Genomic DNA, 57671 nt, shown 5'->3' with positions numbered 1-57671 from the left:
TAACCGGGTTCCACCCGGGCGTCCGCCGAAGGTGCCGTTTGTACGTTTTGCACCCTTTTCGCCCTTTCCGGCGAACAAAATAAAAAAGCCTGCTTCGCAAGAAGCAGGCTTTTTTAACAGTGGATCTTTTTTGGTGCGAGGCGTCAGTTATTCCCGCCGCCGATCGCAGCATTGACACGCTGCTTCAGATCCTGCGAGCCCTGATAGGACGTTTCGACCCGGCGTGCACCAGTGAAGCGCTTTTCCCAGTAGCCATCATCCAGATCGTCGACGCGGATAGTGCTGCCGGTAGACGGCGAATGCACAAACTTGTTGTCGCCGATGTAGATGCCAACGTGCGAGAACGTGCGCCGCATCGTATTGAAAAACACCAGATCGCCCGGCTTCAGGTTGCTCATGCTGACCTTTTCACCAACCCGGCTCATTTCCTCAGCGCGGCGCGGCAGGGCCATGCCCAGCGTATCCTGAAACACGTAACGCACAAAACCGCTGCAATCGAGGCCGGAGTCCGGCGTATCGCCACCCCAACGGTAACGCACGCCAATCATATTGAGCGCGCCGACCACCACATCACCCGCTTTGCCTGCCATGCCGGACAAAAACGACCGCGCGCTGCTGCCGGTGTCGGTGCTTGCGCTGGAATTTTGCGAAGTGGGAGCGGACAGCGGAGTCGACCCATCCTGGGTCGAAAATGAGGCATTCTGATTGAAACTGCTTACTTCGTCGGCGAAAGCGCCGGGAGCTGCTGCCATCAGTACGCCAATGAACATCCCGGCGACGACGCGCGTACAAGCCTGGGTTAAGTTTCGGTGCTGCATTGGTCGGTAGTTATTGCCTAAAAATCAGTGGAGAATCAGTAGCATACGGAAAAAAGTTTGGTCGATACTAGCCAGTAAGTATTCGTGTGTCAAAACAAATAGAAAAATACAATCGAGACACGCACCCAATTGGTGAATTTCAGTCCACGAGCGCCGCTTGCAGAAGCTTTCGAGTGTAAGGATGGGCGGGCGTCGCAAAAATCTGCTCAACCTCCCCCGATTCCACGATCATACCGTTCTGCATGACCGCGACCCGGTGCGCCATCGCGCCGATTACCGCCAGATCGTGGCTGATGAACACGAAGCCGAGGTTGTACTTGCGTTGCAACCCGGCCAGAAGCTTGAGCACCTGCTGCTGGATGGAGACGTCGAGTGCACTGGTGGGTTCATCCAGGATCAGGATGCGCGGTTCGAGCACCAGCGCCCGGGCGATCGCGATGCGTTGCCGCTGTCCGCCGGAGAACTCGTGCGGGTAACGGTACAGCACCGTGCGGTCGAGCCCGACTTCGCGCAGCACCGCAATCACCTTCTCGCGCCGCGCCGCTGCGTCCATCTGCGGACGATGCAACGCAAGCCCCTCGCCGACGATCCGTTCGATCGTCTGGCGCGGCGACAGCGAACTGAACGGGTCCTGAAAGACCACCTGCATATTGGAGCGCAGGACCGTCTGCTCGTGTCCGCGGTAACTCGCGAGCGCCCTGCCCTGAAACTCGATCTCGCCATGCGCGGTGCGCTGCAAGCCGAGCAATGCCATCGCCAGCGTCGACTTGCCCGAGCCCGATTCACCGACGATGCCGAGCGTCTCACCCTGCCGCACCGACACCGTCGCATCGGCAACCGCGCGGAAACGTCCCGAGCGGAACCAGCCGCCGAGGCCCGGCAGCTTCGTTTTGAATTCGACCGAGACGTCACGCGCCTCGAGCAGCACCGGTGAGATCGGCAATACCGGCACCACGGTGCGCTCAGGCCGGCTTTGCAGCAGACGTTGCGTGTACGGATGCTGCGGCGAATTGAAGACCTGCTCGACAGTCCCGCTCTCGACCAGCACTCCACGCTCCATCACCGCCACGCGCTGCGCGAAATGACGCACGAGGTTCAGATCGTGCGTGATCAGCAGCACTGCCATGCCGCGTTTTTCCGCTTCGTCGCGTTGCAGTTCGAGCAGCAGCTCGACGATCTGCGCGCGGATCGTCACGTCGAGCGCGGTGGTCGGCTCGTCGGCGAGCAACAGACGCGGACGGCACGCGAGCGCCATCGCAATCATCGCGCGCTGGCGCTGTCCGCCGGAGAGCTGATGCGGATAACTGTTGACCCGCTTGCCGGGCTCCGCGACACCGGTACGCGCGAGCAGAGCAACAGCACGCTTGCGCGCCTCCTTCGCCGGTACGCCATCGTGGATCACGATCGTCTCTGCGATCTGCTCGCCCACGGTATAGAGCGGGTTGAGCGCCGACATCGGCTCCTGGAAGATCATCGCGATAGCCGAGCCGCGCAGACCACGCATCTCGCGTTCGCTCTTTGCGAGCAGATCCTCGCCGTTAAAGCGGATCGCTCCGCTCACCTCGGCATCGTTCAGCAAGCGCAGGATCGACAGCGCCGTGACGCTCTTGCCCGATCCCGATTCACCGACCAGCGCTACGCGCTCGCCACGTTCGATTGCGAGCGTGACGTCGTTCACTGCGACGGTGTCGCCGAATGTCACGTGCAGATGATCGAGCTCCAGCAACGGCCCTGGCATGCCTTGCATCGTCTGTTCGCTCACTGGTTACCTCCAGCGCGCATGGCATCGGAGATGCGGGTGTCGAGTGCATTGCGCAGCGCATCGCCCATGAAGGTCAGCAGCAGCAACATCGCAACCAGCACGCCGAAGGTCGACAACGAAATCCACCATGCGTCGAGATTGTCCTTGCCCTGGGCGAGCAGTTCGCCGAGGCTCGGAGTCGGCGGCGGTACGCCGAGACCGAGAAAATCGAGGCTGGTAAGCGCGAGGATCGCACCGCTCATGCGGAACGGCAGAAACGTGATGACCGGTGTCAGGCTATTGGGCAGAACGTGACGCCACATGATCTGCCAGTTCGACAAACCCATGGCCCGCGCCGCCCGCACATAGTCCTGGGTGCGATTGCGCAGGAATTCCGCGCGCACATAATCGGACAACCCGATCCAGCCGAATAGCGAAAGCAGCACGATCAGCAGGATGAAGCCTGGTTCGAAAATCGAGGCGAAGATGATCAGCAGATACAGCTCGGGCAACGCACTCCAGATTTCTATGAGCCGCTGCCCGATGATGTCGGTCTTGCCGCCGAAAAAACCCTGCACCGCGCCCGCGAAAATACCGAGGACCGTGCCGATCAACGTGAGCACCAGCGCGAATTCGACCGACACGCGAAACCCGTAGACGAGGCGCGCCAGCAGATCGCGGCCGCGGTCATCGGTGCCGAACCAGTTGTCATGCGAAGGCGGCGCGGGATTGGGCGCCTTCGAGAAATAGTTGAGCGTGTCGTAGTAATACGGATTCGGCGGATAGACCGCGAAATTGCCCGGCTTGCTGAAACGGTCGCGCACGTAGGGATCGAGGTAATCGGCAGGGGTCGGAAAATCGCCGCCGAAGGTGATTTCCGAATAGGTGTTGAACAACGGGAAATACAGATGCCCGTCGTAACGGACCACGAGCGGCTTGTCGTTCGACCATAGCGGCGCCGCGAGACTCACCGCAAAGGCGACGATGAATACGATCAGACTCCAGTAGCCGAGGCGCTGCTTGCGAAAGCGCTGCCAGACGCGGCGCGCGGGCGACGGCGAGATAAACGCGCGCACGGGCTCGTTGCGCGGCGCCAGCTCGGCTCGGGTACGGGCTCGACTCAAGTCAGCGCTCCAGTTGTTCGAATTGAATGCGAGGATCGACCCAGACGTAGCAGAGGTCGGAGATCAGCTTGGTGGCTAGCCCGATCAGCGTGAACAGATACAGCGTGCCGAGCACCACCGGATAGTCGCGCTGCACGACCGATTGGTACGACAGCAGGCCGAGGCCGTCGAGCGAGAACAGCGTCTCGATCAGGAGACTGCCGGTGAAGAACGCGCCGATAAACGCGCCCGGAAAACCGACGATCAACGGCAGCGAGGCATTGCGAAACACATGCTTCCATAGCACGCGCCGCTCGGAGAGACCCTTGGCTCGTGCAGTCAGTACGTACTGCTTGCGGATCTCGTCGAGGAAGGCGTTCTTGGTCAGCATCGTGATTACCGCGAAGCTGCCTACTACCGAGGCAATGATCGGCAGCGTGATGTGCCACAGGTAATCCAGTATCTTTGCGCCGACGCTTAGTTGAGCCCAGTTGTCGGAGGTGAGACCGCGCAGCGGAAATAGCTGCAGGAAAGAGCCGCCGCCGAACAGTACGAGCAGCAGCACGCCGAGCACGAAACCAGGAATCGCGTAACCGATCAGCACGATCAGGCTGGTGACGAAATCGAAGTGCGAGCCGTTGCGGATTGCCTTGGCGATACCGAGCGGCACCGAGATCAGATACGTGAGCAAGAAAGTCCACACGCCGATGCTGATGGACACCGGCAGCTTCGAGACCACCAGCGACCACACGCTTTGATGACGGAAATAGCTCTGCCCGAGATCGAAGGTCGCGAAGCGTTTGAGCATCAGCCCGTAGCGTTCGAGTGGCGGTTTGTCGAAGCCGTAGAGCGCCTTGAGCTGCGCAACCTCCTGCGCGTCGACGCCGTTATGCGCGCGTAGCCCGAACGGTGCGCCGTTCTCGTTGCCCCTGCGCAATTCGTGCACCATCTGTTCAACCGGGCCGCCGGGCACAAACTGGATCACAGCGAACGTGAGCGTCAACACGCCGAGCAAGGTCGGGATCATCAACAGCAGGCGTTTGAGGATGTAGCTCCACATGGTGGCGTTTCCGGTGCGCTAACGTGAGACGTTGAAATGACGCATAAGAACCTGGCGGACCGCTTCACTTCTGCGGTTTGAACCACCACGTCGAGGTGATCCAGTCATCCGGAGCATAGTACAGCGGCAAGGTCTGCGGCCAGGCGAGTTCACGTCTGAACGCGACCCGGTGAACCGCGCTGTACCACTGTGGAATCACATAGTAGCCATGCAGCAGCACGCGGTCGAGCGCGTGGGTAGCATCGACGAGTTGATCGCGCGTCTGCGCCTGCACCAGCGAGCGCAGGATGGCATCGACTGCCGGCGATTTGACGCCTATCAGATTACTGGAGCCGGGGGTATCGGCTGACTTGCTGCCGTACCGGTCGACCTCCTCCGTACCCGGCACCTGAACGTCCTGCATCCGGATAGTCGTTACGTCGAAGTCGAACGAATCAAGACGCTTCTGGTAGACCGCGAAATCGCTGGTGCGAAATTTCGCGGTGATGCCGAGCTTCTGCAGATTGCGTGTCAATGTAGCGACGATCGGCTCCATCGAGGTGGCCGACGCCGAATCGTCGAGGATCTCGAACTGGAACGGCTGTCCCTTGGCATTGCGCAATGCCCCATCGCGATAGGTCCAGCCGGCCTGCTCGAGCAGCGCTCGTGCCTCGAGCAGGTTGGCGCGCAACGAACTGGGCGGATCCGTGTCCGGCTGTTTCGGCGGTGGCCCGAACACCGCCGGATCGAGCTGGGCTCGCCACGGGTTGAGCAGAGCGAGTTCGCCTGCTGACGGCAGCCCCGTTGCCTGCAGGTCGGTGTTGACGAAGTAGCTGTCGATACGTGTATAAAGATTGTAGAAAAGCTGGCGATTGAGCCATTGGAAATCGAGCGCGAGGTCGAGCGCCTTGCGCACGCGCACATCCTGGAAGAGCGGCCGCCGGGTGTTGATAATGAAACCTTGCATGCCGGTGCCGTTGTGCTGCGGGAATTCGCGCTTGATCAGCTCGCCGCTATCGAATTTCTTGCCAACGTCGCGTCTCACCCAGCTACGCGCAACATACTCGACAAACGCGTCGTATTCTCCGGCCTTGAATGCTTCGCGGCGCGCCGTGTCATCCGAATACAGCTTGTACACGATGCGGTCGAAGTTGTAGGTACCCACCCGAACCGGCAAATCGGCGCCCCAGTAATTCGGATCGCGCCGGTAAGTGATGGTGCGGCCGTTGTCGTATTGCTCGATCAGATAAGGACCGCTACCGATCGGCTTTTCAAACGTCAGTTGATCGAACGGAATATGGCTGCCGTCCGGCTTCGCTCCCCACTTGGGAGAAAACACCGGAATGGCGCCCGCTAACAACGGCAACTCGCGGTGCGGCTCATCGAAATCGAAGCGGATCGTGAGGCGGTCCACCACCACTGCGCGCGTGATCTCAGCGAAGTACGCGGCATATGCCGGTGAAGCCTGCGGGCTTTTCAGCGTATCGAGCGAGTATTTGACGTCCGCGGCGGTCACCGGATCGCCGTTCGAAAAGCGCGCGCGTGGATTGATGTGGAACGTGGCCGAGCGGCGATCAGGGGCAATCTGCACGTCATCGGCCAGCAGGCCATATGCCGATGCCACTTCATCCGAACTGCCGGCGAGCAGACTCTCGAACAGAAAGCCCGTCCCCGGGGCCGCATTGCCGCGCAACGTGAACGCGTTGAACTTGTCGAAACTGGTTTGCCGGTCCGGATTGCCCAGCACCAGTGTGCCACCCTTCGGCGCGTCCGGATTGACGTAGTCGAAGTGCTTGAAACCGGGTTGATATTTCGGATCGCCGTACTGTGCAATCCCGTACGATGCGTACGCCGGCTGCGCCCCCAACAACGCCGCGGTAGCCCCCGCCAGCAAAAGCAGCGCCGCCGCGAAACCTCCCCGTACACCGTGCGAACAGACCCGCGAGATTCTTTCCACCATGGCGCGCCTGCGTGCCCGAGGCGCTTGAATCCGTGGCGAGCCAGTTGTCATGGGGGCCTTATTGGTCAGTGGGAGGTTGCAATGTGAGAGAATTCTACCTAATAATCCCGCGCGATCCCGCACATCTGAGCTCGCGGCGCGTTGACTTCATTAGGAGAATTCATGGGCTTCCTCGCTGGTAAACGAATCTTGCTGACCGGCTTGCTGTCGAACCGTTCGATCGCATACGGCATTGCACAGGCGTGCAAGCGCGAAGGCGCAGAACTGGCGTTCACGTATGTCGGCGACCGCTTCAAGGACCGCATCACCGAGTTCGCAACGGAATTCGGCAGCGACCTGGTGTTTCCTTGCGACGTGGGTGACGACGCGCAGATCGAAGCGCTCTTTACTTCGCTGAAGGAACGCTGGGATAGTCTCGACGGCCTCGTCCACTCCATCGGCTTTGCGCCGCGTGAAGCGATCGCCGGCGACTTCCTCGACGGCATGACGCGCGAAAACTTCCGCATTGCGCACGACATTTCCGCCTACAGCTTCCCGGCGCTCGCCAAAGCAGCGCTGCCGATGCTGTCGAAAGATGCCGCCTTGCTGACCTTGACGTACCTCGGCGCCGAACGCGCGATTCCGAACTACAACACGATGGGTCTCGCCAAGGCTTCGCTCGAAGCGAGCGTGCGTTACCTGGCGGTTTCGCTCGGCGCCAAGGGTGTGCGCGTCAACGGCATTTCCGCCGGTCCGATCAAGACGCTGGCGGCAAGCGGCATCAAGGGCTTCGGCAAGATTCTCGATTTCGTCGAAGACAATGCGCCGCTCAAACGCAATGTGACGATCGAACAGGTCGGCAATTCGGCCGCGTTCCTGCTGTCGGACCTGGCGGCCGGGGTGACGGCAGAAGTGCTGCACGTCGACAGCGGTTTTAACGCGGTGGTTGGCGGCATGGCTGCTATCGCCGAATAACGCGGCTGTTGGCGCGTAACAACAAAAAAAACCGCCCCAGAGGGCGGTTTTTTACTTTCGGCGCTAGAACGCTACGCGACCGGATCAATAGCGGTGGTCGTGATAACCGCCATGGTCATGGTAGCCGCCGCCGTAACCGCCGTGATGGCGATACCAGTCGTCACGCGCCCAGTAGCGATGGCCGTCCCAGTAACGGTCGCCGTGCCAGCCGATCACGATGGCCGGGCCACCGTAGTACACCGGCGCAGGTTGATAAACGACGGGCGGCGGGGGCGGCGCGTAGACCGGTGCCGGAGCGACATAAACCGGCGCCGGAATACCAATGTTGACCCCAACGCTCACGCCAGCCATTGCTACACCTGACGCACCTAACGCGAGAACCCCGACCAGAAGCGGAACAAGACGAGCGGACTTCATAGAATCACCTTTTTCACAAGTGGTGTGTTGTTGACCGGAATATAGCGCAAGGTAAGGACGCGCGTATTTCAAGTTTGTAAGAACTGATGCATAAAATCGCACCTTGAACCGCTACGTTACGTCTCGTTACAAGCGACGAAGATTCGGTGAAAAGCGGGCCTGCCGGTAACACCTGCCAGACAGGTTTCGGGGTTCGGGATGCTTAAAAGCATGCGTCAGGTAGCGTTCGCTTATGCCCTGCTTCTTTTAATACTAACGATCTGGCTACAGACCCAATCGTTATTGATTCGGCATCCGAAGCATATTCGACACCTGAAGGACGGCCTGAATTTCATACCGCACCAACTACGCACAACTCAGCAGGATTCGCTCATTCAAAGATTCAAATCGGAAGCGATCAAAAACGGCCGCAGAAAAAACAAAACCCCAAGAGACCGCGATCTCTTGGGGTTCCGCCGCCATTGCTGGCGGAGACGGAGGGATTCGAACCCTCGATCCAGGTTTTGGCCCAGATGCTCCCTTAGCAGGGGAGTGCCTTCGACCTCTCGGCCACGTCTCCCAAACTTTCGGTCGCGCAGGGAGTCAGCGCGACGAAGCCAAGATAATAGCGGGCCGAACCACGAAGGTCAATGTTTCGGGAACACTTTTTGTGCCAGATTCGTCACCAACGACGCAAATTCTTCACATCCGTCGCGCGGATGGCACAAAGCATAAATGGGGTACCCGAGAGCGCCCCACCATTCAACGCAAATTACGCCTGATCCAGCTCGAACGCCTTATGCAGCGCGCGCACGGCGAGCTCCATATACTTCTCGTCGATCAGCACCGAGATCTTGATTTCGGAGGTGGAGATCATCTGAATGTTGATGCCCTCTTCCGACAGCGTGCGGAACATCGTGCTCGCGATACCCACATGCGAACGCATCCCGACTCCGACCACCGAAACCTTCGACACCTTCGGATCGCCCAGCACCTGTTCGGCCTTCACATGGTCCTTCACCTGACCCGTGAGGATCTCCATGGCGCGCTGATAATCGCCGCGGCCCACCGTGAACGTAAAGGCCGTTTTGCCCTCGACGCTCTGGTTCTGGATGATCATGTCGACGTCGATATTCGCGTCCGCCACCGGTCCGAGGATCTGGTAAGCGATGCCGGGCTTGTCGGGTACACCCATCACGGCGATACGTGCTTCGTCGCGCTGAAACGCGATGCCCGAGATGACTGCTTTTTCCATGGTCTCGTCTTCTTCAAAAGTAATCAGGGTGCCCGAAGTCATTTCACCTTCGAGCGGGATCAGCGGATCAGTCAGGCTCGACAATACGCGCGTCTTCACCTGATATTTGCCGGCGAATTCCACCGAGCGGATCTGCAACACCTTCGAACCCAGGCTCGCCATCTCCAGCATTTCTTCAAACGTCACGCGATCGAGCCGGCGCGCTTCTTCCACCACGCGCGGGTCGGTGGTGTAGACACCGTCCACGTCCGTATAAATCAGACATTCATCTGCCTTCAGCGCAGCAGCAACGGCCACCGCCGATGTGTCCGAACCGCCGCGGCCGAGCGTGGTGATATGCCCGTCCGGGTCGACGCCCTGGAAGCCCGTGATCACCACCACTTTGCCCGCTTCGAGATCGCGCATCACGCGCTCACCGTCGATTTCGCTAATGCGTGCCTTGGTGAATGCGCTGTCGGTTTTGATCGGCACTTGCCAACCGGCGTAGCTGACCGCGTCGACGCCCGCTTCCTGCAGCGCAATGGCGAGCAGCCCCGAGCTGACCTGCTCGCCGGTGGCGGCAATCAGATCTAGCTCGCGTGGGCTCGGCTGGGCCGAAATGTCTTTCGCGAGACCGAGCAAGCGGTTAGTTTCGCCGGACATCGCCGAGGGCACCACGACCATCTTGTGGCCAGCCTTGTGCCATTTCGCGACGCGCTTCGCGACGTTCTTGATGCGCTCGACCGAGCCCATCGAAGTACCGCCGTATTTATGTACGATGAGTGCCATTGTCGTTCTGAACTGGAGAAGTAACCGCGCTGCCGCGCTGGAGACGACCGCACCGAAGCACAAGAGCTCAACGTTTCAGGAACGACGGCGAAGTGTGAGGGTGGCGGCGTAGATGCAGCGCACGTGCAGCACGCGCGGATTTGCCCGCGAGGAATCGCCAAAGGCCGCTGGCTGGCGGCTCCCCGGTGGCTTATGGTCGCCGGGAAACACAGAAAACGGCCGGAAAACAGCAAAAGCGCATCAAAATGACGGCAATAGCGGCTTCGGGCAAGCATGTTAACGTACCCGATCAGGCGTAAAAAGACAAGCCAAAATGCCGGTAATGGGCGATGCAAAGGCTTGTGTGCAAAGGGGTTACGCCTGCTTTCGACACGTCGACGGCGGTTCTTTAGCGCCAAAGCGGTGCTTCGGCCAGCGCACCCGACCGGTCGGTCAGGCGATCAGGAGATCCTCGCGCCAGTCGATCCGCACGTACGGGCCACGGGCAAACGCAGCGTCGTCCGAGGGCGCGCCAGCAAGGGCGTCAGCGGCATCGGCCTTCGCTGGTAAAGCCGCGTGGTTGACACCGAGCAGCGGTACGAACAGCAGCACGTCTCCCGCGTACAGCAACGGCACGTCCCGCTTCCATGCCGGCACGCCCTGCTCCTGGAACAGATTCTTGAGCGTACGGCTCGGGCCCTGCGCGTTGTTGCGCATGCGCTCGCCGCCGCTGCGCGAGCGCGCGGACAACGGCGCCGTACGCAGAAGCGCGACGGGCACGGCGCGGGGATCTTCAGCATTCGCCTCGGCAAACACGAAGGTACCGCGCCATTGCGGCAGACGCCAGATCGATTCGCCCTGCCAGGCAAATTGGCTGACCGCGCGCGCCACAAGCGCTGTTTCGTCGGCGGCCTCGGCGCTATCGCCCGCTTCCCAGTAAATCTGCCCGCGATAGCTGCGCAGCGCCTGGCCGGCGTGATCGACGCGCAAGCTATGCGCCTCGCCGACCTCGCGCAGTTGCCGCAGCGCGTCGGACAGACGCGCCGTCGACGCGGCCGGCAAGCCAAGTGAACGCATCCAGAAACGCAGCAGGTTAAGCGCACGGTCGTCGTCGAGTGTGAGCACGGCGTCGCGTGACAGCGCGCGGTCGCCGTTGCACGAAGCCGCTTCCATGTCGATACGAGCCAGTCGATCCAGCAGACGCTGTGAGGATGCCGCGTGGGCCGCCGTGCGCGCCAACGCATCGCGATAACCGGGAAAGTGGACGGCCAGTTCGGGCAACACATCATGACGCAGCGCATTGCGCGCATAGCGGGTGTCGGTATTCGATTCGTCGTCGACCCACGCGAGCGTTCTCGCCGCCGCGTACTGCTCAAGTTGCGCGCGCAACAGATGCAGAAGCGGTCGCACGCGGGTCACCGTAGCGCCCGCGGGCAGGTATGCAGGCGCCATCGCCGCGAGGCCCGCCAGCCCGGCGCCACGCAGTAACTGCAGCAATACCGTTTCGGCCTGATCGTCGGCGTGCTGGGCGAGCCACAACGTCGTCACGCCGTGCTGCGCGCACAGCGCATCGAGCGCACGATACCGCGCATCACGCGCGGCCGCCTCGACGCTCACACCGGATTCATGCGCGACTTTGACATGCGCTGCCGCGAACGCGATGCCACGCTCACGCGCGAATGCCTCGCAATGCGCAAGCCACTGATCTGCGTGCGGACTAAGGCCGTGGTGAACATGCAGCGCGATACAGCGCGACGGTCCCGCGACGCGAGCCACGGCGTCGAGCAACACACTGGAGTCGATACCGCCGCTAAACGCCACCGCAACGCGCGCGCCTTCAGCCAGCGCAGGTCGTGCAGGCTGCGCGGAAAGCGCCGCGCCGACCGCCTCGAGTACGAGGCGGTCGGCGGGAGAGTCAGCGGTATCGGTCACGGCGACGAGGCGCGGAGCGCCTTCGATTGAAGAACGGGCCGGCTTATGCGCCGGGCGTCGTTTCCTTGAACTTGCCGTACGCCATCAGCCGTTCGAAACGGCGTTGACGGAGGTCCGGAACGCTCATGCCCTGGAACTGACGCAGCGAATCGGCCAGCGCCCGGCGCAGCATGGCAGCCATGCCCTTCGGATCGCGATGCGCGCCGCCGAGCGGCTCGTTGACGATCTTGTCGATCAGGCCAAGTGCCTTCAGACGATGCGCCGTGAGGCCCAAAGCTTCGGCCGCTTCCGGCGCCTTCGCCGCGCTCTTCCAGAGAATGGAGGCACAGCCTTCCGGCGAGATCACCGAATAGGTCGAGAATTGCAGCATCAGCACACTGTCGCCCACCGCGATGGCAAGCGCACCGCCCGAACCGCCTTCACCGATGATCGTCGCGATGATCGGCGTTTTCAGCTCAGCCATCACATACAGATTACGGCCGATGGCTTCCGACTGGCCGCGCTCTTCCGCGCCGATGCCAGGATAAGCACCCGGTGTATCGATGAACGTGAAGAGCGGTAGACCAAATTTTTCGGCGAGGCGCATCAGGCGTTCGGCCTTGCGATAGCCTTCCGGACGCGGCATGCCGAAGTTACGCAGCGAGCGTTCCTTGGTATCGCGACCCTTCTGGTGGCCGATCACCATGCAAGCCTGGCCGTTGAAGCGCGCAAAACCGCCGACAATAGCCAGATCGTCCGCAAACGCGCGGTCGCCATGCAGCTCGTGGAAATCGGTGAACAGTTCGCTCACATAGTCAAACGTGTAGGGACGCTGCGGATGACGGGCAATTTGCGAAACCTGCCACGGGCTCAGGTTTGCGTACAGATCTTTGGTGAGCTGCTGACTCTTCTTGGAGAGCCGATCGATTTCTTCCGAGATATCGACGGCCGAATCGTCCTGCACGAAGCGCAATTCTTCGATCTTCGCTTCGAGTTCAGCGATCGGCTGCTCGAAATCCAGAAAAGTGGTCTTCATTGGTTGTAATCCTTGGACTTACCAGGCAGCGCGTATTCTAACCGCGACCGCCGCTGTCAAAACTACCTCGAAACTATCGAATTCGAAAATCGATAGCCTCGGATAGCCTCGCATCACATGACATCAAATCAGGTCGTGGCAGATTAATAGTCGACCGGCAATGGATCAAGACTACGCCACATATACCAGGTGGCGACTGTGCGCCACGGCTCCCAATTCGCAGCAACCTCGCGCGCCTCGCTGCGCGTGACGGGTTCGCCACTGAAGTAATTGAGGCTGATGGCGCGGATCAGGCCGAGATCGTCCAGAGGCAGGACGTCCGGACGCGAGAGATTGAAGATCAGGAACATCTCCGCGGTCCAGCGGCCGATACCGCGGATCTGCGTGAGCTCGGCGATCACCGCCTCGTCTTCCATCGTGGTCCACTTGCCGACGTGCAAGGCGCCCGAAACGAAGTGCTCGGCCAGATCGAGAATGTATTCCGCCTTGCGCCTGGACAGGCCGCACGCCATCAGCTTGTCCTGCCCCAGCTTGATGAACTGCTGCGGCACGAGCTTCGGACACGCACTTTCGACGCGATGCCACGCCGCCTGCGCCGAAGCCACCGAAATCTGCTGCCCCACCACCGAGCGCGCGAGCGTCACGAACGGATCGCCGCGGCTCAACAGATGCACCGGGCCGAACTTCGGAATCAGTTTCTTGAGAATGCGATCGCGCTTGACGAGATCCGCACACGCCTTGTCCCAGTAGTCGGGGCGTGTGACTTCCGGCGTGAGACCGCCAACCTGCACCGGCACGGCGACTTCCGCGTCGTCCAATGCACGCGTTTTGCGCACGACTTCACCTTCATGCAGCGTGTCGCGCGCGAGTTCCTGTACGTCGCCGGCGAGTTCTGCCGGCACGGCGCCATTGCCAGCATGATTTTTCACGCGTGTTGTGCGCGATGCTTTTGCGCCTCTCGCGAGCTTCGGCGCATGCGCTGACGCACCGTTGAGCGCACGCTTCACCGGGGTGTTCTTCGCGGCGCTACCTGCCTTGGCGGCGACCTTCGCCGCGGCGGGCACCGCTTTGATCGCGCTGCCGTTACGCGCGCGAGTCGATTTCACTGCAGCTGCCGCGCCTGTTTTAGACGCAGCCCGTTTAGACGGCGTCTTCGTGGCCGTTGCCATCCTGCCTCCTGCCTCCTGCCTGGCGAGTCGATCAAAGGGAAGTACGAGGTGCGCTCACACGCGCCGCCACTCGGTCAACCCGCCGGGTTTGTCTTCAAGTGCAACGCCAGCCTCGAGCAATTCGGCCCGAATCCGGTCTGCTGCCGCATAGTCCTTCGCCTGCTTGGCGGCCACGCGCGCTGCGATCTTCGCTTCGATCGCGGCGGGCTCGAGCGCGCCATCACTCACGCTACCCGCAGCCTGCTGCAGGAATGCACGCGGCTCACGGCCCAGCAGTCCGATGATGCGCGCAAGCGCACGCAGTTGTCGGGCCAGCGCGGCGTCGCGCGTGCGGTTTACCTCACTTGCCAGCTCAAACAGCACCGACACTGCAACCGGCGTGTTGAAGTCGTCGTTCATCGCCGCCCTGAAACGTTGCGCATGCGCTTCGTTCCAGTCGAGTTCGGCGCCGTCCGGGCTCACGTCTTTCAGCGACGTGTACAAACGCGTGAGGGCGTTGCGCGCGTCGTCGATATGCGTGTCGCTGTAGTTCAGCGGCGAACGGTAGTGCGCCCGCGCAATGAAAAAACGCACCACCTCGGCATCGTACTGCGCGAGCACTTCTCGGATCGTGAAGAAGTTGCCGAGCGACTTCGACATCTTCTCATTGTCGATCTGAACGTACCCGTTGTGCATCCAGTAATTCACAAACGTTTGACCTGTCGCGCCTTCGCTTTGCGCGATTTCGTTCTCATGGTGCGGAAACTGCAGATCCTGCCCGCCGCCATGAATATCGAAATGATCGCCGAGCAGCGTGCAGCCCATCGCCGAGCATTCAATGTGCCACCCGGGACGGCCGCGGCCGTACTTCGAGTCCCAACCCGTGTCCACAGGCTCCTCCGGCTTGGCCTGTTTCCACAGGACAAAATCGAGCGGATCCTGCTTCGCGTCGTTGGCCGCCACACGCTCGCCTGCGCGCAGATCTTCGAGCGACTTGCCCGATAGCTTGCCGTAGCCAGAAAATTTTCGCACGGCGTAATTCACATCGCCATCACTCGCCTGATAGGCGTAGCCGTTTGCTTCCAGCTTGCCGATCATGTCGAGCATCTGCGGAATGTAGTCGGTTGCGCGCGGTTCGAGATCGGGACGCTCGATGCCGAGCGCATCCGCATCTTCATGCAGTGCGGCAATGAAGCGATCGGTCAGCGACTTGATCGTCTCGCCGTTTTCGACGGCACGGCGGATGATCTTGTCGTCGATATCGGTAATGTTGCGCACGTAGGTCACCTTGTAACCGAGCGTGCGCAACCACCGTTGCGCGATATCGAACACGACCATCACGCGTGCATGACCAATGTGACAGTAGTCATACACCGTCATCCCGCAGACGTACATCCGTACGACGCCCTCTTGCAGCGGCACGAAAGTTTGCTTGTCACGCGCGAGCGTGTTGTAGATGCGCAGTGATTCCATAGAGACGATGCGTGGGTCGAAAGAAATCCGCAATGTTTTTCGTGCGCGCCGCGCCCGCTTCTGATACCGGCCCGGTACAAGCTCAGTACAAAACAGGTGTAGCGCATACAGCAGCAAACCGGTGCACCGGGTGCGGCGGTCAGGCTGCGATCAAGGCGGGACGACCACGAGTGGCGAAAGACAGTATGCGGTTCAACGGAACGCGCAGACCTTTTGTTAGAATGGGTCGGAGTATAACATCCAGACCCGAGCCTATGAAACCTTCCAGCGGCCGCGCGCGAAGCGCCGCGACCCTCGCCGCCACGGCCCTGTGCGGCCTCGCCGTCATGCTGCTGCCGGGCGCGCCTGCCTATGCGCAGAAGTCCCCCATGATCCCGCAGGGTGCTCCTGTGCGCGACAACACGCCGGAAATCGACGCGTTGATTGCAAAGCAAAACTGGAACGCCGCGCTCACCCAACTCGACGCCCGCATCGCCGCAAATCCGCGCGACGCTCAGGCGCAATTCAAGCGCGCCACGGTGCTGGCTCACCTGAATCGCGACGACGAAGCCATCAACGCCTTCATTGCGCTGACGCAGACTTATCCGGAATTGCCGGAGCCGTATAACAACCTTGCGGCGCTGTACGCGAAGCACGGGCGCTATTCGGAAGCACGCGCGGCACTCGAAACCGCGACCAAGGCGAACCCCAACTACGGTCTCGCCTACGAAAATCTCGGCGACCTGTACCTGCGCCTCGCGGCCTCCGCCTACCAGCGCTCGCAGGACCTGGGCCAGGCAAGCGGGCCGACGAAGCAGCGCCTCGCCGACATCCAGAAGATCGTCTCGCCGCCGAAGAGTGCGGCGCAGCCGGTCAAGAAGGTTGCCGCACCGCAAGAGGACGCGACGCCCGTCATGCCGAATATCACGAACTCGCCAAGCTTCCAGTTCGGCGGCTCGAATGGTTCGCTCGCCCTGCCGCCGTATATGGCGCCGTCGCAATAACTTATCCGTATCGCACACTCATCGCCAACGCTTTTTTCCACCCTGAGGATCTTCATGAAATGGTTGATGCTGGCGCTCGGTAGCGCCGCCCTGATCGCGAACGCACCCGCCTTTGCCCAGTCCGCCACGCCGGCGACGCATCCGTCCGTGCTCTTCAAGACCACTGACGGCGATATCCGCGTCGAGCTGTACCCCGAGAAGGCGCCGAAGACCGTCGCGAACTTCCTCGACTATGTGAAATCCGGCCAGTACAGCGGCACGATTTTCCATCGCGTGATTCCGGGCTTCATGATCCAGGGTGGCGGCTTCACGCAGAGCTATGCAGAAAAGCCGACTCGCGCGCCGATCCAGCTTGAAAGCCGCAACGGCCTGAAGAACGTCGTCGGCACGATCGCCATGGCACGGACCAGCGACCCGGATTCGGCCACCTCGCAATTCTTCATCAACACGGCGGATAACGCCGGCCTCGACTATCCCGGTCAGGACGGCAACGGCTACGCCGTGTTCGGCAAGGTCACCTCCGGCATGGATGTGGTGAAGAAGATCGAAGGCACGCCGACCACCACGCGCGGCCCGATGTCCGACGTACCGCAAACGCCGATCGTGATCGAATCGGCTACGATCGTCAGCAAATAAGCAGACCGGCATAGAGACTCAAGCAGGCAAGAACACAGGTTAGCAAGCGCACCCGCCGGCGATACAGTCCGTGGTCGCCCTTGCAACACCACTGCCCCTGGCGCGGCCCCATCCACCATGCGATGCGCCGCGCCTTTCACCCTCCTGTTCATCAAAGGATCCCATCATGGTCGAACTACACACGAATCACGGCGTCATCAAACTCGAACTGGACGCCGAGAAGGCACCGAAGTCGGTTGAGAACTTCCTCAACTACGTGAAGGCCGGGCACTACGACAACACCGTGTTCCATCGCGTGATCGACGGCTTCATGATTCAGGGCGGCGGTTTCGAACCCGGCATGAAGCAAAAGCCGACCGAAGCGCCGATCACCAACGAAGCGAACAACGGTCTGAAGAACGTCAACGGTTCGATCGCGATGGCGCGCACCAACGATCCGCATTCGGCGACGGCGCAATTCTTCATCAACGTGAACGACAACGACTTTCTGAATCACTCGTCGCCGACGCCGCAAGGCTGGGGTTACGCCGTGTTCGGCAAAGTGGTCGACGGTCTCGACATCGTCGAAAAAATCAAGAAGGTGAAGACGGGTTCGAAGGGCTTCCATCAGGACGTGCCGGCGGACGACGTGATCATCGAGAAAGCGGTCATCGTCGAATAAGCAACGGGCCGTGCGCCAGCGGATGCGGTCGCGGGTTCAGCTGCGGCCCTGGGTTTGGCAACAACACGCTGGCGCACAGCGCGCAGTTCGGCGAAGCATTTAACTGCAACTGAAATCAGGCAACCTTCAATGCTGCAAGAAACGCCGCTGCGAAGCGTCGCCGCGGGCGGGCCAGGCGAGGGCAGACGCCCGCATGGCGCACGCCCGCTGTTTCTCATCTCAGACCTGCATTTGAGCGAGGACATTCCTCGCACGGTCGCCGCGTTCGAACACTTCATCCGCATCACGGCTGAAGAAGCCGATTCGGTTTTTATCCTCGGCGACCTGTTCGAATACTGGATCGGCGACGACATGCTGAGCGATCCGTTCGTCGCGCGTATGGCGACGCTCATGCACACGCTGTCCGAGCGCGGCATCGCGCTCTACATCATGCACGGCAATCGCGACTTTCTGCTCGGCAAGCGCTTCATGAAAGCGGCCGGCGCAATCTGGTTGCCCGACCCGTTCGTGATCACCGCATTCGGCGCGCGCATCACGCTCGCGCATGGCGACGCGCTGTGCACCGCCGATCATGCGTACATCCGTTTTCGCCGCATTGCGCGCAGCCGCTTCGCGCAAATGCTGTTTCTCGCCTGGCCATTCAGATGGCGCCATGCGCTGGCCAAAAGGATGCGCTCGGCGAGTCAGGAGAGCCGCGCGCGGCCGGTCTCGCCGAAATACGACGTGACGCAGGAAGGTGTAGCTGCGTTGTTCAGGGAGACGGGGACGGCGACCATCGTGCATGGCCACACGCACCGGCCGGCACGGCATCGCGAGCCGGGTGGTACGCGCTGGGTACTGCCGGACTGGGACCTCGATCACGGCGAACCCCGAGGCGGGTATTTGCGGATCGACGCCGATGGGCTGAGAGCCCTCCCCTTGGACTAGGCGCTGCGTCAGTCTTCCGATTGAGCGCGAGACTAGCTCTCAGCGGCTACCCCATCCACGCGCCCCGCGATCGCTGCGGACAGGCGACGCAGATCGAGCAACGCCGCGTCTGCGCCCTGCAGCGCTTCGAGACGGGTACCGAGCCGCTCCAGCGCTGCGACGATTTCGTCGATGCGTTGCGACTGCGTCGCCGCATGATCGATCAGACCGTGAATGGCGAGCGAAACCGGATCGTCCGCATTCGGCGTAATGCCGTAGGCACAGAATGCACTGCGCACCGCAGCCTTCTTGTCGCAATCACGATCAGGACCGGCAGCCTCACGTGCGGGCGCTACGGGCATGATCACCCGTGCCGGATTGCCCACTGCCGTACCGCCTGCCGGCACCGGCTTGACGACCACCGCATTCGAACCGATCTTCGCCTCCGTGCCAATCGTGAAGCCACCGAGTATCTTGGCGCCCGCGCCGACGATCACACCGCGCTCGAGCGTCGGATGCCGTTTGGCGCCGCGCGTGAGCGAGGTGCCACCCAGCGTCACGCCCTGATAGATCGTGCAGTCGTCGCCGATCTCCGCCGTTTCGCCGACCACGACGCCCATACCATGATCGATAAACACCCGGCGACCGACGGTTGCGCCCGGATGGATCTCGATACCGGTCAGAAAGCGCGCCATCTGCGACACGAAACGCGCCAGCCAGCGGCGTTGCGCCCGCCAGCAGGCGTGCGCGAGCCGGTGCAGCACGAGCGCATGCAGACCGGGATAGCACGTGAGCACTTCCCAGGCGCTGCGGGCGGCGGGATCGCGCTCGCGGATCGTGGCGATGTCTTCGCGAAGTCTCGTGAACATGGCAGTGACGCTTTCGTGGGGACGTGGGGCCGGGTGCCGCCTGGCGGCGCACGACGGAGCGCTGCCGTTAGCAGACCGGCAGCTTTGCTTAGAACGTTTTGGGGAATTGTAGGGGCGATTGCGTCAACCTGCTGGATGCCCCCGTTCGCGGCAAGGTCGTCAATGCGCGCCGAGAGGTCGGCGCGCATGCTCAGGATGCGCAGTGGGACAGGCGCGCCCCGTCCTCAGGACGCGCCGTCGTCCGGCTGCTTCACCTTCAGCAGGATGTGCTTTGCGATGCCGCGCACAATATTCACCTCTTCGCGCTCGAGCCCGGAACGGGCAAAAAGACGCCGCAGGCGCGACATCAGTTTCTTGGGGTTATCCGGATCGAGAAACTCGAGCGCCACCAGCGCACTTTCGAGGTGCGCAAACATGCCTTCGATCTCGTCGCTGGGCGCGAGCGAGCCGTGCGCCGCGGCACCTTGGGCTAGCCCTTCGGAGTCAGTGTTCACGCCGTTGCCAACATTAGCGCCAGCCCTGCTCCCGCCACCGCCAGCAACGGCGCCCGCAGCCCCGCCCGCGCCGAGATACGCGGTGCGCAACTCGTACGCCAGCACCTGCACGGCCTGCGCCAGATTGAGCGAGCTATATGCCGGATTGGCCGGAATATGCGCGAGCACACTGCAACGCTCGACGTCCTCGTTCGACAGCCCCGTGCGCTCATTGCCGAACACCAGTGCGATATCACCGTGCACAGCATGCTCGCGCGCCTGCCCCGCAGCCGCGCGCGGCGCGAACTGCGGCGGGCCGTATTCGCGCGAGCGCGCCGTCAGCGCCACCGACCAGTGCACGCCATTGAGCGCATCCGCCAACGTCGGCACCACATGCGCGCCGGCCAGCACATCGTCCGCGCCGCTCGCCATGGCGATCGCTTCGGGATCGGACTGCACGTGCGGCACGCGCGGGGCCACCAGCACGAGACGCGAGAAGCCCATGGTTTTCAGCGCACGCGCTGCGGCGCCGACATTGCCGGGATGACTGGGCTCGACGAGCACGAAGCGGGTCGACGTGAAGCCGCCGCGCACAGGCGCAGCGCTGTCCGGGCTGCAGATCCCGGAGGACGGCAGAGAAGACGAAGACGGATTGTGGGGTTGGGCCACGATAAAAATAGGGGGCTAAAGGCCCCTATGGTAGCGCCAACCGGCACGCAAAACCTACCCGCATCGGATGCTGCGCTGCCGTAGAGCCCCGGACTCGGGTAAAATCACGGCTATTCGCGCCGTCCTTGCACGAGCGCCTCGTTCTTATTCAATTCGTCTCCGTCGACGGAACGCCGGTCAAACGGTTGTTCCGTGTTGTTTCAGCTGCGTAGTGGCAGCGCATTTACAGCTCATTACCGGTAAGCAGCCGCGCTGCCCCGGCACAAGGATCCAGGCTCATGCATCCCATGCTCAACATCGCCGTCAAGGCCGCGCGCCGCGCCGCGCAGATCATCAACCGGGCGTCGCTCGATCTCGACCTGGTCCAGGTCAGCAAGAAACAGCACAACGATTTCGTCACGGAGGTCGACAAGGCATCGGAAGCCGCGATCATCGATACGCTGAAGACCGCCTACCCCGACCACGCCATCCTCGCCGAAGAATCCGGCAAATCGGACAACGAGTCCGAATACCAGTGGATCATCGACCCGCTCGACGGCACCACGAACTTCATCCACGGCTTCCAGTACTACTGCGTGTCGATCGCTCTGGCGCATAAGGGCATCGTGACTCAAGCCGTCGTCTACGATCCGAACCGCAACGACCTGTTCACCGCCTCGCGCGGCCGCGGCGCGTTCCTCAACGACCGCCGCATCCGCGTGGGCCGCCGCGACCGCCTCGCCGACGGCCTGATCGGCACGGGCTTCCCGTTCCGCGAAACCGACGGCCTGGAGTCGTACGGGCGTCTGTTCAAGGAAATGACCGAAGCCTGCGCCGGCCTGCGCCGCCCGGGCGCGGCTGCGCTCGATCTGGCGAACGTCGCCGCGGGCCGCCTCGACGGCTTCTTCGAACAGGGGCTGCATGCGTGGGACATGGCCGCCGGCAGCCTGCTGATCACCGAAGCAGGCGGTCTGGTGGGCAACTACACGGGCGATTCGGAGTTCCTGCATATCGGCGAAGTCGTCGCGGGCAACCCGAAGCTGTACGCGCAAATGGTGCCGATCCTGTCGCGCTACAGCCGCACGAAGCAGCCAGCGGCCTGAGGCCGTAACACGCGCTGCAGCATGTGCAAAGCGGCTTCGGCCGCTTTTTTTCTTGGCGCGGCCGTCCGACTGGCCAGTATCCGCTAACGCTGCGCCTGCATGCGACGCCGCTTCATGCTACAAAGCGTCAGGCCGCACCGGTATCGTTTTCATCGTACCGGCGTGCTTTTGGCGCACGACCCTCGCGCAGCATCCCGAACTGCTTAATGAAAAAAGGCTTCTATACGATCATCGCGGCGCAGTTCGTGTCGTCGCTCGCCGACAACGCGCTGCTGATCGCGGCGATCGCGCTGCTCTCGGTCATCCGCTCGGCCGCGTGGGTGACGCCGCTGCTGCAGATCTTCTTCACGGTTTCGTACGTGTTGCTGGCGCCGTTCGTCGGTGCATTCGCGGACGCGCTGCAAAAGCGTCATGTGATGTTCGTCTCGAACGCGTTAAAGGCCAGCGGCTGCCTGATGATGATTGCCGGCGTGCATCCGATGATTGCGTACGGCGTGGTCGGTTTCGGCGCGGCGGCTTACTCGCCTGCCAAATACGGCATCCTGACTGAACTGCTGCCCCCCGACCGGCTGATCACGGCAAACGCATGGCTGGAGTCGGCCACAGTACTGTCGACGATCGTCGGGACCATGCTGGGCGGCGCGCTGATCAGCACGTACGCCTCCAACTTCGTCACGCATGCCCGGCTGCCACTGATTCATTCCGCGGCCGATCTGGCAATGCTGGCAGTGATGCTGACCTATGCGATCGCGGCTGCGATCAATGTGGGGATTCCCGACACGGGCGCGCGCTATCCGAATCGCCTCAAGGAGCCGAAGAAACTGGTGGGCGATTTCACGCATTGCTTCAACGTGCTGTGGGCCGACAAGCTCGCGCAAATCGCGCTGTGGGTCACCACGCTGATGTGGGGCGGCGCGGTCACGCTGCAGTTGCTGGTGTTGAAGTGGGCGGATGTGAACCTTGGACTGTCGCTATCGAAAGCGGCTGTGATGCAAGGCATTACGGGGCTCGGTATTGCGGTGGGCGCGGCGGCGGCTGCGACGCTGGTGCCGCTGCGCAGTTCGCTGAAGGTGCTGCCGATCGGCATCATTACCGGCGCGGTCGCAATCGGCATGGCGTTCTATAGCAAGGGACTGTTTCCGCCAGGCATGGGCATTCGCGTCGGTCCCTTTGTTGCGCCGATTTATATCGTGCTCGCCTATCCGCTGATGATTCTGCTCGGCGCGCTGTCGGGGTTCTTTATCGTGCCGATGAATGCGCTGCTGCAGCATCGCGGCGCAACGCTGCTCTCAGCGGGCCATTCGATTGCCGTGCAGAATTTCAACCAGAATCTCGCGGTGCTGCTGATGCTCGGTTTGTACGCGATTCTGCTCACGGCGAAGCTGCCGGTGCCGTGGATCATCGTCGTGTTCGGCACCTTCATTACATTCATGATGTGGCTGGCGAAACGCCGTAGCACGGCGAACGCGCGCAAGGTCGATATGCGCGCGCTGGTTGGAGAATAGCGGCTCGCGAAGGTCACGGCCTGTGCGCGGACAGTCGCGGGAGTCCCCAGGTCCCCGACGACTGGCGCGCACCGGATGCCCGTTACGACACAGAAGGTTGGATGTTCTGATTGAAGCGAAAGAGGTTGTGCGGATCGTACCGGGTCTTCACCGCGACGAGACGATCGTAGTTCGGACCATAGGCCGCGCCGATACGCCCGGTCTCGTCCTGCGTCAGGAAGTTGACATACACGCTGCCCAGTGCGAAAGGCGCAGCCGCCTCGAAGAAGCCGCGTGCCCATGCGATGCATCGGTCATCGTCGCTTGCGTCGCTCCAGCGTCCATGCACATTCATGACATATGTCGCGTCGCGGTTCGGATAGGCCGTGGCCTCGACCGGAACACGGGTTGTTTGAGCCCCGATCTGACCGAAGAAGATCTCGCATTGCGGCGACGGCAGCTTGTCAATGGCGTCAATCAGCACGTCCAGCAGTCCGTCCGGCAACTCGGCCAGATTGTGCGACTTCCAGTAGTTGCGCGCGCCGGGCGTCAGCAGCGGATCGAAAGCCTGTTGCCACATCGCATAAGGCATCGGGCCGAGATGTTCTCCGTACGGGGTGCCGAAGTGGCGCACCGCGTCGAGCGCTCCCGGCCCATCAGCAACTGCGCCGTTGTAGCAGCTTGCAAAAGCGATGATCGGTTTGCCGTGGACATCCTGCGGCAGAAACGGCAGCGGCGGCGCGAGGCGCAGCACGGCCCATACAGAGAGTTCGTCCGGCATATCGTCGATTGCAGCGCGATATTTCCTGAGCGCGTCTTTTGCCTGTTCCAACGGCAATACGACGAGCCCGCCGAACACCTCCGGCCCGACTGGATGCAGCTGGAATTCGAACATCGTAACGACGCCGAAATTGCCGCCGCCGCCGCGAATCGCCCAGAACAGATCTTCATGCGCATCGGCAGCGGCACGAACCAGTTCTCCGTCCGCCGTGACGACATCCGCCGAGACGAGATTGTCGACCGTCATCCCGTACTGGCGGCTGAGCCAACCGAAGCCGCCGCCAAGCGTCAGGCCCGACACGCCCGTCGTCGAATTGATCCCGAGCGGTGTCGCCAGCCCGAAAGCCTGCGCTTCATGGTCGAAATCGGCAAGCGTGGCACCCGGTTCGACATAGGCGCGACGCGCAGCCGGGTCGACCCGTACCGATTTCATCGGCGACAAGTCGATCATCAGTCCGTCGTCACAGACCGCGCTGCCTGCGATGTTATGCGCGCCGCCGCGCACAGCCAGCGGCAAGTCGTTATCGCGCGCAAAGGCCACTGCACGGCGAACATCGGCCACTCCCGCGCAACGCACGATGACAGCCGGACGACGGTCGATCATTGCATTCCATATGCTGCGCGCTTCGTCGAAACCGGGATCGGCAGGTAACAGCACTTGCCCTCTCGTCGCAACTTTCAGTTCTTCGATTGTATTGCTGGACAAATTGACCATGAGACACCTCCTGGAATGCGGACGACATTTGAGGCAACAGGTAAGGGAGCCGAAATCCTGAAGGTCTTGCCTTCATCCAGGGGTGCCGACAAGACTCGTCAACATCGATGAGTCCGTGCAGCCAATCTACGCGAAGGATTTTTTGTTCACGGCGGGATGCGTAGCTACGCTCGGATCCAGTTCGTTCCTGAGCGGTTGGGCATCGTGATGTGACTGCCCGATAACCGGTCGCGCGTGCGGGTGCGCGAGCATTACGCGTGACGCGGTGCTTCTACCGGCGGCGTGCCGTCATGAAACAGCGTCTTCAACTGCGAACGCAGTTCTGGAGAATCAGCATGCTTGTGAACCGTGACCGCGTGCTGTACGGCCGCCTCTAGCAGCTCATTTTCGGAATCCGCGGATAGCGCGATAGAGCAGTTCATTTCGCTCGGAAATTCCCGGCAATCGATGTATTTGCGCGTCATGATCCTCTCCTCATACGATAGTAGTCATGGGCTTTACGTGAATAACCGCGCGGGATGCCGCGCGAAGTGCACAGCACACGATTTGCGCCTCCTTGTCGCAAAACGAAATCATCCTGAAAGTATAGGCCGCAGGTGGCGAATTTGAGGTCCCGCAGCGAAATTCGCGACGTCGTCAGGATCGTTTCCAGCACCCACTTGAATGATTTCGGCTACCGGCGCCGGTTTGAATCGTCGCACGAACTCCTCGAGGTGGCGCGGTACGGCGGTAGCGTTTCCCCCTTCGTCGTTGATGTCCTTGACGGCCTCCCCCATCTGTCCAATCGCGGCTCCAGCGACTTCGCCTGTGATTAGCCATCCGGCCGAGGTTCAATCCGCGCGGCGGCGGGTTAAACTCACGCCCTGAACAGCTAACGCAAGAAGACACTCAGGATGGGCATTCAAACCGCAGCGGCCAATGACGTCGCACAACATACCCCGATGATGCAGCAATACCCGCGTGCGACTTTCTAAGCCTTGTCAGGTAAGGCGCCAAAACGTGGCTCCCTCACAACAGTCCCCCATCAGTCCCCCGCAAAGCAGCCCGTCAGGAGAAACACCAACGTGGCCGACCAATCTGCAACACTCCCGGAGGACTTGTGAGTCAGCATGTCCAAAAGATGATCGGTGCTTTTTTTGGGGCAATAGGTCCGTGGGATTCGGCCTACGCCAACGCTCGCCTGACTTTCATCGCCGTCAGGCGTGGGGCGTATCTCGAGACCTTGGCTGCGCGCCTGTATTTGACTTCGCTTTTTCGCGACCCTCCAAAGGGTTGGTTTCAAGCCGGCGATCTGGTGGCAGGCCAGTTGGAGCTCTCCGGTGGGGTTACGGCTTTCGCCGAAGCGATTAGACAAATTGCGTCCCCCGAGGGCTTTCCGATTCCCGAGTTCGGCAAGCTCTTCCTGCGCCCCGAAGACAACCAGAACATCAGCGTCGGGTTGCCGGACCTCCTCCATTCTGAGGGAGTTGACCAAGGAAACCGCTTGGCGGTTCTGACAATGTGCGGGGTCAGGCGCGACATGCTCGCCCAACAACCGCAGACCGATTGGATGCTTAAAGCTGCTGCGATTCCCTTCGACTCGTTGAACGAGCTCTTCCTTGAGTATGGTCTCGGAGCCGCTCCCAACACATCCACCACTTTAGAAGTCGTGGCGCTCGCGGCGGCTGAGGTGTCGGTTCTCTCGAACGTCAAAGACGGAAAGGCGACCTTGGGGCTTTGGCTGGCCAAAAACCTCGACCGATCAAAAGCTCGGCTCGGATATCGCGTGATCGACAAGGGTGTCGTGAGTCGCGGCTCTGTAGAAGGCGACAAACTCAAGTGGGAAGAAAAATCCGGCGACATTGTCGGGCAACTGTCGCTGGAAGTCCCGCTCGGCGCTGTCGTCCATTGCATCGCGTCCTATGCCGGACACGCTCACAACTTGCGCTGGTTCGCCGACCCCAAAACGTATCAAAACGCACGGGCTGCCGTTCTTTCCAGCGTTGATCAAACAGGCAAGTTGCTGCGGGGATATCTGCTCCCCGAGCTTCCGCCGAGGGGCAAAGCGGCGGACGATTTTGAGTCGGCCTTGGCCTGGGTGCTTTGGACTTTGGGGTTCGCTCCTGTCAGTTTTGGAATGAACGCCAAAACGCGCGACGCTTTCGATATTTTGGCCGCTAGCCCGCGAGGCGACTTCATTGTCGTCGAATGCACGCTTGGGCTCTTGAGAGCGGAAAGCAAGTTGTCGAAACTGAGCGCCCGCGAAGCTTCGCTGCGAAAGATGCTCGCGACGTCCGGCCTTCAACACTTGCGTGTTTTGCCGATCATCGTGACGGCGATGACCAAGGACGAGGTCAAGGCGGACCTGAACGCTGCGGCGGAAACCGGCGTTCTCGTTCTGACCAGAGAGGATTTGGAAGCCATCTTCGATAGCGACCGCCTGCGATTCGCCAACGCAGACCAACTTTTTGAACGGGCATTGCAACGATTGGCCGAGTCGCAAACAATGCAGCAGCCTCCACTGTTTTGAGCTGAAACCACGGGGGCCGAACGGCAGTCCGGTCTGCACGGCCATGCCATAAATTTCCATGCATACGTCGAATTGCACATTGGATCGAATAAGAGAAAACGTCGTCGACGCTCAAAGGACTCTCGCTGTTCTCCCCGTCTGGACTCAGCTCAAAATAATGCCATTTGCATCAATTGAAGAAAAACTGAGCCTGCCGTGATTTTTCGGAATTGAGGTTATCGCCAAACGACCCATCATTTGACAGTTATTTTCTTGCCAGCACAAAAACTACATGGTAATTAATCGCCTGCACTGACAATCAATCACACAAAATGCGGCGCAGTTATTTAAAAATCGGCGATAAATCGTCCGCCGGGGGAACCGTCATCGAGGGAATTCCTGGCACAGCGCATAACGGCGTTGAATTGACCTTTGTTGGCGCAAAAGTCCAATGCCCCGCCTGCAAATCGACCGGTCTGATCACCGCTCGGGGCCCCCGATGGCCAGGCTCCATGATGGGGAAAGACCGCGCGCTGGAAAACGACATCTGCGCATGCAAATGCTCACCACCGCCGAGCATGATCGCGTCGCAGTCGGTGATGTTCGAGAGCTTCGAGGGGAGCGCCCTCGCGAGCATGGGGTTCGCCGGCAATGGCGAGCCCATCCAACATGCGGCCAACAGCTACGACCAGCATTTTCGAATCATCAACAGCGATGGAGAGCCCGTGGAAGGCTTGCCCTACCTTCTCAAAAGCGCGGACGGAACGGCATTGAAGGGAACAACATCGGCCAACGGCGCAACTGATCTCGTTTCCGCGGCCGACGCGCACGAAGTCCAATTTCTGTTTCACATCGCGGGGGGCCAAGAATGCAACTAGCCACCGGCCAGATGACCCCAAAGAACGATCAAAATCCGATCACCGTGCAATGCAAGGTCTACTGGATTCACCGACATGAATGGAATGCCCAATGGATCGCTCAGTATCATGCCGCAGCTCCTTCGTTGGCCAAGGAAATTCAGGCCCGCAAAGTCGACATGTCCAAGCTCGACGCCGAGCCGATCGACGGCTCGCCCACCGGCGGCAATGAAGCCAATCGCTTCACCTGCGAAGACTTCGCGTTCGAGCTGCTCATCGAATTCGCGTCGCGCAACAAGCTTCCGCTAAAAATAAAAACAGCGTCGGCTACGTTCAAGAACATCGACAAGGACTACAAGTCGGGAAGCAAAGCCGCGCCCCCGACCCCTGCCGGATTTGCCCTCGATGTCGCCTATGCCAGCGGCGCGCCAGACGTCCTGAAAAACTCCTCGCCTGTGGCGGACAACGATTTGTTGCCTGGGGACCTGTTTGTCGAGTTCAACGGCGGCCACATCCAAGTCGTCACTGGCGTCGCGCCCGGCAAGATCGATATCATGCAAGGCAATTTCCCGGGTCCCGGCGAAACACCGAAGCGGAAATGGACAAGCTATCTTGAGCTCGGCCCCTGGCTGCGCTCGACAAACGACGGGAATCGGGAAAGCCCGAACTATCTCGGCGCCGCGGTTCAGGATGCCAGCTACGAGCAGCGTGGCGGCAACTGGATGTATCAACGCCACTACGGCAACTATCAAAACTGGGACAGCGACGTCTGGGGAACGATGAACAAACATGTGCGCTGGAACTTTGCCGAGTTCAACAACCTATGAGACTGAAATTCGCTGTTGCGACGCTGGTGGCCCTCGCCCTCTGCTATCTGGGCGCTGGCGCCCCTGCCGTCGCCTTGCTGCTCAAACCCGCCGTCATCTCTGACGGTCTGGCGCTCAAGGCGATTACCTATCACTGGGCCAATCGCTTCGACCGGGCGACGCCGGTGGATGAACTGCTCGCGAGCCGATTCTACGTGCTGGTGTTCGCCGCAATCAGCGTGGCTGCGGGCTTCTTCGCGCTCAGAGCGAATCGCGACGCCAAGAGCTTTGCTTTCGCGCTGGGCTGGTCGATCGCCGTCCTCGCTGTCCTGATTTTTGCCCAGACTCAAGCTTTTTACACGGTTGGCTAACCCATGAAAAAACGAGCCACAGTTGCGTTATCGGTCGTCGCTGCGGCGCTTTCGGCCATGGGACTGGCGTTTATTGGCGCAACGCTGACGCGGACTCGCAGTTTGGATCAGTTGCGCCACCTTCTGAGCTACGACTATATGAGCTTCGTGGACAGCCAGGCGGATGGCGCGATTGGCGCCGTTGCGAGCGACTTTTTCATTGGAGTGGGCTTGCTGCTCGTCGGCAGCGTCCTCTTCGCAAAAGTCGAGAAAACAAGCCGGGGCGCGACGATTCTCGCCGCGCTTCTCTACACCTTGGTGGCGATTTCTCTTGTTTATGCCTGCTTGAATCTCCGTGTTAGCGCCAAGCCCTATTGACGTTGAGGACTTGTTGAAGAAGCGCCGCCGGCCCACCTCACGTAACGGATGTGCGCATGAGCCTAAGCATTAGCTCCTTTTTCGCAAACACGCTGCAAGCGCCCCTTCGGAACATTCGTTGGTCATGGGGTGCGCACAACCCCGACACCGGCGTGGTCGCCCTCCGCTTGTGGCGCGACCGGATTCGCGAGCGCGAAGGCGACATCGAGGTTTTTCGCGAAAGGCGCTCGGACGACTTGGGACAAAAAGAGCGCGTGCGTCATCTCGAAATCATCGAACACGGAGCGCGAGCATTCGGCGTCATCTGCGATCGCGATCAGGCATCCACCGGGACTGAACCCACGTCGATTGCGTTCTTCGACCGGGAGTCCCTCTTGGCGTTGGGGCCAATCTCCAAGGGCGAGGATGGCGTTTGGCACATGAAAGTCTTGGGGACGGTGGCAGTCCCCGATTATCTGGCTTCTCTGCCCTCGGCGCATAGCGAACAGACGGACATCGAGCGCATCGAGAACGACCCTGAGCTCAGCCGAACGGAGAAGTCCGCGCTGACCAAAGCGCGTCTCGGCCAAGGGGCTTACAAGGCCGCGATGATGGAGCTTTGGGGCAATCGCTGCGCGGTTACCGGTTGCGCGGTGCAAGAGGCATTGCGAGCCTCGCACGCGAAGCCTTGGCGGCTCAGCGACAACACCGAGCGCCTTCATCCACACAACGGCCTGCCGCTTGTCGCCACACTTGACGCCCTGTTCGACGCCGGGCTCATCGCCTTCGAAGAGTCGGGCGAAATGATCGTCTCTCGGCACGTCGATGCAGAGCATCGCCGCTTGCTGTCGCTACCCATGCCCCTTCGCAAGCCGCCGGCAGGGAAGCAACGGTTCTTTCTCAAATGGCACCGAGAAAACATCTTCGATCGCCGCGACCGCATGCCAACGTGAGCAAATCGGCAGGCCAAAGGCGATGTAAATGGCGTCTGCTCGCCCGCGGAATGCGCAGAACGCTCCTCGGGCAGACGGGGCGTTTCTTCCCGCGATGCCTGTAGTCGATTGTGAATCGCAATGCCGGATACAGATGGCGAGCAAAGGGCCGAAGGTCATGCGCGCGAACCCTCAAGTCGTCGCTAAGCGGTCGCTAGAGCCTGAGCGGACGCGGCGCCCGGCCTTTTGTCCACGGCTTAACCGGCGCTGCGCCACGCGCCGATGGCCGCGCCCCGTCGTTTCCATTCAGCCTCGCAGATTTCGAACCGCCGCCTCATATTTCGCCGCCAACGCCTCGGGCGAATCCTCTTTCGGTGGCGCGCTTGGCGCCCCGGCGTCGCCCCGCGCTTCGCTCGGGGAGCATCCAAATCGCTCGCGGAACGCGCGGTTGAAGGTCGACTCGCTCGAAAAACCCACGGCGTAGGCAATTTCTCCAATTCGCTCCCGAGCCCGCCTTGGGTCGACCAGTCTCCGCATCGCTTCGTCGAGCCTCTTCCCGCGAATCAGCCGAGCCACTCCGCCAGCCTCGCTGAACAATCCGTAGAGAACTGTTCGGGACACTTTGAGCGCCTCGCAGAGCGAATCGGCGTCGAGGCCCGGGTCAAGCAACCGCCGCTCAATGTGTGAAAGCGCATGCGCCCGCAGCATGGGCGCAAGGCGCGGATCGTCTTTGCCCGAGTCCATCTTCGCCTGCGGCAACAAGCACGCCGCCAGCAAGCCCAAGGTGGCCTCCGCCGCAATTTTCGACTGCTCGACGCTCATGTCGGTCAGAACGCCAGCGAGGGTAACGATGTGCGAAGAGACAAGCGCGCCAACCGGATCTCCAGTCGCGAAGGTGGCCCCGTGCAAGCGAGCGCCCTCCGGCAAGAGTCGGTCAAGCGCGGCGCGCGGGACACTGAGCGTCAGCATCGGGGCATCCTTTGCGAACCCGATGTTTTCCACCGACATGTCGCGCACCGACACTGAATTGAGTGGAACGCGATGTTGTCCATCCTCTGATTCGGAAGTGAGCTGCCCAGCAAGAAGGCAGTGAATGAGATATTGATCAACGCCCGATGTCGCGATGCGCCGGCGCGTCCTTTGAAACTGAACCTCGTCGCGCGTGTAGTGCTTTGTCAGAAGCATTGCCCCGCCAAGATCCCATGTTTCCAACTTAGCGTTGAATTCGCTGTTTGATCGCTCCAATTCATACATTGGGCGCAACGCTTCCCGCCACAACTCTTCGGCGTCGCGGCGATTCATTTGAGCGCTGTCAAATCTCAACGGCTTCGGCATTTCCCCGGTCCCTCTCACTTTTTTCCGCATGTTAATCGCGAATCGGGTCTTTCAGATTAATTCAAGGGGCAAAAATGCGGCGTCGGACAAAATGGTTGAAAAACGCGGACGGAATGAGCGGCGGCGAAAATCGCCTTGCCGGATGATTCGCCTGTGCCGAGCGAACAATCGGCGCAAAAAAATTAGAGTCAAACCGGGGCTGCGATGACAATAGAAGGACATCTCATAACAGACAGACAGTTGGCGCACTGTGTCAACGAACCTGTTGAGAGCAGACGGGAGGGCGATGGATCAGGACGATTTGCGCGCTGTCGAGCTATAAGCCGTTTAGCGGCTAAAGCTTGCGGCGTTTCGCTTTCCCTTCTGGCATCGGAACGGCCTTCTCAAGCGCCTCGCGCTCACGCAGGATCGCGCGTTCCCTGGCCATCGACGCGATGTCGGCCACGATCCGCAGAATCACGCGCCGGTCCTCCAAGGAAAGGCCAGACAAGGCCTCGGCGATTTCAGCGGCGTCCTCGATCGGCTTCCCGCGATATTCGCCAAACAGAGCGCTCACGGGACATCTGAACAGATCTGCAAATTGCGCCAGGCGGTTGAGGGTCGGCGAAATGACTCCGTTCTCGATGCGTGAAACGGTTTCCTTCTCAAGCCCGAGCGAGTCCGCCACGCGTATTTGCGTGAACCCTGCTTGCTTTCTGTGAAAAGCGATCGCCGCGCCCACCCGCTTTGCCAGCGCATCGCCACCGCTGGGGGCGGACTTCATGTCGTCTCCTAGCGTCAGCAAAAAACGACGCGAAACGTCATTTTCGGATGCTGCGACGCCTTCAAATTGACGTCTAGAGTTATTATGAGAACGCAATACATCAACATATGTGCCAACAACATCGGCGCGAGCCAGTGCCATCGCGCCGACGCACCGGGGGAAACCATGAAATACAAGGGAAAAGCAACAACGCTCGCAATCTCGTCCATCGCTCTCGCGGCGCTGTCGGCCTGCGGGGGTGGAGGGGGAAGCGGCTCGAGTTCGACCGCGCAGTCCGGCGCGACGGCGACGACGCAGCCAATTTCTCTGCTCGCCGCCACAGGGACGGCAGCGGGCACGTTCACAGCGACCGGCGACGTTATCGCGGATTCGTTGGCTTTCGCCAACAACAAGCGTGCGCAACTCGGCTTGTCCGCGCTCAAAGAAGTCTCTGCGGTGGACACTGCGGCTGCGAACCATGCGGCCTATATGTATGACAATCAGTATGTCGGCCACTACGAAACGGCGGGCCTGCCGGGCTACACGGGCTACGCTCCGTCGGATCGCGTCGCGGCAGCGGGATACACGACAAACTCGGTCGGCGAAATCGCTGCCGGCATAGGCGGGGCGTTCACGTCCTCAACCGAAGCCATAAGCGCGCTGTTCGACGCGCCGTTTCACCGCGCGATTTTCCTGTTCGACACAACCGGCGTCGGCTTCGGCCAAGGACCGACGAACACGGACACGGCGAAGTTTTCGACGCTCGTGGGCGACTTCGTCGACTATGTGCAGCAAACGCCGGATTACAAGCTTGTGGCCTATCCGTATGACGGGCAAACAGGCGTCAGCCCCTCGTGGGTCGCAAACGAGTCGCCCAATCCCTTCGCCGCAGCGCCGCAATATGAAGGGCAGACCGTCGGCTACCCGGTGACGCTGAGCGCGGCTGGCAACGGCGCGTTCTCGAACATCAGCTTCATGATCACCGACGCGTCGGGCAACTCAGTGTCGTGCGAAGAGACGGACAACTCGAACAATTCCGAAGCGACTCGCCTTGCTATGTGCGTGCCGTTCTCGCCGCTCACCGCAAACGCGACCTACAAGGTCACCGTGACGGGCTCGCTGACAAACACGTCCATCCCGACGGCCCAAGCATTCTCCGTGTCGTGGTCGTTCACAACAGGAACTGCGGCCGTGCAAGCGCGCCAGCTTCCGTCTGGATCAGGTTTGAAGCTTCCATTGATTCTTAACTAAACGACGCGAGGCCAGCATGCCAATCACTGCCCTCGCCGCGTCCGCCGCAATTGCCGCTTCGGCTGCGATTGGCGGGGCGTCCTTGCCGCCACCAGTCGCGGTTCCCCTGACCCAAGCCGAGGCGCCAGTGTTTCGTGTCGGCGAAGAATGGCAATTCGCCTACACAAACGACCTCGATTCGTCAAAGAACAAGACTTACGTGCAGCGCGTCGCAAGCGTCAGCCCCGAAGGCGTGCGCCTCGCCATCCCGTCCTCTGGCGGCCCGCGGTTCGTCGATCTGGACCGCAACGGCAACTTCGTTCGATCTGCTGTCGAGAGCTTTACGCCCAGCGCCGAGACGCTGCGCTTTCCTCTGTTTGTCGGCAAAAGCTGGAACGCGGAATACACATACACGTCGGGAGATTGGACTTCCCATTGCGATCGCGAATCGAAAGTTGTGGCGGTCGAACGCGTCAGCACGCCAGCGGGGACATTCGACGCGTTCCGCGTCGAGAGCCGCACTGGATACAGCGGCGCCGCCGTATCGTCCGGGGCTGGGCGCTCTTATTCGGTGGACTGGTATGCGCCTGGGGTCGGGCGCATCGTCAAACAAGACTCCGAGGCCATGCCGAACAACCGAAATCTTGCTCGAACATCGGCGCATCTTGTCTTGATTCGGCACACGCCAGCACCGACGGATCAAAACGCGCAGTGACCAGCCGATTCTCCACTTACGAAACAAGCACATCCCATGAAACATCAAATGAAACCGATCGCCGCGTGCGCTCTCGTCGCCCTCTCATTTCTCGCCGCTTGCTCCAAGAAAGAGCCCGACGCAGTCTCGGCGGCGCCTGCCTCGGACAACTCCCGCGCCCCCGGACCGACAGACTGGAATCCAGCCGCGGGCAAAGCCGCGCTCGCCGCCGACAGCGGGTCAAAGCAAACCTATGTTTGCGTCTTCATCTATCCGGACGCATTGCAGCGAGGCACGAATGTTCGCGCCTCGGATCAGCCTGATCTCGGCATGAAGAAAGTTTCGATGAATGAAGAATCTGTCGAAGCGTCAAGCGCCGACAAGGCCCACTCGATCATGCTCGAAGCGACCAACCATTCGCTTCAAATCGGGCCTTGCACGGCAAGCCTAGCAAATGCCGCGGTTGACCCGTCGATTCCGCTCTCATCCTACGCCGTGATGCAAAGCGGCCTGCAAATAGGCTTGCTCTACTACGGCTTTCAAAAAGCCACTCTGCCGGTGGACGATCTCGCGCAAAGCTTCGACGCGGACTATCAATCGACGAGCGATTCGTTCAAGAAGCAAGACCTGGCCAAGAGCATCCAAGCTAAATATGAAGCGCAACAGCGACAAGAGCTTGCTTCGCCCTATTTCGTGATTAAGGCGGGGGCGTCGCTCGGGCACTACGACGCGCAAAGCAAGACATTCCCGATTCTCAATCTCGGAGTGGACGGCAACTCGCGGTTGACGATGAACGACTCGCCCACGTATGGCGTCGTGCCGCGCGGAGACCGACGATTCGAAATCGTCGTCCCCGCGAGCGAAACTGAGGCTCGGGCGCTCGAAGCGAAGGTCGCGGCAACCGGCACCAACGCGTTGCCGATCAACGTCGACATCTACGTCAGAGCTGCGGACACCGTGTCATATGCTGCCCGCAAAGACATTGTGGCGAAAGTCGTCGCCGTGCATGTCGCCGACCAAAACGATTCGTCCATCGCCGACATTCATTGAGTTAAATCACCAACCGTTGCGCGACGGCGCATCAACACAGAGGTATTTATGGCAAATCCAAAACTCGCAAGCGTTGGCACTCAAGCTCAACGAGGTGCCGCTTTTTCGAAAGTCGCGCTGGTCGTGGCGTTTGTGATGCTCACGTCTATCCCAATTTTGGGCATGCTGTTCGGCATGGGATGCGTCCTTTGGCTCGGCATGGCAATTTTCGCGCGCAGCGCGCAACGCGGCATCGATTTTTTCTGGCTTTTTGTCGGCTCTGTCATCTGCTTTGGCGGCATGCTGATCCCGGCTTTCACCGATCACCTTCGCACGAGCTATGCGACCGATTGGTTCTGGGGAGTCGTTCTCAATGTGCTGGTGGGCTGGTTCATTCTCGGCGGGCGGCTGTGGCACTTGTTTCAAGCCGACTCAGCTCCAGGCCAAGCCGCATCCTGAAACTTAGCGGGCGATCGCGCCGACGGCATGATTGTCGGCACGATCATGCAATGGCCCGCTATTGTCGAAAACGCCCTTTCAACAACCACCGGAAGGCGTCACGCACCCGCTTGCCCCGCTCCCGCCAGCGCGCTTGCTTGCGCTTTTGCGCCGCTTCCCGCCAAAAGTCTGCTCCGTCGTCGTCAGAGCAGGCGGAAGACCCATAAGCGTCGTTCAGTCTCGCTTGCTCCTCTTGCTCGACGATATACGCGTCCTCGGCGACCTGACTTTCGTCGGAAACGTTTTCCCATTTTCGCAGGACTCCGCGAATTATCTGGGTTGGGTTCTTGGTCTTTGGCTCGTGGTTGTCCAACGGCGTCGTCAGCCGATTGGCCTCTTTGGCGACACCGTCATGCGGTTCGAGTTTTTCTTCGCGTTCTGTCATTTCCCCTCCTAGTTGGCGTCGGTGGCCCGAGTGCCGATTCGCGTTGCGGTGGCTTGTTAGCCGATTGATCCGTGCGGCTGCGCTTCCGCAGGGCCGACAACGGGAGCGCCGTTTGAGACAAACGGCGACATGTTTGGCGGACTCTGGGCGCCCAATGTCCACGGAGCAGGCTCATGGGCCGGACGCTTTATTGGAAGCTCGCAATAGGGCCAAACAAGCTCATACGCCTCGCCCCGCGTGAACAGAATCATTTTCACCCCTGTTCCGTCGCCCGTTTTGCCCAAGCGAGAGGCAAGCTCAGCCGGTTTATAAAGCGCTATGTCGTCTCGGCTGTATGACACACTGATGGTGCGATTTTCACCACGGCCTTGCGACACGGAAACGTTTCTCCGCTCAACCTCCCTGCTTCCGAAAGTTTTGCATATCGACTCAGCCGTTTCGCCCGGCATCAGTTCTCCGACAACCAGCGTGCCGCACATGGCAAGCAACGCGCGAATTGCCTTGTCTCCATAGAGCTCTTCGAGCTGGGCGAAGTCTTGGCATGCAATCACGCATCTAACCCCGCGGGATCGCCCCACTTCAAACAGTGGCCGAACGGGAAGCTTGCCGGCCTGCCCGAATTCATCCGCGACGAACCACAGCTTGCGATTCGAATCGTCGTCAGTCTCCACGCTGTTTATCCGCGCGGCGAACACCCCAACCATGCCCTCAACAAAACTCTTGGTGAGATCTGAATAAGCTCCATGTCCTTGGATCACCAGTTGTCGATGAGGCGACCGCCCCTCCGTCCATTCGATCATGCTGACTCGGCTTTCCTTGGGCGCATCGCCCCAAGCGCCCCAAGCCATCGCTAGATCGAAGATGGGAGAGCAAAAAGCCGACAAATTTATCAGCACGCCGGCGGTGGTGACCGACGCCGTTTCCACGGCGCGGATCGCTTCCGGATGGTGTCTTCGCATGATCGCGAGCAGCCCGCTCTGCGGCAACACAATGAGTTCCGCGAGTTCTCGCCAACCCCATTCAATTCCCCGCTCAGCTTTCAAGTGAGCAAGCAACCCAACGATCAGTTGCCGCGAGGCGTTGGACCACATCGGGTCATGGCTGTCTCGCACCATGGCGGCCGCGAAACGACGCATGTCCAGCAAATTCCGCAAGTCTTTGGCCAGATCCCAAGCCAGACTGCGAGCGTCCCACGGCGCAACTATCGACGGCTTTTCGAAGCCGGAAGTGAACTCGCCCTTCGGGTCGAAAAGAAGCAATTGTTCGTCCGCGTCGATGATTTTCTTAATCAATGGGCGCAGCATCGTGGATTTTCCCGCGCCGGTTCCACCCACCACAAGAGCGTGTCGTGTCCACATTGCGCTCGCAAACGGGACGCCAGGAGCTATCTCGTGGTCGGGGCGACCGAGTTTGGCCATCTTCGCGCGCAGCCGACGAACAGCCTTTCTTCCTTCATGCCGAGCGCTTCCTCGCAAGAACGTTAGCCCGTCTTTGCGCGTCAAAAATTTCGGGGCCAACAACACGAGAGGCACGCATGCGGCGCACGCCGCAGCGGCCGCTCTCCACACAATTTGCGTTCGTCCAGTTGATCCGATTGCGTGCCAGTATTCGGCATAAAGGCGCGCGTCTTGATCGAACGCCCCTCGGACAAAATGGCGCGTGGCCAGCTTCGCCCAATATCCCGCGTGCTGGGCCAAGGAGCCCGATGGAATGGGGAGCCATGGAAGCTGGCGCCAGAGCGCCCAAAGCGCGACGCATCCTGCCGCGCATCCGGCGATTGCCGCGGTCATCAACCAGCGCTTTGGGTCTCGCCTAGGAATGGACGGAGCAAACTCGCCTCCGGCTGTTCTCGTGCTGTGGTTCATGTGACCGCCCTCGAAACAAAGAGGTGCGGCCAAATAGATAAGGCTGGATGCGCGGGTGGCCGCCGTCGATCAGGCGAGGTCGGTCTGCGCGCCAAACGCAAGCGCAACCACGTTCGCGCGCTCTGTCGTTGCCCCGTAGCGAAGCAGTTTGGCGCATCGCGATTGACGCGCGCTGATCAACGCAAGCTATACGCCGGACATGGGCATGCCTCTTTGCGCAAGCGTGTTTTCGTATCTTCTCGTTGGGACAATAAACAAGCCGCCTCTTCTTCTCTTTCAAACCGGCTTCTTATTAACCGCGCGTCCGCTCGTTGCGTTTTTGCGCGCGGTTTCTTGCCTTTGCCGTATCGGGAAAACCCCAGCTCGTGCTAACAACAGGCGCGGCTGGCCCTTAGGCAAACAACAAGAGGCCTCATGTCATTTCATTTCTCCATCCACGAAACCGGCAAAGCGTTTGCCGCCCTTTCCCCAGACGAGCATGCCATCCTTGAAAATTACGCTGCCCAGCAAATAGGAGGGACGTCTTTCGCTGAACCCAAAGACCTTGTCCAGGAGACGATAACAAGAGCGTTGGAAGGAACACGGCGCTGGCCAAAGCATGTGCATTTCAGACTATTTATGTGTCTCACGATGAAATCTGTCGCGGAAGGCGACCGAAGCCGCAATGAAAACAAGTTCACCGTCCCTGTTTCAGCTGACGAGTTTGTCGATCGGCCTAGCCTGCTTCAACAGGAAACATACTCAATCGAAGATCGTTTGATCGCTTACGAACGACTCTGGCAAGCGTCGCGCGCTGTGGAGTTGGCGCGAGCGGCGTTGCGCGTCGACGAACACGCGCAACGCGCGATTGACGCGCTGATTGTGGGGTTCGCGCCGCGAGAAGCGCGCGCCGCTTTCCTGATGGACGAGTCCGAATTCGATGCGGCGCGGCATCGCGCGGCCCGTCGACTTCGAGAAGCGGGAAAAGCGGTGGAAGTCGGACAAGAAAATCTCCGCTTCTTGAAATTCGACTCGACCGTCCGCAAAATGCGCCGCGGCGACTTAGACGCATGGAGGCAAGCTAGCAATATTGAGCGAGAGCATGATTCGGCGCGGAGTGGGTCTGACGCGGTGGCCACGCCGCCGATCGCGAAGCCGAGCGTCTAGATTACGCCGCCTCACGGAAAGAGCACGCCGATGGGCGTGCTCTTTTGCGTTTAAAATCCGAGAAGGTCGATGGCACAGACTCAATCGACCAACTCGGCCAGTTCGCCGCCGCGCAAATTCGCATAGCGATTGAGCATGTCGAGCGAGCTGTGGCCGACCGCCCTCATGACATGATAGGGAGTCATCCTTGCTTGTCCGAGCATCATTCTGCTGATGCCCTCGTGCCTCAGGTCGTGGAAGCGAAACCCTTCGATGCCGGCTGCTTCAATATGCGCGGCAAAGTTGTTCGAAACCCATGCCGGGGAGTCAAAAAAATGAAAGACCCTTGGCGACGCCGCATCTCGCAACTCGGTTAGCTCCCGCAAAATTAGCCGAGCCTCTTTCCCGAGCGGGACCGTGCGCGTTTTCTTGCACTTGGTGTGAAAAGCCGGAATCGTCCACCACGCTCGGTCGCCTTGAAACGTGAACTCCTTCCATTCGGCGAAAATCAGTTCTTGCAGTCGGGCTGCGGTCTCTATCGCCAAACGGACCAGCAACGACCAAAATTGATTCGCCGGCGCTGGCAGAGATTCAAGCCACTGAAAAAGAAGCCGCTCTTCTTGTTGCTCCAAGCGACGGTCACGAGGCTGGTCAGCCTCCGGTGGGACCAAGTGGCCATGAGTTGGAAACGGTGGAGGCGTCAGGTCCAAGCTCTGAGCACGCCAACGCACGGCCAGAGATATCAAAATCAATTGGGACGAAATCGAGTTGTATGAGAAGGGGCGACCTTGCCTGCTGAGCGTTGTTCTCATTTGGTCGACATAAGATTCGACCCAAGAGTGGCAAATGCTTGCCACGGTGTCTCCCCCGACATGGCGGAGAACAGTCGGCGCGACGCCTCGGTGCCTAAGCCGTGCTCGTTTGCTTTTCATGAACGCTTGGACAATTTGAGCCAAGGTCTCGTCTCGAAACTCTTTCTCTATTTCTTCGGGGCTTTTTGGCAATCGAGTAGGCGCCGGCAACTGAGCCAGTAGCTCCTTCTCGACTTCCTCGCCATACTTTTCAGCCGACGCCTGGTCGCTGAACGTCCGGCTTATGCTTTTCGCTCCGACGACTCGGATTGTCGCCTGATAATTTGTTTCCCCATTCTTTTTCTCGCGCTTCGAAATGCTGATCATGATCTCCCTCCTGCCAGGTTGAGATGCCACAAGCCACGGTGCGGCTTCTGTGGATTTTTGGATGCTCAAAAGGTCGCGCTGCAAAAAGCCAGCAAAGAGAAATTGCAGCGCTTCCGATCAAGACGCGCTCCTTATCGCCAAAAAGATCTTTTCTGGCAAGCGGTTGAAATCAATTAATAAGGATTGCTTTTTTATATTTGATCGCTGGCGGCCGGCGAACTTTACGTAGAATCTACGAGAAAATTCGTGTATTTTTCATTTTATGAAGGCAAACAGAAAGACAACAAGCCGACCGTCTTGCAATTGGAGCGGTGATAGTCGCTGCTGCAATCGGTATTGCAGCGCGAGTCGCCGGAAAATTCACGACGAGCGGTCGTCTTTTTGTTGGAAAATGGCGGAAGCGACGCTCTATCGCGCTTCGTCATTCAACTCTGGTTGGCGCAGCCACCGCTGATTCGCGAAACCATTCGTCGCAAAATCAAATGCGCGCCGTCGGGCTCGAAGAACTAGCCGCACCGGTCTCTCCCCGGGTTCGCCGGGACAATTCGAGGAAGACTGGATGCAAACCAACGGCAACCCACCAACCAACACGGACCAATCCCCGCTTGACGGAGCTCGAGCCGCTGTGAGAGCTGAACTCGCGCGGCATGGAATCGATGCGATGTTCGTGCGCGTGCGCGATCTCTCACGGCTTCTCGGCTTGCCGCAATCAACCATTTACGCGGCGATTCGGCAGGGCCGGTTCTTCCTGCCCCATCGTCTGATGCTCGCTTCACCTGTCGTGCACATTGACGATCTGGCGGACTGGATCTGCGGCAATCCAACGTCCTTCGGAATGAGCGCTGCCGCAGACAAACCGCTAACCCCGAGCCCCAACGACAAAGGCGCGATCACAACTCTCGCGTCGGCAGATTTGGTGCCAAACCGCCAGCGCGTCCAGGCCACGGTGCCGGATGAGGTTGCTGACCGCATCGCCGAAGCTGCGATGGCAAAAATCAAAGCCCGATCGCCGCGCGCGTGAGTGAAGAAAGACCGCTCGGCGACCGTTTTTCGCCGCGACGTCCGAATGGCCCTTCGCCGCCGCATACGTGGCGGAGGGCATTTCTTATGAACACAGCATCCAGCCTCGCGGCGCGCCGAGAGCGCAAAAGAAGGCAGAATCGAGCGAACTACTATGCGAGCAAAAGCCGCGACACTCATGTCCTGTTAAGACTCGGCAAATCTGAAACGATTGAACTCGACGCGCTTTGCGCGGCGCTTGGCATGAGCCGATCGGCTTTGCTGCGAATCTGCTTGCCTCCTCTGCTCGGGGCCGTCTCTTCGCAATTCACAAGCGGCGCCGTCGCATCCCGCGATCTACTGGAAGCCATTCACAAAATCCTGCCGCCCTCCGATGCGGCTGACCCGAACGCGGCTTGACGGAGGCGCGAACGATGCTATCAATAACAAAGATCAATTCAGCCAAAAACCAAGCGCAGAAATTCGGTGGCGGCGACAACGGATACGCTTTCTATCTGGGAGCTCCGTCGAATCGACAACGCGGGGATTTTGACGACTATGCCCGCGGGCGTGAAGGCGACCTTGGCCCCCTGCCATTCTGGGCTGGCAATGCTCCCGCCCTCTTGGGTTTGGGGCCCCTCGCGGAAGCCCACCATGTCGAGCGGCTAGCCCGAGGATTTCATCCCATCACCGGCGAGCCCTTGTTGCGCGGAGCCGGCGACAACCATGTCATGGGGCTGGATCTGACTTTTTCAGCGCCCAAAGACGTTTCCGCGATCTTCGCTGGCGCGGATCCCGAAACGCGAGACGCCCTGGTGGAATGCTTGCAGGAGTCCGCCCGCGCGGCGTTGGCCTACGCGGAATCCGCCATACTCACGCGCCACGGCCGCGGCGGCAAAATCAAGCAAGTCGCCGAAGCAACAGCGACCGCTTGCTACACCCATTTCTCGAACAGAAACTTGGAGCCTCAGCTTCATGTCCATTCGTTCGTCCTGAGCATCGGGAAGCGAGCGAACTCGGACGAATGGAGCGCGCTGGAACAGCGTTCGCTCTTCGACAGGAAGATGGCGGCGGGCGCGCTGTTTCGCGTCGAGCTCGCTTCTCGCATGCGGAGAATCGGCTTTGCCATTGAGGCGGATGGCCCCTACTTCAAAGTCCGAGGCATAACCGACGTCCAGCGCGACGCGCTCTCGTCGCGCAGCAAAGAAATCGCGAAAAAGGTCGCCAGCCTTGGGCCGCTCGGAGCAAACAAAAGCGCCGCGCGCGATGTCGCAGCGCTCAATTCTCGCGCGGAAAAATCCGAGCCGCCGCTGCCGGTTCTGCTGGGCCGCTTTGCACGGATGGCCGCGGAATTGGGCATTACCCCCGAAGCGGTCGCGCAGATGCGAGCGAAGGACCCGCAGCTTGCCGAAGAGCCAATCGCCGAGCTAGGCGAGTCAAAACCGGTCATCGACCATGGCGCGCTCCTGCGCGAACTCATGGCCTCGCAATCGTGCGCGACGCCCCAACAAGCGCTGGCGTTGATTTGCGAAAAGGCGATGGGGAAGCTGGGCGCCTCCGAGTGTTTGGCGGAATTGGACCGGCTCCTTGAATCCGAAAACGTGGTGCGCTTAGGGATGACGGAAACGCTGACGCCTGTCTTCACCTCGCGCGAGACGATCGACAAAGAGGCTGAGATTTCTCGCAAGGCACGCGACGGCAAGCTCGATCTCCGGCACCGGATCGAGCGCAGAATCGTCGACGATCGGTTCGACGAGCTGGAAGCGACCCTAAGCGCTCAGCTCGGCGTCGCGGTGTCGCTTGAACAACAGCGCGCAGCCGCCGTGCACGTCGCATGCGAGACCGGCTCGCACGCGTTTGTCGAGGGATGGGCGGGCGCAGGCAAGACAACCATGTTGCGGGCGCTTTCCCAGGCATATCAGGCCGCGGGATTCACCGTTGCCGGATGCTGCCAGTCCGCTGCCGCGTCGCAAAACCTTGCGCGTGAAACCAACGTTCCATCAAGAACCATCGCGAGTTTCCTTTTGGCTTGTCAGCAAGGCCGCGCGAAACTGACCGCAAAGTCGGTGGTCCTGCTGGACGAGGCAGGGCTTGTCGGAACAAAAGAGTTTTACTTGATCCAAGACGAAGTCGCCAAAGCCGGAGCCAAGCTGCTCTGCGTGGGCGACTCGAAGCAATTGCAGCCCATTGAAGGCGGGGGCATCTTTTCGTCTCTGATTCGAGAGCATGGCAAGGCCGAGATTTCCATCATCCAACGCCAACGCACCGACTTCGCGCCGCTTCTCAAATGGCTTGACGCTCGCGCGAAATCCAAGCCAAACGGTGGCATTTCCAGCGCGCAGGCGCAGGTGTTGCGCGCCATCCCCGAAGACGCGCGCATGCAAGCGATCCAAGGCCTATGCGCGATCGACACGAAGCTCGCCTGCGCATTCCATCGGTGGAGGGAACGTTTCGACCACGCGTGGATGCGCGAAGCCGTCGAATGTTTTGCGACGGGACAAGCCCTGCGAGCGTTGCGCCTAATGGATGAGCGGGGCCGGCTGCGGATATCCGTCGACCCGGCCGCCGCTATGGAAGCGACGATCGATTCGTGGGCGCAGGACAAAACCGCCCTAGCGTCCAAAACACTGATTGCGGGCACCCGCGCGGAAGTCGACGAGCTGAACCGATGCGCGCGGGACATCCTCGTCAACCGCGGCGAAGTCGGTTCGGGCGGAATCGATGTCGAGATCAGCCGCCGCGACGAGTCGACGGCCATCCGTCGTTTCGCGCCCGGCGATCGATTGCTGTTCACGCAGAACGACAATGCATTGGGCGTGGCCAATGGAATGACCGGGACTATCCAAGCGATCAAGAACACGGCGCGCGGCCCAGCCCTTCTGGTCGACCTCGACGACCCGAACAGCCGAGGCGAACAAACAGTCCTTGCGCCCGCCTCGTTCGCCCGATTTGATCACGCGCTTTGTTTGACGGCCAACAAGAGCCAAGGCCGAACATTCGATTCCGCCCACGTTCTAGCGGGATCGATGGCGGACCGCGAATGGACGTATGTCGCCGCCAGCCGCGCACGATTCGCCACGACGCTTCATGTGAGTTCGGGCGCTGCCGCAACTGACGATCTCGGTCTTATGGATCACCACGACTTCGCTGAAAAAGAGCCGACGCGCGAAGAAATTATCGAGAGCTGGGCATATCGAATGAGCCGAAGCCACGCAAAAGGCACGACGCTTGACTATGCCATGCCGCGAGCCGAGCCGTCGCAACCCATCGGGATCAAGCGAATGCCGCGCACCGAAAACGGAGCTTCGAGCCACGACCAGAGGCCAGGCGCTCACGCCAGCGACGCACCAACGATCGCCGAATTTCACTCGACAGCCGACGGTCTCGATCCCACGGTTGAGCGCGACCGCGCCGCGCTGACGTTGAGCCGAATTCGGAATCGCGCGCGGGAGCGAGCCAACACTATGACGCGTTGATCAGCCGCCGTGCCCCGCGAAAGGAGATCAAGGGGCCGCGTTGAGCAACGCATTGGGCTTGCTCGCGCGATGCGCAAGCGCGGCGAGCCCGACGCGCGAAATCTCTTCAATCGAGCGTTAAACACTGCGAGGCGTGCATGGGCACAACGACAAACACCGGCTCAGCATGGAGCCGCGAAATAGTCGGACTGCGGCTTTCGAAACGCCGAAAGGCCGACTTGATGGAAATCGCGGAGACGCTGCCCGATGGCGCGACTCCGGTCGACGCGATCGAGCGCGCAATATTGGCGGCCAAGGCAGAGATCGCCGATCAAGGGCTCGCCGACGAGCGGCGGGCCTCGCGCAACGCCTCAAGGATCGCGCAAATGGCGGACGACGTGGCCCGCCTCGAAAACAAAATCGCGCTGATATCAGCCGACATCGAATCGTCTTCGCGAGAAATCTTGGGGAGAATCCAGTCGCTTCGACAGCTGATATCAGACGCTGCGGGCCTCCCCGGCGACGACGACGCGCCTTTGGGCCGCAGCGCAAGCGACGCGTTGCCGCTGCGCGATTGGCTTGCGAGCGAGACGCGAAAGCGCGGCTTGGCCATCGCCCAATCGGTGGCCTTGTGGGCAACTTGGCGAGCTAAGATCCGCGTGAGCCCCGGCTTGGTGTCGCTCGATTTTGAATGCGAGATCAGCACGGTGGACGGGGCGAGGCCTTCGAATCTTGTGGCCGCGAGCCCCGCTCCATTGGCGAGATTGGATGTGGTCGACTCGCGCAGCCCGTTGGCGCGCGCAGATGAACTGCCCGGAATTTGGTTTTGGTGCGAGCCCAACGTCGGCGGAGCGTGGCGCGTTCGCGTCTTCGCCGCCAAGCAAGGTGGCGGCCTAGGCGAGCTTGTGGGCGAGCACCATAGTTGAGCCGGCGGCCCAATGTTGCGGGCTCAAAAAGCGCGCAACAAATGTGCAACCTTTAGGTGCGTCGGGTGTATAAGCAAAGAAAGAGATTGAAACGCACAACGAGTCAAGACATGGCGGCGCTCCCCGCCCGTCCTCTTCCTCGGCGTCTCGGAAAAAAAGGGATCTCGACGCATTGACATATCCGAGGTCTTCGCTCGCGAACCGCACGGCAGCGCTCGGAACAAGAATAACGACCAGCCAACGCAATCGAGATCGACTGGTTCATGGATATTGTTCAGAGTCTGCGAGGTCCTCTGCCTTTAGAAGATGCGGCTTGGCCGCTTGACGCTCGCCCTGCCTCCGCCGCTTTGCTGAGTTCAAAAAATTCGATTCGCGGTTTCATCATGTCCAGCGGCCTGAACGGCCGCCCGGAGACACCCAGCCGCCCAAATCTCTGTTCGTCCGCTTGAACTTGTTCTGCCAGTTCTCTCGCGCTCTTTCCCGCCACCGTTTCCGCGTTGATTTCTGTCTCGGACGCGTCGCGAAGAAGCAGGATCATCGCGTCTTCGTTGCGGTTCAGAATCGCGCGCATTAGCGCATTGCGGCCGTTCATATCTCGTTCCTCCCGATTCGCGTGCGGCAGCAGCGCCTGAAGAGCTGAAGATCCTTTAGCGGTTGCCGCCATCAACGGCGTCGTTCCATCGAGCAAGGCTTTGTTCACATCCGCGCGGGGGCGAAAAATTTCAACCAGCTCCGCATCGTCTGCCGACGCCGCCAATCGCAGCCCGTCGTCGGCTATCGAGGCGATGTCGCGCTTAAGGCTATGCCTCGCAAGGAACCTCGCCGTTAGCGGATTTTTGTTTTCAACCGCCGTGTGCAGCGCCGGCGGATTGGGAGCCGGCCGCCCGCTCGCAACGAATGACGCGAGCCAGTCCGAACACTCGAGCGCATTTGCCTTGGCCGCGTCGCAGAGCGCTTTGAGAGCCCACTCTTTGGCCGTGTCTTCCCCCGCCAACTGCTTTACGGTTATGAAAATTCGCCGAAGACGATTCACATCGTCGCGGCGATACATCGAATTGAGACTCCACTGCGTGTAAGTCGTTGTCACCCTTGCCATGTTGTGCCCCTGCGCGTTGGTTGTGGTCAGCCTGCATTGCCACTCAACGATCCACGTAGGTCGGCGGCGGCGCCCTGTGACATCTCAAAACTCAGGGCGCGCCGCTACCAGGGTAAACGCGGCGATTTTTTGCTTCTCAATAAAAAGCATGGATTGGCTTGACGGCACCCGACACCTTTATTTCTTTTCGAACAGCGCATTCAAGGTCTTGAAAAGTTTCTCGGAGCGGTCAAGAGCCGTCGCGATGTCGGCGTCTTCCGCATCAAGGAACTCGGGATGTCGAATAAGCCAGCCCGAAGGCGCGAAGTGATCAAACTCATCGACCTCGGCGGGCATGACACGGAACGCCGCTTCGGCCTGCTTGACCACGCGCTGAGTCTTTGTGTTAGCAGCCGCAAGCCTCTCGGCAGTCAGTTTGTTTTTGTCTTTCAGGCCATATGTCTCATTCAACAACTCGGCGTATTTTTCATGGGGGAACAAGTCCTCAACATCGCTCTCTTCCTGATCCGTGAAGTCGGCGATCGTGAACACCTGATCAGCTTCCAGCAATTGGTGCTTGCGCAGCTTCTCAATCTTCGCTTTCTCGCCGAGTGCCACGTCGCAAAGAACGGCCAAGTTCAAACGGTTCGCTCCGAACAGAGACGCAAAGGATGCGATCTTGTCGATCCCACCGCCAGGGCATAGCGTCCAACGAGGATCTAGACCCGTCCGCTTGCGCTGAGTCAGCGCAGACGACAATGCTTGCAGATACAGAATGTCCGACGGGCCTTCCACCAACAGCGTGTTCTTTCCCACAAACAGGCTTTGCGTCAAGTCATAACCCAAGGCGCCTTGAAGCGGGAACAAGGTGTCCTTGCTCACAAGCAAGACGTCGTCGCGAACCTTGGTGCCCTCGACCGTGGCCCGCCGGCGTTGATCGTATCTCACCACGTCTTCGACGATCAGCACGTCGGCAAGCCGGTCGCTGGGGACCATGAACGGCGAGTGTGTCGTGAAGATCACTTGATGGTCGGGCAGCAAGCGTTCTTCGATGTAGCGCAACAGATCAGCTTGCGCCCTCCCGTGCAACGTCAGGCCAGGCTCATCCAATAAAATGATCGCTTTGCCCGTTGTCTTCTTCAATTGTTTGAACTGGGCCAAGAATGAGAAAAACCAAACGAACCCTGCGCTGCGCTCAGACAGAGGCACGCTGGCGCGGTGATGCCGGTTCGTGATCCAGGCCTTGGCGACGTTGCCGGAATTCATGGGAGGCTCGTCGTCGGGAAGGCCGGCGGCAATGTCAATCTTGACCGCGAGCGCGTCGTTTTGCGTCCAATAATCAAATATCTCGTCCGATATTTTGTTCGATGCACCCTCGCACTTCGCTTTGAGCTCCTCAAGCTTCGTCGACGCAACCAACTCTTCGACGGAGGTTCCCGCATAAGCCAAAAAATCGATAAAAATCCTGTCAGACGGTTCAAGTTTGTTTGCTGCTTTGGCGGCGGCGAGCGCAGTGATCGACACCTCGCCAGACATCCGCTCGAAATGGGATGTCATAAAGAACGTGGGGACTCGCCCGGCTAAAATATCGATCGCAGCCAGAATGAAATCTTGCTCACGGATGGCTTGCAGCGCGGTGCTTAGCGCTTGCAGGCGGGGGGACTGTTGGGCTTGGGCCGCAATCGCCGCCGCTGCGCCTTTGGCGTTTTTCGCGTCCTTCAACACCTCTCGCTCGACCGCATCGAGTTCATGTTTGTCCATCAAAAAGGCCAGCGCTGCGACATGGTCGATCGGAACTCGCCATAGTTTGGTGGCGTGGCCGATCCCATGGGTTAGGCCAATCTCATGGCTGGTCAATGCGGCGTCGCCAAGCACGGCAGCGACTGCCGCGACATCATCCTTGTCCAAAGCCCATGCTGTGCTGACCACGCGCGAGCGCCCATCCGGGTGTCTCTCTTCGAAATCGCTGAGGAAGCGTCGGGGGTAGTCGCGAGTTTTGTCGAAGCTGAAATTGCCGTAAGGGTTCAGGCCGTAGATCGCCGTGAGCAGCGCGGTCTTCCCTGCCTCGTTCTTTCCGACGAGGCAGGTCATGTCGCCGACCTTGAATTCCTCACTGTCCTCAACCGACCGAAAATTCGTTACCTGCGCAGTTTTTAGTCTCATTGCTGGCCCCGCGTTATTGATTTTTGAGGGAGAGCGGGCCTCGGCGCCCGACGCAAAAACATAGCACAAGTCCGGCTCGTCCTCGCTCACGCAACGATCGGCAAATGCCGGTCGCTCCCGAAAGTCCTCACCATGGCGTCGCCGGCCGTGTTCAAGGAATCGCAACTACAGAGGCGAATCGCGCCATGTTGTGTCGCGCCGCCAGAGACACAAACCGCCATAACCGTTAATTCACGGCCCACCTTGATAAGGCCCCATAAAAAACACAAGATATAGATCAATAAAACTTGAAATACACCAAGTATGGTATAGAGTGAAAGGTAACCACACCCCACATAAGGTCATGTCATGGACCGCAAAAAAATCGAACAGGAGGCACGCCGCCTCCAATACGAGATTTGGCATAAGCGCAAACTCCTCTTCCCATTGGGTGAGCCCTCGCCTGTCGGCATGTGCAAGCCGGATGTCGCAGCGCGCGTGCTTGACCTCGAAATCGACTACCGAGACGATTTGGGAACGTTTCGCGCCGGTCCGTCGGCATACACCATCGCGGGAATGCTCGATCGAGGCCGCGGGATCATCTCGTTGTCGACGCGCTTCACCGATCAGGCGATGCGGTTCACGGGCGCGCACGAAATCGGCCATTTTTTGTTGCACCCCGGCGAGCATTTTCATCGCGACCGACCGGTCTCCGAAGACGGGCACGGTCGCTCTGTTCGCGAGCAAGAGGCGGATTACTTCGCGGCATGCTTCTTGGCGTCGAAGCGTCTTATTGAGGAAGCGTTCGCGCCGCGATTCGGCAAAGCGCCCCTCGTCCTCGACGACAATGTGGCGTTTTACCTGAGAGGGGCGAAGGCGCATGAGTTGATGCGCGCGTCGACCGGCTCGCTTGATTTCGCCGCCGCAGTGGCCGGCGCGCGGTCCTTTGCCGGCACCCCGTTTCCGTCGCTCGCGGAAAAGTTTGGCTTGTCCATTAGCGCGATGGCGATTCGCCTGCAAGAGCTGGGGCTCGTCGTTTCGTAGTCGGTCCTTGTGTCGGCTTCCCCTACGCGAAAGGCGACCCGCGGTCTCGGGCCGCCTGTCTGAATTTTTCGGAATCCAACCGGCAAATGGTTGGATCAGCAAAAGGTTAAAGGTCGTTGGCGTTCAGGACGGTGTAAGTGGCGCCAGAAAACTCGATCTCCGCGAAGTCCCCGTTGAGTTCGCAGTCACGGGCGTAGGCCTCGCAATCAATATACATGCGCACACCTTGAGGAAGCGTCGGATACAGTTCGTCGAATTGGTCGGTCGCCGCATCGATCAGTGAGCCATCAAAAAGCTGAACGTCGTCGATATTCTCCAACGCGTCCGCCAGGGATTGCCCGAGATTTGCCACCAAGAAAAACAAAGCTGCCTTCTCACCCGTGCGGAGCTCTTCGATGGAATCGAACCAGACTTCAAGATCTGACTGAGCGATGCGCAATGCATCAGCGAGCTGAGCGTCTTCCGTGTCGCCGTCAATGAACTGAATCTCAAACTCTTCAACCGGATTTCCAAACGAGTCGGCGCATCCCTCGCTGAGGCTCAGATACTGCTCGTGCGATTCGAAATAAAAGCCCGTGACGCTGAGGTTGTAAGGGCAAGCATAAAAGGTGGTCATATAAGCTCCGGCGTTTGTGTGAAGGTGATGCTCTCGGCCGGAAGCTCTTCGCCCCTCCTCCCCCTCAGGGAGGAGGCGGGGGTGGTGGGGCAAGACGCAAAAGAGAAAATGCAAAAACCGGCGTTTGCCGGCTTTTTCGGTTGATGCCCACGTCAGGTCTCTTCGCAAGAAATGAGAGACCTGACGTGGGGATTTGAAAAAGACGCACGTCGTGTTATCGGAAGGGGGCTGCGTCGTGGTTTCGCCGTTTCAGCTGCCTTGCGAAAAGGCAGTCGGCGTGAATGGTCCTAGCGCAGCGACGGAACGGGCGCGACGGTTGCCGGCGAGGCGGTCGCCCAATTGCGGCGCCGGAACACGGTGCTGCTTTCAGTTGCGCAACGCAAAAAGGCAGCGAGCGTGAACGGCCCAAGCGCAGCGCCGGGGCTGGCGCGATCGTTGCCGGCGTTGCGCAAATCAGCGCTGTTTTCGCTCTCGATTACTAAATCGGTAGACGGAGTAAAAGCTTGCGCCACACATAAATGGACAGACGAGCAAACCATTGGAATATACCCACCCACTTGGCGGGGAAATGGCGTGCTTAATTTTCCTAAAGCAGGGCTTTATTGGCGGAACTATTGCGGTAGAATTTCCTTCCACAACAGCTATTAAAACGGTTTTACGCAAAAAAGTCCGCCTGCTACAAGAATCTGTGTGGACGGAAAAAGGGCCGCATTGCTTTCCGCATAATCAGACCTGTCGGTTTGATTTGGAAGGTGAGCTATTGAGAGACCATCCGCCTCGGCAAGTGCGAGGGAACCGTGAACGTCGCGGAACAAAAAACAGAAACCAAGCTTGGCAGGCTGTTCAAGATCGCAATTGTCGCTGGCGTTGAGACTGCCGTTAAGCTTCACATAAATCGGGGAGACGCGCTGAATTCGAGGGATGAGCGCGGATTCACACCATTGATGATCGCGGCGGCCCTTGGCCGTGCATCAATCTGCGAGCTTCTGCTTTCGGCAGGGGCCGACACGACCCTTGTAGATCCGAGCGGCCGAGACGCATTGGCGATAGCCAACGAACGTGGCTCCGCCGACGTCGTTGCGCTTTTGGCCTCAACATCGACGCCCCAATCGTCCGTGAACTGTTTGGCACCGAGCGAAACGCCCGATGCGGCCTTCCGGCCCCAAGTTTCTCTCAACGGCCCGGTTGCGCAACCGCCAGAAAATTCCGTCGACCCTGAACCCGCGTATAACTCGCATTTAGCTCTGGACTCAGGCCCGGTCCCCCAGGTCGATCACCGCCGCGACAATTTATCCGATGGCATCACAAACTCGGGAGCCGACCAAACGGTTAACGGCGATATCGGCAATCCGAGCAACGAATTTGATTGGGGTGATTTCGATATTCATGGCTGGACCGCAGAAATCGATGCTCCGCCCCCTGAGGGCGACACGAGCATCGCAAACGACGCCGAGATCCTTCGAAGTTCGATGTCCGAACACAAGGCAATCGACACATTTGAAAGCTGGGCCGATCTCGACGTGGATCTTCCGGAAAGCGCCAGACCTCCGCGGATAGCTGAAAGCGACCTCCGCCCCATACGCCTTCATTCTCTATTACGTCAAGGATTGCGCGACGGGAGCGTTCCAGAGCGCATGTTGCTGGAAGCCTGCGATCAAGCTGATGGAACGCCAGACTCCTCTTTCGAAGGAATTGTCCGCATAGCATTGGCCGACATAGGGGTTCAAATCGATGAGCGGGCCGCGATCGGTGCGGCCGACGCCATCGCTCCCTCCGACCCAGATGCTCCCCAAGAAGACGAGCTAGCCGAGGCCTTGGACTTTATCGAGGATCTATCAGGCACAAGAAATTCTCCGATGCGCGGATATGCCCGCGATGTCGGAAGCGCGCGCTACGGCAGCACTCGTCTTCTTACTGCGGAGCAGGAAATTGCCCTTGGCAGGGAGATGGAGGAGTCGATCGGATCGGCTTTGGACGCGTTGGCCGTTTGGCCCAACGGAATAGCCAGCCTCTTGCGCGCAGCGGAACGCATACGAACCGGCGAAATTCATATCGAAATAGATGAGGCGGCACAGGACCCCGACTCCACCGCCCTCTCCCCCGACAACATCGGCGGCGTTCAGATCGAAGATTGGGCTGACGCGGACGATTCGGATTCGGACGAATCCCGATCAGTCACCGAACTAAAATTCGAGAGGAATTTGGCGGCGATTGCCGATGCGTTCAATGAATATCGCGGACATGCTCGCATGGGCATTGTGATGCGAGAAGCGCTTGCGAACGCATCGTTGCCCATACCCCTTCTGCAATCTATCCTTGGCAACGCAAACTCGGCGCAACCGTCTGAGGCCGGAAGGTTGTTTGCGTCGAGCATGGAGCGGCATTCGCAGGCGAAGCAACGAATGATCGTCTCGAACCTTAGACTGGCGATGTCCATTGCGAAACGATACAACGGACAAGGGCTGCCTTATGAGGATCTCGTCCAAGAAGGCAATATCGGATTGATAAAGGCCGTCGACCGTTATAAGTGGCATCTCGGATTTAGGTTCTCCACCTATGCTACTTGGTGGATTCGCCAATCCATCACGCGTGCGATCGCCGACACCGGATTTACCATCAGAATCCCCGTTCATCGGCGGGAGACGCTAGCAAAAGCGATGCGCATTTCGGACGAAACGGAGCAGGCGACTGGCAAAAAAACATCTCCCTCGGATCTCGCCAAGCTTCTTTCAACATCAATCGAAAAAGCCAGCGAATGGACGCAAATTGCAAACGCTCCAAGCAGCTTAGACGAGGTGTTGGAGAGCGATGCGGAATCGTTGGCGGAATTCATTCACGACGAGGCAGCAGAGAAGGCTCTCCTCAGAATTGATCTCGCCCACTTGCGCAGAAGCCTTGATTCGATGCTCGACGAGCTCGATTCTAAGCAGGCCACCGTTCTTCGGCTCCGCCATGGCTGGGATGATGGGGAACCCAAAACCCTAGATGAGGTAGGCAAGTTATTTGGCGTTACTCGTGAACGCATACGCCAAATCGAAACAAAAGCGATGACGAAGCTGACTCACCCGAGGCGCAAGGAGGTCTTGGCGACATGGGGCGGCAAGGTCTTCTCAAAGGCGAACCCAATCCAGCAAACAGCAACATCATCGCAGCACGAATCGACCTCGGCAGACATCCCATCGCCCGACGATTTGACTTCTCCAGAAGAGACCCACCAAGGGGCTTTAGGTGAGCTCCGACCAGGCGAGGTCGAACCCGAAACCATTAACACCGCCGATCTCTTCGCGGAAATCAAGCCATACGCACAGGCCGATGCATTCACCCCGACGCCGGCTGCTCCCAGTTATTCAGATACTCGGACGGACAACGACTTGAATATTGGAATGAGGCTTGCCAAGGCACACGGCCTCTCGATCACTGACGATAGAGTTGAAGGCGGCGGGAGGGTTTGGATCAACGCCGAAGCGATTTCTGGCGCGAGAAATCGCAAACTCGCCAGAGCGCTCATTGCCTTGGGTTTCCAGCACATGCCGGGAAGAGGTTTTTGGCGATGAACGAAAAAATACGACAAGCGCCACCCAGAGCGACCGCAATGCTTGAGGCGCTGCGCGGGCTCGGCTATTCAACTGCGGCAGCGTTGGCTGATCTCATAGACAACAGCATATCGGCCGGCGCTCGCGAGGTAGACATCGTTTTTTCTTGGCGTGATTCCAAGAGCTGCGTGTATGTTCTGGACAACGGTTGCGGCATGAACGACGCCCAACTAGAAAGCGCGATGCGTCTCGGCGAGAAGAACCCACTCGCCGCCCGCGCAACAACGGACCTTGGTCGCTTCGGAATGGGTCTCAAGACTGCGTCCTTCTCTCAATGTCGGAGGTTGACTGTTGCCTCGAGACGAGATGAACACACGCATTGCCTTCGCTGGGATCTCGATGCCCTAGCCTCAAGACATGACGATGGATGGTTCATGTTTGAAGGTCCGGCTGATGATTCCGAAGACGTGTTTTCGCTACTTGAAGAAAAAGCATCTGGGACACTGGTGCTGTGGGAAGTGTTGGACCGGATTGTCACAGCCGGTTACAAAAGCGAGGATTTCCTCGACCTTATGGACCGAGTCGAGAGCCACCTTGCCATGGTGTTTCACCGATTCATCGAGGAACCGAAACCCAAGATGCGACTGTCCATCAATGCGCGACGAATCTCGCCTTGGGATCCGTTCATGCTCGGACATCCTGCGAAGCCTTGGAACTCTCCGATCGCTCGTCAAAATTCGCTCGGGGGGAAAGTCGAGGTGGAATGCCACGTTCTTCCGCATAAAGATCGGCTAAGCCAAAGCGAATTCGACGAAGCGAGTGGCCCAGAGGGCTGGACAGCCCAACAAGGATTCTATGTGTATCGAAATGAACGCCTGTTGGTGGCCGGCGGATGGCTCGGACTGGGACAAGGGAGGTCTTGGAACAAGGAGGAGTCGCACAGGCTGGCCAGAATTCGGCTCGACATTCCAAACTCTGCCGACGCTCTTTGGAAGATCGATATACGCAAGTCGATCGCGCGTCCGCCGGTTTCCCTCAAACCGTGGCTCACCCAACTCGCGGAAGACACGAGAGTGCGTGCCCGCAAAGTCTTTGCATTCCGTGGCAGCCCAACCCCTCGACTTGGCGGAACCGCCGTCGAGCATGCGTGGCGCTCAGACTGGACAAAGTCGGGGACTCACTATCGGATCGACGATCAACACCCTGCGATCAAAACCGTGCTCGACTCAGCCGGGGCGCTTTTGCCGCTCGTCAAAGCGATGCTGAGAGTGATCGAGGAGACGGTCCCCGTTCAGCGAATCTGGCTCGACACCGCGGAGAACAAGGACACCCCGAAAACACAGTTCTTAGATCAACCCCCGGCCAATGTCATGGAAGTGCTGCAAGTCTTGTTTGAAGACATGGTCAGCCGAAAGGGCCTCACAGCAGAAAGCGCGAAACGGCTCCTGTCCAACATGGAGCCGTTCCATAATTATCCGTCCCTAGTCGAGGCGCTGCGTCTCGACGAATTGCCATCCGCTTAAAGAAGGCCAAGGAGAAGGCGTGCCACTCACAAAGGAAAACCTGCAAAGCGTCATCACGATCGCCCAAACGGTGCTCGGGCGGATGCCGGACAAATCCAAGGTAACAACCGCCCTGATAGCGGAGAAAGTCGCGATGGCAGCGGCCCTCATTTCACCAGAGGGCCTTGATGAAATGGACGAACGCGCGGCCTCGGACGAGCTTGTTCGCCGATTTAGCTCCTGGATCGGACAGGACTCTACCCTTCAGAACCAAGATGGGCATATCGCATGGCTCGACGCTTCGCGCCAGAAAGACTGGCGTTACTGGCAACGGTATCGAGAGTGGTCTGAGCGAAAAATGTCCACCGCCGCAGTCGACGCCCTCGACCGTTCCACCAATCTAATATTGAGCAACCTGGAAGATCCCAAGCGAACGGGAGCATGGGATCGTCGGGGCTTAGTGGTTGGGCACGTTCAATCCGGAAAAACCGGCAACTACACTGGCCTGGTTTGCAAGGCGGCCGATGCGGGATACAAGATCATCATCGTTCTTGCGGGCTTGCACAACAATCTTCGAACTCAAACTCAAATTCGACTCGAAGAGGGGTTCTTGGGGTATGAGACATCTGGACTTCGAGAAATGGGCCGGATCATCGGCGTCGGCGAAATCGATAGCGACGCGAAGATGCAGCCCAACTGCGCCACCCTCCGCTCCGACAACGGTGATTTCAACACCAAGCTGTCCAATCATCTCGCGATTTCGCCCGAAGAACGGCCATGGCTCTTCGTCGTGAAGAAAAACAAAACTGTTCTTGAGCGCCTCCTCAAATGGATTAAAAATCGCGTGGCGGACGCAACGGACTCGACCGGCAGAAAGTTCGTTTCAAACCTGCCGCTCTTGCTCATCGACGACGAGGCTGATCATGCGTCCGTCGATACAGGAGAACAGCTCTTTGATGCAGAAGGCATGCCAGACGAGGACCACCAGCCTAAGGCCATCAACAGCCGTATTCGAAAAATACTTCACTCCTTCGCCAAATCGGCCTATGTCGGATACACGGCCACTCCCTTCGCCAACATTTTCATCCATCGGCGAAGCGAGACGCTAGACGAAGGCCTTGATATTTTCCCGTCAGCTTTTATCACCAATCTCGCCGCCCCATCGAATTACATTGGGCCAGCAAGGGTGTTCGGTTTGCGCAGCACCGATGGCCGGTCCGGCGGCCTCCCGCTAACAGGCTCTATCGACGACCACGTCGACAAGAGCGGGGCAGGTTGGATGCCCATAAAGCACAAAAAAGAACACGTGCCAATGCATGACGGGCGCGATTCCGTTCCACCATCTTTGATTAAGGCCGTCCATGCGTTTATATTGGCCTGCGCCGGTCGAGCATGCAGAGGGCAACGGGGCGAGCATTCATCCATGCTCATTCACGTGACGCGCTATACCAATGTTCAATACGAGGTGTATCAGCAAGTCCAAGGATTGATTGGCCGGATGGCACAACGCGTGAAACGACAAATCGATCATGAAGAGCTTCTGTCCGATCTGCGCGAGCTTTGGGAAACGGATTTCGTTCGAAAGAGCATCGAGATCCAAGACCGCGCACCTGATCTCATGGGGTCTTCGACGATAGCGACGTGGGATGAGATCTTGCCCGAGATTCCG

General features: G+C 59.7%; 50 protein-coding genes and 1 tRNA gene (2 of these 51 cut by a window edge). 27 read left to right on the top strand and 24 right to left on the bottom strand.

Annotated features, from left to right (window positions below):
- Nucleotides 1-3, top strand: the 3' portion of a protein-coding gene (locus P3T17_RS03035; RefSeq protein WP_429404630.1) for a patatin-like phospholipase family protein. 972 nt of this gene lie to the left of the window's left edge; the window shows 3 of its 975 coding nt (coding positions 973-975); its start codon lies off the left edge, out of view; it ends in the stop codon at nt 1-3.
- Between the two features lie 140 nt (nt 4-143).
- On the opposite strand, the gene P3T17_RS03030 is transcribed toward P3T17_RS03035, so the two are convergent.
- The 5 genes from P3T17_RS03030 to P3T17_RS03010 form a co-directional block, all read right to left on the bottom strand.
- Nucleotides 144-818, bottom strand: coding sequence for a C40 family peptidase (locus P3T17_RS03030; protein WP_074264227.1), 675 nt, complete (start codon nt 816-818; stop codon nt 144-146).
- Nucleotides 819-957: 139 nt separating this feature from the next.
- Entirely contained in the window at nt 958-2565 is a 1608-nt protein-coding gene (locus P3T17_RS03025; RefSeq protein ID WP_074266021.1) for an ABC transporter ATP-binding protein, read from the bottom strand.
- Between the two features lie 11 nt (nt 2566-2576).
- Nucleotides 2577-3683, bottom strand: a complete 1107-nt coding sequence (locus P3T17_RS03020; RefSeq protein ID WP_429404628.1) for an ABC transporter permease — start codon at nt 3681-3683, stop codon at nt 2577-2579.
- Nucleotide 3684: 1 nt separating this feature from the next.
- Nucleotides 3685-4722, bottom strand: coding sequence for a microcin C ABC transporter permease YejB (locus tag P3T17_RS03015; protein WP_074264225.1), 1038 nt, complete (start codon nt 4720-4722; stop codon nt 3685-3687).
- 64 nt (nt 4723-4786) lie between these two features.
- Nucleotides 4787-6712, bottom strand: a complete 1926-nt coding sequence (locus tag P3T17_RS03010; protein ID WP_429404626.1) for an extracellular solute-binding protein — start codon at nt 6710-6712, stop codon at nt 4787-4789.
- A gap of 111 nt (nt 6713-6823) precedes the next feature.
- Here P3T17_RS03010 and fabI point away from each other — a divergent pair, with 111 nt between their 5' ends.
- Entirely contained in the window at nt 6824-7615 is a 792-nt protein-coding gene (gene fabI, locus P3T17_RS03005) for an enoyl-ACP reductase FabI (protein ID WP_429404624.1), read from the top strand.
- 84 nt (nt 7616-7699) lie between these two features.
- Here the strand turns inward: fabI and P3T17_RS03000 are convergent, their stop codons facing one another.
- The 7 genes from P3T17_RS03000 to cysS form a co-directional block, all read right to left on the bottom strand.
- Entirely contained in the window at nt 7700-8032 is a 333-nt protein-coding gene (locus tag P3T17_RS03000; RefSeq protein ID WP_074264222.1) for a hypothetical protein, read from the bottom strand.
- Nucleotides 8033-8497: 465 nt separating this feature from the next.
- Nucleotides 8498-8591, bottom strand: a tRNA-Ser gene (locus P3T17_RS02995).
- A 192-nt stretch (nt 8592-8783) separates the two neighbouring features.
- On the bottom strand, nt 8784-10034 hold the full coding sequence (locus P3T17_RS02990; RefSeq protein WP_074264221.1) for an aspartate kinase: 1251 nt from the start codon (nt 10032-10034) through the stop codon (nt 8784-8786).
- A gap of 432 nt (nt 10035-10466) precedes the next feature.
- Nucleotides 10467-11945 (bottom strand): tRNA lysidine(34) synthetase TilS, encoded by a 1479-nt coding sequence (gene tilS, locus P3T17_RS02985; protein WP_429404623.1) that lies wholly within the window; start codon nt 11943-11945, stop codon nt 10467-10469.
- 43 nt (nt 11946-11988) lie between these two features.
- Entirely contained in the window at nt 11989-12960 is a 972-nt protein-coding gene (locus tag P3T17_RS02980) for an acetyl-CoA carboxylase carboxyltransferase subunit alpha (protein ID WP_074264219.1), read from the bottom strand.
- Nucleotides 12961-13103: 143 nt separating this feature from the next.
- Entirely contained in the window at nt 13104-14129 is a 1026-nt protein-coding gene (locus P3T17_RS02975) for a DNA-3-methyladenine glycosylase family protein (protein ID WP_429287142.1), read from the bottom strand.
- A 54-nt stretch (nt 14130-14183) separates the two neighbouring features.
- The gene (gene cysS / locus P3T17_RS02970; RefSeq protein ID WP_074264217.1) at nt 14184-15581 is read right to left on the bottom strand and encodes a cysteine--tRNA ligase; all 1398 of its coding nucleotides are present in this window, start codon (nt 15579-15581) and stop codon (nt 14184-14186) included.
- Nucleotides 15582-15835: 254 nt separating this feature from the next.
- On the opposite strand from cysS, the gene P3T17_RS02965 reads away from it, so the two are divergent.
- The 4 genes from P3T17_RS02965 (at nt 15836) to P3T17_RS02950 (ending at nt 18788) form a co-directional block, all read left to right on the top strand.
- Complete coding sequence (locus P3T17_RS02965; RefSeq protein WP_429404621.1) at nt 15836-16564, top strand: tetratricopeptide repeat protein; 729 nt, start codon at nt 15836-15838, stop codon at nt 16562-16564.
- 54 nt (nt 16565-16618) lie between these two features.
- Nucleotides 16619-17200, top strand: coding sequence for a peptidylprolyl isomerase (locus tag P3T17_RS02960; RefSeq protein ID WP_429287143.1), 582 nt, complete (start codon nt 16619-16621; stop codon nt 17198-17200).
- Nucleotides 17201-17366: 166 nt separating this feature from the next.
- Nucleotides 17367-17861: a peptidylprolyl isomerase gene (locus tag P3T17_RS02955; RefSeq protein WP_074264214.1), complete on the top strand. Its 495-nt coding sequence runs from the start codon at nt 17367-17369 to the stop codon at nt 17859-17861.
- Nucleotides 17862-17990: 129 nt separating this feature from the next.
- On the top strand, nt 17991-18788 hold the full coding sequence (locus tag P3T17_RS02950; RefSeq protein ID WP_429404620.1) for a UDP-2,3-diacylglucosamine diphosphatase: 798 nt from the start codon (nt 17991-17993) through the stop codon (nt 18786-18788).
- Between the two features lie 32 nt (nt 18789-18820).
- On the opposite strand, the gene cysE is transcribed toward P3T17_RS02950, so the two are convergent.
- Together cysE and P3T17_RS02940 are read right to left on the bottom strand one after the other, a co-directional pair.
- Nucleotides 18821-19636, bottom strand: a complete 816-nt coding sequence (gene cysE / locus P3T17_RS02945; protein ID WP_429404618.1) for a serine O-acetyltransferase — start codon at nt 19634-19636, stop codon at nt 18821-18823.
- A 224-nt stretch (nt 19637-19860) separates the two neighbouring features.
- Nucleotides 19861-20745 (bottom strand): RNA methyltransferase, encoded by an 885-nt coding sequence (locus tag P3T17_RS02940; protein WP_429405487.1) that lies wholly within the window; start codon nt 20743-20745, stop codon nt 19861-19863.
- Between the two features lie 311 nt (nt 20746-21056).
- Between P3T17_RS02940 and P3T17_RS02935 the strand changes: the two genes are divergently transcribed.
- Both P3T17_RS02935 and lplT read left to right on the top strand, forming a co-directional pair.
- Complete coding sequence (locus P3T17_RS02935; RefSeq protein ID WP_074264211.1) at nt 21057-21860, top strand: inositol monophosphatase family protein; 804 nt, start codon at nt 21057-21059, stop codon at nt 21858-21860.
- Nucleotides 21861-22066: 206 nt separating this feature from the next.
- Nucleotides 22067-23365, top strand: coding sequence for a lysophospholipid transporter LplT (lplT, locus tag P3T17_RS02930; protein ID WP_429404616.1), 1299 nt, complete (start codon nt 22067-22069; stop codon nt 23363-23365).
- Nucleotides 23366-23447: 82 nt separating this feature from the next.
- On the opposite strand, the gene P3T17_RS02925 is transcribed toward lplT, so the two are convergent.
- Entirely contained in the window at nt 23448-24839 is a 1392-nt protein-coding gene (locus tag P3T17_RS02925; protein ID WP_429404614.1) for an FAD-binding oxidoreductase, read from the bottom strand.
- A 251-nt stretch (nt 24840-25090) separates the two neighbouring features.
- A complete protein-coding gene (locus tag P3T17_RS02920) occupies nt 25091-25303 on the bottom strand; it encodes a DUF1059 domain-containing protein (protein WP_074264209.1) in 213 nt (70 codons plus the stop codon).
- Between the two features lie 635 nt (nt 25304-25938).
- Here P3T17_RS02920 and P3T17_RS02915 point away from each other — a divergent pair.
- The 6 genes from P3T17_RS02915 to P3T17_RS02890 all read left to right on the top strand — a co-directional run bounded on the left by P3T17_RS02915 (nt 25939) and on the right by P3T17_RS02890 (nt 30650).
- Entirely contained in the window at nt 25939-27348 is a 1410-nt protein-coding gene (locus tag P3T17_RS02915; protein WP_429404612.1) for a hypothetical protein, read from the top strand.
- A 311-nt stretch (nt 27349-27659) separates the two neighbouring features.
- Entirely contained in the window at nt 27660-28205 is a 546-nt protein-coding gene (locus tag P3T17_RS02910) for a PAAR domain-containing protein (protein WP_429404610.1), read from the top strand.
- Nucleotides 28196-29011: a hypothetical protein gene (locus P3T17_RS02905; protein ID WP_429404608.1), complete on the top strand. Its 816-nt coding sequence runs from the start codon at nt 28196-28198 to the stop codon at nt 29009-29011. The genes P3T17_RS02910 and P3T17_RS02905 overlap by 10 nt, the downstream gene beginning before the upstream one ends.
- Entirely contained in the window at nt 29008-29361 is a 354-nt protein-coding gene (locus tag P3T17_RS02900) for a hypothetical protein (RefSeq protein ID WP_429404607.1), read from the top strand. The genes P3T17_RS02905 and P3T17_RS02900 overlap by 4 nt, the downstream gene beginning before the upstream one ends.
- A 3-nt stretch (nt 29362-29364) precedes the next feature.
- Nucleotides 29365-29718 (top strand): hypothetical protein, encoded by a 354-nt coding sequence (locus P3T17_RS02895; RefSeq protein ID WP_429404605.1) that lies wholly within the window; start codon nt 29365-29367, stop codon nt 29716-29718.
- Between the two features lie 56 nt (nt 29719-29774).
- Nucleotides 29775-30650, top strand: coding sequence for an HNH endonuclease (locus tag P3T17_RS02890; RefSeq protein ID WP_429404603.1), 876 nt, complete (start codon nt 29775-29777; stop codon nt 30648-30650).
- A gap of 285 nt (nt 30651-30935) precedes the next feature.
- On the opposite strand, the gene P3T17_RS02885 is transcribed toward P3T17_RS02890, so the two are convergent.
- Together P3T17_RS02885 and P3T17_RS02880 are read right to left on the bottom strand one after the other, a co-directional pair.
- Nucleotides 30936-31964 (bottom strand): helix-turn-helix domain-containing protein, encoded by a 1029-nt coding sequence (locus P3T17_RS02885; RefSeq protein ID WP_429404601.1) that lies wholly within the window; start codon nt 31962-31964, stop codon nt 30936-30938.
- A gap of 334 nt (nt 31965-32298) precedes the next feature.
- Nucleotides 32299-32727: a helix-turn-helix domain-containing protein gene (locus P3T17_RS02880; RefSeq protein WP_429404599.1), complete on the bottom strand. Its 429-nt coding sequence runs from the start codon at nt 32725-32727 to the stop codon at nt 32299-32301.
- Between the two features lie 165 nt (nt 32728-32892).
- Here P3T17_RS02880 and P3T17_RS02875 point away from each other — a divergent pair, with 165 nt between their 5' ends.
- The 4 genes from P3T17_RS02875 to P3T17_RS02860 are packed head-to-tail and all read left to right on the top strand — an operon-like array spanning nt 32893 to nt 36118.
- Entirely contained in the window at nt 32893-33957 is a 1065-nt protein-coding gene (locus P3T17_RS02875; protein ID WP_429404597.1) for a CAP domain-containing protein, read from the top strand.
- Nucleotides 33958-33973: 16 nt separating this feature from the next.
- Nucleotides 33974-34651, top strand: a complete 678-nt coding sequence (locus tag P3T17_RS02870) for a hypothetical protein (protein ID WP_429404595.1) — start codon at nt 33974-33976, stop codon at nt 34649-34651.
- Between the two features lie 48 nt (nt 34652-34699).
- Nucleotides 34700-35680, top strand: a complete 981-nt coding sequence (locus tag P3T17_RS02865) for a hypothetical protein (RefSeq protein WP_429404594.1) — start codon at nt 34700-34702, stop codon at nt 35678-35680.
- Nucleotides 35681-35728: 48 nt separating this feature from the next.
- The gene (locus P3T17_RS02860) at nt 35729-36118 is read left to right on the top strand and encodes a hypothetical protein (RefSeq protein WP_429404592.1); all 390 of its coding nucleotides are present in this window, start codon (nt 35729-35731) and stop codon (nt 36116-36118) included.
- Between the two features lie 58 nt (nt 36119-36176).
- Here P3T17_RS02860 and P3T17_RS02855 read toward each other — a convergent pair whose 3' ends face one another.
- Together P3T17_RS02855 and P3T17_RS02850 are read right to left on the bottom strand one after the other, a co-directional pair.
- Nucleotides 36177-36542, bottom strand: coding sequence for a hypothetical protein (locus P3T17_RS02855; protein WP_429404590.1), 366 nt, complete (start codon nt 36540-36542; stop codon nt 36177-36179).
- 56 nt (nt 36543-36598) lie between these two features.
- On the bottom strand, nt 36599-37960 hold the full coding sequence (locus P3T17_RS02850; RefSeq protein WP_429404588.1) for a type IV secretion system DNA-binding domain-containing protein: 1362 nt from the start codon (nt 37958-37960) through the stop codon (nt 36599-36601).
- An 861-nt stretch (nt 37961-38821) separates the two neighbouring features.
- On the opposite strand from P3T17_RS02850, the gene P3T17_RS02845 reads away from it, so the two are divergent.
- On the top strand, nt 38822-39553 hold the full coding sequence (locus P3T17_RS02845; RefSeq protein ID WP_429404587.1) for a hypothetical protein: 732 nt from the start codon (nt 38822-38824) through the stop codon (nt 39551-39553).
- Nucleotides 39554-39633: 80 nt separating this feature from the next.
- Here the strand turns inward: P3T17_RS02845 and P3T17_RS02840 are convergent, their stop codons facing one another.
- A complete protein-coding gene (locus P3T17_RS02840; protein ID WP_429404585.1) occupies nt 39634-40710 on the bottom strand; it encodes a site-specific integrase in 1077 nt (358 codons plus the stop codon).
- Between the two features lie 559 nt (nt 40711-41269).
- On the opposite strand from P3T17_RS02840, the gene P3T17_RS02835 reads away from it, so the two are divergent.
- The 4 genes from P3T17_RS02835 to P3T17_RS02820 all read left to right on the top strand — a co-directional run bounded on the left by P3T17_RS02835 (nt 41270) and on the right by P3T17_RS02820 (nt 46090).
- Nucleotides 41270-41731 carry a helix-turn-helix transcriptional regulator gene (locus P3T17_RS02835; RefSeq protein WP_429404584.1) on the top strand — a complete coding sequence of 154 codons (462 nt, stop codon included), beginning with the start codon at nt 41270-41272 and terminating at the stop codon, nt 41729-41731.
- An 86-nt stretch (nt 41732-41817) separates the two neighbouring features.
- A complete protein-coding gene (locus P3T17_RS02830) occupies nt 41818-42129 on the top strand; it encodes a hypothetical protein (protein ID WP_429404582.1) in 312 nt (103 codons plus the stop codon).
- Between the two features lie 14 nt (nt 42130-42143).
- A complete protein-coding gene (mobF, locus tag P3T17_RS02825; protein WP_429404581.1) occupies nt 42144-45185 on the top strand; it encodes a MobF family relaxase in 3042 nt (1013 codons plus the stop codon).
- Nucleotides 45186-45406: 221 nt separating this feature from the next.
- Nucleotides 45407-46090 (top strand): hypothetical protein, encoded by a 684-nt coding sequence (locus tag P3T17_RS02820; protein WP_429404579.1) that lies wholly within the window; start codon nt 45407-45409, stop codon nt 46088-46090.
- 274 nt (nt 46091-46364) lie between these two features.
- Here P3T17_RS02820 and P3T17_RS02815 read toward each other — a convergent pair whose 3' ends face one another.
- Both P3T17_RS02815 and P3T17_RS02810 read right to left on the bottom strand, forming a co-directional pair.
- On the bottom strand, nt 46365-47186 hold the full coding sequence (locus P3T17_RS02815; RefSeq protein WP_429404578.1) for an ankyrin repeat domain-containing protein: 822 nt from the start codon (nt 47184-47186) through the stop codon (nt 46365-46367).
- Between the two features lie 177 nt (nt 47187-47363).
- Nucleotides 47364-49418, bottom strand: a complete 2055-nt coding sequence (locus P3T17_RS02810; RefSeq protein WP_429404576.1) for an AAA family ATPase — start codon at nt 49416-49418, stop codon at nt 47364-47366.
- A 258-nt stretch (nt 49419-49676) separates the two neighbouring features.
- Here P3T17_RS02810 and P3T17_RS02805 point away from each other — a divergent pair, with 258 nt between their 5' ends.
- Nucleotides 49677-50351: an ImmA/IrrE family metallo-endopeptidase gene (locus P3T17_RS02805; protein WP_429404575.1), complete on the top strand. Its 675-nt coding sequence runs from the start codon at nt 49677-49679 to the stop codon at nt 50349-50351.
- A 106-nt stretch (nt 50352-50457) separates the two neighbouring features.
- Here P3T17_RS02805 and P3T17_RS02800 read toward each other — a convergent pair whose 3' ends face one another.
- On the bottom strand, nt 50458-50967 hold the full coding sequence (locus tag P3T17_RS02800; RefSeq protein ID WP_429404573.1) for an antirestriction protein ArdA: 510 nt from the start codon (nt 50965-50967) through the stop codon (nt 50458-50460).
- A gap of 797 nt (nt 50968-51764) precedes the next feature.
- Between P3T17_RS02800 and P3T17_RS02795 the strand changes: the two genes are divergently transcribed.
- The 3 genes in view from P3T17_RS02795 to P3T17_RS02785 are tightly spaced (at most 19 nt apart) and all read left to right on the top strand, a layout consistent with a single transcriptional unit that may run on beyond the window.
- Nucleotides 51765-54521: a sigma-70 family RNA polymerase sigma factor gene (locus tag P3T17_RS02795; protein WP_429404571.1), complete on the top strand. Its 2757-nt coding sequence runs from the start codon at nt 51765-51767 to the stop codon at nt 54519-54521.
- Complete coding sequence (locus tag P3T17_RS02790) at nt 54518-56023, top strand: ATP-binding protein (protein WP_429405485.1); 1506 nt, start codon at nt 54518-54520, stop codon at nt 56021-56023. The genes P3T17_RS02795 and P3T17_RS02790 overlap by 4 nt, the downstream gene beginning before the upstream one ends.
- Before the next feature lie 19 nt (nt 56024-56042).
- Nucleotides 56043-57671 carry the 5' portion of a Z1 domain-containing protein gene (locus tag P3T17_RS02785; protein WP_429404569.1) on the top strand. 1251 nt of this gene lie beyond the right edge of the window, so 1629 of the gene's 2880 nt are visible here — the first part of the coding sequence; it begins with the start codon at nt 56043-56045; its stop codon lies beyond the right edge, outside the window.

The sequence above is a fragment of the Paraburkholderia sp. GAS82 genome, assembly GCF_050436285.1.
Lineage (GTDB): Bacteria > Pseudomonadota > Gammaproteobacteria > Burkholderiales > Burkholderiaceae > Paraburkholderia > Paraburkholderia phenazinium_B.
The sequence above is the reverse complement of the archived record's forward strand: the minus strand, read 5'-3'. Positions and strand labels throughout refer to the sequence as shown.

Excerpts from the sequence above, each read along its gene's own strand:
- P3T17_RS03030 (WP_074264227.1), bottom strand. The coding sequence starts at position 818 with ATGCAGCACCGAAACTTAACCCAGGCTTGTACGCGCGTCGTCGCCGGG.
- P3T17_RS03025 (WP_074266021.1), bottom strand. The coding sequence starts at position 2,565 with ATGCAAGGCATGCCAGGGCCGTTGCTGGAGCTCGATCATCTGCACGTG.
- P3T17_RS03015 (WP_074264225.1), bottom strand. The coding sequence starts at position 4,722 with ATGTGGAGCTACATCCTCAAACGCCTGCTGTTGATGATCCCGACCTTG.
- P3T17_RS03010 (WP_429404626.1), bottom strand. The coding sequence starts at position 6,712 with ATGACAACTGGCTCGCCACGGATTCAAGCGCCTCGGGCACGCAGGCGC.
- fabI (WP_429404624.1), top strand. The coding sequence starts at position 6,824 with ATGGGCTTCCTCGCTGGTAAACGAATCTTGCTGACCGGCTTGCTGTCG.
- P3T17_RS03000 (WP_074264222.1), bottom strand. The coding sequence starts at position 8,032 with ATGAAGTCCGCTCGTCTTGTTCCGCTTCTGGTCGGGGTTCTCGCGTTA.
- P3T17_RS02990 (WP_074264221.1), bottom strand. The coding sequence starts at position 10,034 with ATGGCACTCATCGTACATAAATACGGCGGTACTTCGATGGGCTCGGTC.
- P3T17_RS02980 (WP_074264219.1), bottom strand. The coding sequence starts at position 12,960 with ATGAAGACCACTTTTCTGGATTTCGAGCAGCCGATCGCTGAACTCGAA.
- P3T17_RS02975 (WP_429287142.1), bottom strand. The coding sequence starts at position 14,129 with ATGGCAACGGCCACGAAGACGCCGTCTAAACGGGCTGCGTCTAAAACA.
- cysS (WP_074264217.1), bottom strand. The coding sequence starts at position 15,581 with ATGGAATCACTGCGCATCTACAACACGCTCGCGCGTGACAAGCAAACT.
- P3T17_RS02965 (WP_429404621.1), top strand. The coding sequence starts at position 15,836 with ATGAAACCTTCCAGCGGCCGCGCGCGAAGCGCCGCGACCCTCGCCGCC.
- P3T17_RS02960 (WP_429287143.1), top strand. The coding sequence starts at position 16,619 with ATGAAATGGTTGATGCTGGCGCTCGGTAGCGCCGCCCTGATCGCGAAC.
- P3T17_RS02955 (WP_074264214.1), top strand. The coding sequence starts at position 17,367 with ATGGTCGAACTACACACGAATCACGGCGTCATCAAACTCGAACTGGAC.
- P3T17_RS02950 (WP_429404620.1), top strand. The coding sequence starts at position 17,991 with ATGCTGCAAGAAACGCCGCTGCGAAGCGTCGCCGCGGGCGGGCCAGGC.
- cysE (WP_429404618.1), bottom strand. The coding sequence starts at position 19,636 with ATGTTCACGAGACTTCGCGAAGACATCGCCACGATCCGCGAGCGCGAT.
- P3T17_RS02935 (WP_074264211.1), top strand. The coding sequence starts at position 21,057 with ATGCATCCCATGCTCAACATCGCCGTCAAGGCCGCGCGCCGCGCCGCG.
- lplT (WP_429404616.1), top strand. The coding sequence starts at position 22,067 with ATGAAAAAAGGCTTCTATACGATCATCGCGGCGCAGTTCGTGTCGTCG.
- P3T17_RS02925 (WP_429404614.1), bottom strand. The coding sequence starts at position 24,839 with ATGGTCAATTTGTCCAGCAATACAATCGAAGAACTGAAAGTTGCGACG.
- P3T17_RS02920 (WP_074264209.1), bottom strand. The coding sequence starts at position 25,303 with ATGACGCGCAAATACATCGATTGCCGGGAATTTCCGAGCGAAATGAAC.
- P3T17_RS02910 (WP_429404610.1), top strand. The coding sequence starts at position 27,660 with ATGCGGCGCAGTTATTTAAAAATCGGCGATAAATCGTCCGCCGGGGGA.
- P3T17_RS02905 (WP_429404608.1), top strand. The coding sequence starts at position 28,196 with ATGCAACTAGCCACCGGCCAGATGACCCCAAAGAACGATCAAAATCCG.
- P3T17_RS02900 (WP_429404607.1), top strand. The coding sequence starts at position 29,008 with ATGAGACTGAAATTCGCTGTTGCGACGCTGGTGGCCCTCGCCCTCTGC.
- P3T17_RS02895 (WP_429404605.1), top strand. The coding sequence starts at position 29,365 with ATGAAAAAACGAGCCACAGTTGCGTTATCGGTCGTCGCTGCGGCGCTT.
- P3T17_RS02890 (WP_429404603.1), top strand. The coding sequence starts at position 29,775 with ATGAGCCTAAGCATTAGCTCCTTTTTCGCAAACACGCTGCAAGCGCCC.
- P3T17_RS02885 (WP_429404601.1), bottom strand. The coding sequence starts at position 31,964 with ATGCCGAAGCCGTTGAGATTTGACAGCGCTCAAATGAATCGCCGCGAC.
- P3T17_RS02880 (WP_429404599.1), bottom strand. The coding sequence starts at position 32,727 with ATGAAGTCCGCCCCCAGCGGTGGCGATGCGCTGGCAAAGCGGGTGGGC.
- P3T17_RS02875 (WP_429404597.1), top strand. The coding sequence starts at position 32,893 with ATGAAATACAAGGGAAAAGCAACAACGCTCGCAATCTCGTCCATCGCT.
- P3T17_RS02870 (WP_429404595.1), top strand. The coding sequence starts at position 33,974 with ATGCCAATCACTGCCCTCGCCGCGTCCGCCGCAATTGCCGCTTCGGCT.
- P3T17_RS02865 (WP_429404594.1), top strand. The coding sequence starts at position 34,700 with ATGAAACCGATCGCCGCGTGCGCTCTCGTCGCCCTCTCATTTCTCGCC.
- P3T17_RS02860 (WP_429404592.1), top strand. The coding sequence starts at position 35,729 with ATGGCAAATCCAAAACTCGCAAGCGTTGGCACTCAAGCTCAACGAGGT.
- P3T17_RS02855 (WP_429404590.1), bottom strand. The coding sequence starts at position 36,542 with ATGACAGAACGCGAAGAAAAACTCGAACCGCATGACGGTGTCGCCAAA.
- P3T17_RS02850 (WP_429404588.1), bottom strand. The coding sequence starts at position 37,960 with ATGGCCAAACTCGGTCGCCCCGACCACGAGATAGCTCCTGGCGTCCCG.
- P3T17_RS02845 (WP_429404587.1), top strand. The coding sequence starts at position 38,822 with ATGTCATTTCATTTCTCCATCCACGAAACCGGCAAAGCGTTTGCCGCC.
- P3T17_RS02840 (WP_429404585.1), bottom strand. The coding sequence starts at position 40,710 with ATGATCAGCATTTCGAAGCGCGAGAAAAAGAATGGGGAAACAAATTAT.
- P3T17_RS02835 (WP_429404584.1), top strand. The coding sequence starts at position 41,270 with ATGCAAACCAACGGCAACCCACCAACCAACACGGACCAATCCCCGCTT.
- P3T17_RS02830 (WP_429404582.1), top strand. The coding sequence starts at position 41,818 with ATGAACACAGCATCCAGCCTCGCGGCGCGCCGAGAGCGCAAAAGAAGG.
- mobF (WP_429404581.1), top strand. The coding sequence starts at position 42,144 with ATGCTATCAATAACAAAGATCAATTCAGCCAAAAACCAAGCGCAGAAA.
- P3T17_RS02820 (WP_429404579.1), top strand. The coding sequence starts at position 45,407 with ATGGAAATCGCGGAGACGCTGCCCGATGGCGCGACTCCGGTCGACGCG.
- P3T17_RS02815 (WP_429404578.1), bottom strand. The coding sequence starts at position 47,186 with ATGGCAAGGGTGACAACGACTTACACGCAGTGGAGTCTCAATTCGATG.
- P3T17_RS02805 (WP_429404575.1), top strand. The coding sequence starts at position 49,677 with ATGGACCGCAAAAAAATCGAACAGGAGGCACGCCGCCTCCAATACGAG.
- P3T17_RS02800 (WP_429404573.1), bottom strand. The coding sequence starts at position 50,967 with ATGACCACCTTTTATGCTTGCCCTTACAACCTCAGCGTCACGGGCTTT.
- P3T17_RS02790 (WP_429405485.1), top strand. The coding sequence starts at position 54,518 with ATGAACGAAAAAATACGACAAGCGCCACCCAGAGCGACCGCAATGCTT.